The 57671-nt window shown below is 68.4% G+C and carries 42 protein-coding genes (1 of these 42 only partly in view); 16 read left to right on the forward strand and 26 right to left on the reverse strand.

The features are described 5' to 3' along the window. Nucleotides 1–18 precede the first annotated feature (18 nt). Nucleotides 19–948 (forward strand): glycosyltransferase, encoded by a 930-nt coding sequence (locus VH571_RS01060; RefSeq protein WP_423262901.1) that lies wholly within the window; start codon nt 19–21, stop codon nt 946–948. Here VH571_RS01060 and VH571_RS01065 read toward each other — a convergent pair. The 4 genes from VH571_RS01065 to VH571_RS01080 all read right to left on the reverse strand — a co-directional run bounded on the left by VH571_RS01065 (nt 928) and on the right by VH571_RS01080 (nt 9480). Continuing rightward, nucleotides 928–2298 (reverse strand): lipopolysaccharide biosynthesis protein, encoded by a 1371-nt coding sequence (locus tag VH571_RS01065; protein WP_423262902.1) that lies wholly within the window; start codon nt 2296–2298, stop codon nt 928–930. The two genes, VH571_RS01060 and VH571_RS01065, sit on opposite strands and share 21 nt — an antisense overlap. Beyond that, nucleotides 2295–3356, reverse strand: a complete 1062-nt coding sequence (locus tag VH571_RS01070; protein ID WP_423262903.1) for a glycosyltransferase — start codon at nt 3354–3356, stop codon at nt 2295–2297. The genes VH571_RS01065 and VH571_RS01070 overlap by 4 nt, the downstream gene beginning before the upstream one ends. Further along, nucleotides 3353–8578, reverse strand: a complete 5226-nt coding sequence (locus VH571_RS01075; protein WP_423262904.1) for a PKD domain-containing protein — start codon at nt 8576–8578, stop codon at nt 3353–3355. Before VH571_RS01075 ends, VH571_RS01070 begins: the two co-directional genes overlap by 4 nt. A 215-nt stretch (nt 8579–8793) precedes the next feature. Next, a complete protein-coding gene (locus VH571_RS01080) occupies nt 8794–9480 on the reverse strand; it encodes a hypothetical protein (RefSeq protein ID WP_423262905.1) in 687 nt (228 codons plus the stop codon). Between VH571_RS01080 and VH571_RS01085 the strand changes: the two genes are divergently transcribed. Continuing rightward, nucleotides 9479–11119, forward strand: a complete 1641-nt coding sequence (locus VH571_RS01085; protein ID WP_423262906.1) for a glycosyltransferase family 39 protein — start codon at nt 9479–9481, stop codon at nt 11117–11119. The two genes, VH571_RS01080 and VH571_RS01085, sit on opposite strands and share 2 nt — an antisense overlap. Here the strand turns inward: VH571_RS01085 and VH571_RS01090 are convergent. Further along, nucleotides 11008–12417, reverse strand: coding sequence for a hypothetical protein (locus VH571_RS01090; protein ID WP_423262907.1), 1410 nt, complete (start codon nt 12415–12417; stop codon nt 11008–11010). The genes VH571_RS01085 and VH571_RS01090 overlap by 112 nt on opposite strands. Nucleotides 12418–12616: 199 nt before the next feature. Between VH571_RS01090 and VH571_RS01095 the strand changes: the two genes are divergently transcribed. Further along, nucleotides 12617–15124 (forward strand): right-handed parallel beta-helix repeat-containing protein, encoded by a 2508-nt coding sequence (locus tag VH571_RS01095; RefSeq protein ID WP_423262908.1) that lies wholly within the window; start codon nt 12617–12619, stop codon nt 15122–15124. A gap of 371 nt (nt 15125–15495) precedes the next feature. Here VH571_RS01095 and VH571_RS01100 read toward each other — a convergent pair whose 3' ends face one another. The 4 genes from VH571_RS01100 to VH571_RS01115 form a co-directional block, all read right to left on the reverse strand. After that, the gene (locus tag VH571_RS01100; RefSeq protein WP_423262909.1) at nt 15496–16434 is read right to left on the reverse strand and encodes an aldose 1-epimerase family protein; all 939 of its coding nucleotides are present in this window, start codon (nt 16432–16434) and stop codon (nt 15496–15498) included. 30 nt (nt 16435–16464) lie between these two features. Further along, nucleotides 16465–17511 carry a LacI family DNA-binding transcriptional regulator gene (locus VH571_RS01105; protein WP_423262910.1) on the reverse strand — a complete coding sequence of 349 codons (1047 nt, stop codon included), beginning with the start codon at nt 17509–17511 and terminating at the stop codon, nt 16465–16467. Between the two features lie 49 nt (nt 17512–17560). Continuing rightward, a complete protein-coding gene (locus VH571_RS01110) occupies nt 17561–19066 on the reverse strand; it encodes an alpha-N-arabinofuranosidase (protein ID WP_423262911.1) in 1506 nt (501 codons plus the stop codon). A 1028-nt stretch (nt 19067–20094) separates the two neighbouring features. Next, complete coding sequence (locus VH571_RS01115) at nt 20095–20586, reverse strand: CarD family transcriptional regulator (RefSeq protein WP_055959934.1); 492 nt, start codon at nt 20584–20586, stop codon at nt 20095–20097. Between the two features lie 145 nt (nt 20587–20731). Between VH571_RS01115 and VH571_RS01120 the strand changes: the two genes are divergently transcribed. After that, nucleotides 20732–22210, forward strand: a complete 1479-nt coding sequence (locus tag VH571_RS01120) for an FAD-dependent oxidoreductase (protein ID WP_423262912.1) — start codon at nt 20732–20734, stop codon at nt 22208–22210. On the opposite strand, the gene VH571_RS01125 is transcribed toward VH571_RS01120, so the two are convergent. Together VH571_RS01125 and VH571_RS01130 are read right to left on the reverse strand one after the other, a co-directional pair. Next, nucleotides 22150–22983 carry a Pr6Pr family membrane protein gene (locus VH571_RS01125; RefSeq protein WP_423262913.1) on the reverse strand — a complete coding sequence of 278 codons (834 nt, stop codon included), beginning with the start codon at nt 22981–22983 and terminating at the stop codon, nt 22150–22152. The two genes, VH571_RS01120 and VH571_RS01125, sit on opposite strands and share 61 nt — an antisense overlap. 54 nt (nt 22984–23037) lie before the next feature. Next, entirely contained in the window at nt 23038–23472 is a 435-nt protein-coding gene (locus VH571_RS01130) for a MarR family winged helix-turn-helix transcriptional regulator (protein WP_423262914.1), read from the reverse strand. An 82-nt stretch (nt 23473–23554) separates the two neighbouring features. Between VH571_RS01130 and VH571_RS01135 the strand changes: the two genes are divergently transcribed. After that, the gene (locus tag VH571_RS01135) at nt 23555–24700 is read left to right on the forward strand and encodes a hypothetical protein (RefSeq protein ID WP_423262915.1); all 1146 of its coding nucleotides are present in this window, start codon (nt 23555–23557) and stop codon (nt 24698–24700) included. A gap of 779 nt (nt 24701–25479) precedes the next feature. Here the strand turns inward: VH571_RS01135 and VH571_RS01140 are convergent. Beyond that, the gene (locus VH571_RS01140) at nt 25480–27672 is read right to left on the reverse strand and encodes a glycosyltransferase family 39 protein (protein ID WP_423262916.1); all 2193 of its coding nucleotides are present in this window, start codon (nt 27670–27672) and stop codon (nt 25480–25482) included. A 206-nt stretch (nt 27673–27878) separates the two neighbouring features. After that, nucleotides 27879–28445, reverse strand: a complete 567-nt coding sequence (locus VH571_RS01145) for an NAD(P)H-dependent oxidoreductase (protein ID WP_423262917.1) — start codon at nt 28443–28445, stop codon at nt 27879–27881. Nucleotides 28446–28776: 331 nt separating this feature from the next. Here VH571_RS01145 and VH571_RS01150 point away from each other — a divergent pair, with 331 nt between their 5' ends. After that, nucleotides 28777–30060 carry a sodium:proton exchanger gene (locus VH571_RS01150; protein WP_423262918.1) on the forward strand — a complete coding sequence of 428 codons (1284 nt, stop codon included), beginning with the start codon at nt 28777–28779 and terminating at the stop codon, nt 30058–30060. Nucleotides 30061–30491: 431 nt separating this feature from the next. Here VH571_RS01150 and VH571_RS01155 read toward each other — a convergent pair whose 3' ends face one another. The 7 genes from VH571_RS01155 to VH571_RS01185 all read right to left on the reverse strand — a co-directional run bounded on the left by VH571_RS01155 (nt 30492) and on the right by VH571_RS01185 (nt 38277). Continuing rightward, nucleotides 30492–31199 carry a metal-dependent transcriptional regulator gene (locus VH571_RS01155; RefSeq protein ID WP_423262919.1) on the reverse strand — a complete coding sequence of 236 codons (708 nt, stop codon included), beginning with the start codon at nt 31197–31199 and terminating at the stop codon, nt 30492–30494. Between the two features lie 85 nt (nt 31200–31284). Further along, nucleotides 31285–33591, reverse strand: a complete 2307-nt coding sequence (locus VH571_RS01160; protein ID WP_055959957.1) for an FdhF/YdeP family oxidoreductase — start codon at nt 33589–33591, stop codon at nt 31285–31287. Next, nucleotides 33588–34520 carry a formate dehydrogenase accessory sulfurtransferase FdhD gene (gene fdhD / locus VH571_RS01165; protein ID WP_423262920.1) on the reverse strand — a complete coding sequence of 311 codons (933 nt, stop codon included), beginning with the start codon at nt 34518–34520 and terminating at the stop codon, nt 33588–33590. Before fdhD ends, VH571_RS01160 begins: the two co-directional genes overlap by 4 nt. 30 nt (nt 34521–34550) lie before the next feature. Further along, entirely contained in the window at nt 34551–35732 is a 1182-nt protein-coding gene (locus VH571_RS01170) for a molybdopterin molybdotransferase MoeA (protein WP_423262921.1), read from the reverse strand. Then, complete coding sequence (locus VH571_RS01175) at nt 35729–35995, reverse strand: DUF6457 domain-containing protein (protein ID WP_423262922.1); 267 nt, start codon at nt 35993–35995, stop codon at nt 35729–35731. The genes VH571_RS01170 and VH571_RS01175 overlap by 4 nt, the downstream gene beginning before the upstream one ends. A gap of 8 nt (nt 35996–36003) precedes the next feature. Further along, a complete protein-coding gene (gene mobA / locus VH571_RS01180) occupies nt 36004–36663 on the reverse strand; it encodes a molybdenum cofactor guanylyltransferase (protein ID WP_423262923.1) in 660 nt (219 codons plus the stop codon). A 30-nt stretch (nt 36664–36693) separates the two neighbouring features. Next, nucleotides 36694–38277 (reverse strand): DHA2 family efflux MFS transporter permease subunit, encoded by a 1584-nt coding sequence (locus VH571_RS01185; protein ID WP_423262925.1) that lies wholly within the window; start codon nt 38275–38277, stop codon nt 36694–36696. A 451-nt stretch (nt 38278–38728) separates the two neighbouring features. On the opposite strand from VH571_RS01185, the gene VH571_RS01190 reads away from it, so the two are divergent. After that, nucleotides 38729–39817, forward strand: a complete 1089-nt coding sequence (locus VH571_RS01190) for a hypothetical protein (RefSeq protein ID WP_423262926.1) — start codon at nt 38729–38731, stop codon at nt 39815–39817. 109 nt (nt 39818–39926) lie between these two features. Here VH571_RS01190 and VH571_RS01195 read toward each other — a convergent pair whose 3' ends face one another. Then, entirely contained in the window at nt 39927–40769 is an 843-nt protein-coding gene (locus tag VH571_RS01195; RefSeq protein ID WP_423262927.1) for an aldo/keto reductase, read from the reverse strand. A 350-nt stretch (nt 40770–41119) separates the two neighbouring features. On the opposite strand from VH571_RS01195, the gene VH571_RS01200 reads away from it, so the two are divergent. Beyond that, nucleotides 41120–41407 carry a hypothetical protein gene (locus VH571_RS01200; protein WP_055959976.1) on the forward strand — a complete coding sequence of 96 codons (288 nt, stop codon included), beginning with the start codon at nt 41120–41122 and terminating at the stop codon, nt 41405–41407. A 62-nt stretch (nt 41408–41469) separates the two neighbouring features. On the opposite strand, the gene VH571_RS01205 is transcribed toward VH571_RS01200, so the two are convergent. Genes VH571_RS01205 through VH571_RS01215 form a run of 3 tightly spaced genes read right to left on the reverse strand, consistent with a single transcriptional unit; the run spans nt 41470 to nt 44364 of the window. Next, the gene (locus VH571_RS01205; RefSeq protein ID WP_423262928.1) at nt 41470–42429 is read right to left on the reverse strand and encodes a hypothetical protein; all 960 of its coding nucleotides are present in this window, start codon (nt 42427–42429) and stop codon (nt 41470–41472) included. Then, nucleotides 42426–43121 carry a response regulator transcription factor gene (locus VH571_RS01210; protein WP_423262929.1) on the reverse strand — a complete coding sequence of 232 codons (696 nt, stop codon included), beginning with the start codon at nt 43119–43121 and terminating at the stop codon, nt 42426–42428. The genes VH571_RS01205 and VH571_RS01210 overlap by 4 nt, the downstream gene beginning before the upstream one ends. Continuing rightward, the gene (locus VH571_RS01215) at nt 43114–44364 is read right to left on the reverse strand and encodes a sensor histidine kinase (RefSeq protein ID WP_423262930.1); all 1251 of its coding nucleotides are present in this window, start codon (nt 44362–44364) and stop codon (nt 43114–43116) included. The genes VH571_RS01210 and VH571_RS01215 overlap by 8 nt, the downstream gene beginning before the upstream one ends. Nucleotides 44365–44534: 170 nt before the next feature. On the opposite strand from VH571_RS01215, the gene VH571_RS01220 reads away from it, so the two are divergent. The 3 genes from VH571_RS01220 (at nt 44535) to VH571_RS01230 (ending at nt 47851) form a co-directional block, all read left to right on the forward strand. Next, nucleotides 44535–46556, forward strand: a complete 2022-nt coding sequence (locus VH571_RS01220) for a S53 family peptidase (RefSeq protein ID WP_423262931.1) — start codon at nt 44535–44537, stop codon at nt 46554–46556. A gap of 193 nt (nt 46557–46749) precedes the next feature. Beyond that, the gene (locus VH571_RS01225) at nt 46750–47370 is read left to right on the forward strand and encodes a TetR/AcrR family transcriptional regulator (RefSeq protein ID WP_423262932.1); all 621 of its coding nucleotides are present in this window, start codon (nt 46750–46752) and stop codon (nt 47368–47370) included. Nucleotides 47371–47656: 286 nt separating this feature from the next. Continuing rightward, on the forward strand, nt 47657–47851 hold the full coding sequence (locus VH571_RS01230; RefSeq protein ID WP_123941630.1) for a hypothetical protein: 195 nt from the start codon (nt 47657–47659) through the stop codon (nt 47849–47851). Nucleotides 47852–48170: 319 nt separating this feature from the next. Here the strand turns inward: VH571_RS01230 and VH571_RS01235 are convergent, their stop codons facing one another. Then, complete coding sequence (locus VH571_RS01235; protein ID WP_423262933.1) at nt 48171–48737, reverse strand: hypothetical protein; 567 nt, start codon at nt 48735–48737, stop codon at nt 48171–48173. Between the two features lie 215 nt (nt 48738–48952). Here VH571_RS01235 and VH571_RS01240 point away from each other — a divergent pair, with 215 nt between their 5' ends. The 5 genes from VH571_RS01240 (at nt 48953) to VH571_RS01260 (ending at nt 57397) form a co-directional block, all read left to right on the forward strand. Continuing rightward, nucleotides 48953–50194: a beta-ketoacyl-[acyl-carrier-protein] synthase family protein gene (locus VH571_RS01240; RefSeq protein ID WP_423262934.1), complete on the forward strand. Its 1242-nt coding sequence runs from the start codon at nt 48953–48955 to the stop codon at nt 50192–50194. 65 nt (nt 50195–50259) lie between these two features. Then, nucleotides 50260–50919 (forward strand): hypothetical protein, encoded by a 660-nt coding sequence (locus VH571_RS01245; protein WP_423262935.1) that lies wholly within the window; start codon nt 50260–50262, stop codon nt 50917–50919. Nucleotides 50920–51599: 680 nt separating this feature from the next. Further along, nucleotides 51600–52073 carry a MarR family winged helix-turn-helix transcriptional regulator gene (locus tag VH571_RS01250; RefSeq protein ID WP_423262936.1) on the forward strand — a complete coding sequence of 158 codons (474 nt, stop codon included), beginning with the start codon at nt 51600–51602 and terminating at the stop codon, nt 52071–52073. Continuing rightward, the gene (locus VH571_RS01255) at nt 52070–55903 is read left to right on the forward strand and encodes an ABC transporter ATP-binding protein (protein WP_423262937.1); all 3834 of its coding nucleotides are present in this window, start codon (nt 52070–52072) and stop codon (nt 55901–55903) included. The genes VH571_RS01250 and VH571_RS01255 overlap by 4 nt, the downstream gene beginning before the upstream one ends. A 453-nt stretch (nt 55904–56356) precedes the next feature. Beyond that, nucleotides 56357–57397: an LLM class flavin-dependent oxidoreductase gene (locus VH571_RS01260; RefSeq protein WP_423262938.1), complete on the forward strand. Its 1041-nt coding sequence runs from the start codon at nt 56357–56359 to the stop codon at nt 57395–57397. A gap of 259 nt (nt 57398–57656) precedes the next feature. Here VH571_RS01260 and VH571_RS01265 read toward each other — a convergent pair whose 3' ends face one another. Then, nucleotides 57657–57671 carry the 3' end of an LLM class flavin-dependent oxidoreductase gene (locus VH571_RS01265; RefSeq protein ID WP_423262939.1) on the reverse strand. Its footprint extends 984 nt past the window's final position, so 15 of the gene's 999 nt are visible here — the last part of the coding sequence; its start codon lies off the right edge, out of view; it ends in the stop codon at nt 57657–57659.

Below are 57671 nucleotides of genomic sequence, written 5' to 3' on the forward strand. Positions count from 1 at the left end.
CACCAGCGGAGGAACCCCATGAGCTCGTTCGAGGATCTGTCCATCGTGGTCGTCAACTACGGTTCGAGCGACCTGCTTCGGGTCAACCTCGCTCCGCTCAGTCGCGCGGTCGACGGGGTGAGGGTCGTCGTGGTCGACAACTTCTCGACGTCCGCCGAACGCGACGTGATGACCGAACTCGCCAAGGAGGAGGGCTGGGACCTCCTGACACCCGCGAGCAACCACGGCTTCGGCGGAGGGATGAACCGGGGCGTGGCACGGGCGGCGGAGCTCGGCGCGCGCTTTCATCTGCTCGTCAACCCCGACGCGGTCGTCGACGAGCGCGCACTCGGGGCGCTGCACGCTGCGGTGCGGGACGACCCCGAGACTATGGCGGCTCCGCGTATCCTGCGCCCCGACGGGTCCCTGTGGTTCGGGGGCTCCGACCTCTATCTCGATGACGGCAGGATCCGGTCGTCCCGTCGACGCACCGACCCGCAGGCACGACTGCGCCCCTGGCTGAGCGGCGCCTGCCTCGTGGTCTCCGACGACCTCTGGCGACGAGCCGGCGGCTTCGACGAGGACTACTTCCTCTACTGGGAAGACGTCGATGTGTCGCAGCGCGTCATCGACGCGGGCGGTCGCCTCGCCGTGCTCGACGACGTCACCGTCGTCCACGCCGAGGGAGGAACGCAGAAGGGCGGAGGCCACGTCGAGTCGGGCGAAGCCAAGAGCGCCACCTACTACTTCCACAACATCCGCAACCGGCTGCTCTACGCGACGAAGCACCTCTCCGACGCCGACCTGCGGGCGTGGCAGGCCGTCTCGCGGAAGGTCGCCTGGGAGATCCTGCTTCAGGGCGGCAGGCGCCAGTTCCTTACCTCGCCGCAGACTCTCGTCGTCGGATGGCGGGCGCATCGCGCCGGGCTCCGGCTCGTCGACGCCGAACTAGCGCGTCGCGGCCTCTGACGTCTCGTCGGCGGGAGCGGCGCGCTGCTCGACTCGACGCCGGGCGAGATCCTTCGAGACGTACCAGAGGTTCGGGATGATCTGCAGCAGCAGCACGGTCAGGGCCGAGCCGATGATGGGCCCGGCAGCGCCGAACGGAGCGATCAGCAGCCACGACACACCGAGGTTGAGCGGGATCATCGCGAGGCTCGGCACGACCTGGAACTTGAGGCCCGCCTTGTCGGTCATGTACATGCCGATCGGATACTTCGCGGCCTGCAGGGCGACGTAGGCGACGAACGACACCAGCAGGATCGGCGAGAGCTGGATCCTGCCGCCCGCGATGAAGTGAACGAGCCACGGCGAGAGAAGCGCCAGCGCTCCCCCGACGACGAGCCCACCTCCCAGGAACCAGAACGTCGGCTTCGTCGGCGACGCGATCCGGCCCGCCGCGCGGTGGCCCGCATAGATCGGCCACAGCGCGACGCCGGCCGCGGCGATGGTCTGGAGCACCAGGCCGAACAGCTGCGACGAGAGGTTGTACTCGGCGAGATCCTGCGACGTGCCGACGTGGCTCAGCAGGATGCGGTCGGTCTGGAACGCGATCGGCTGCGCGAGCGTCTGCACGAGCATGGGCCACGCGAGGCCGAGGACCGCGACGCCGCGATAGGCGCGGACGCGGAAGATCAGACGGAACGCCTGCCCGATCTGGGGCGACAGCGCTCGAGCGGCGATCCAGAGGCACAGGACCGAGAGGAGGGCGTTGCCGATGTAGGAGACGACCGATAGAAACGTGCCGGCCGGGATCATCAGCAGGGCGAGGGCGCCGATGACGAGCAGCATGAACGGGGCGACGATCGCCTGGCTCGCCACCTGCACGTTGGTCTTCTTCAACCCGACCAGGATCCGCTGACCGACCGTGAGCGGCACCGCGATCCCGAAGATCACGAGACAGAGGCCGGCCGTCAGATTGCCGCCGGGCATCAGGCCCGAGCCGAGCAGGGTCGGCCACCAGCCGAAGACGGTGATGACGGTCGCGACGACGATCATGATGCCGCCCGAGACCATCAGGATCCGGAGCGCAGTCACGATCGTCCGCCGGACCACGTCGTCCGTTCGAGGCGATCTCGAGCCGGCCACCTCGTTGATGACGACGGCCGCGATCCCCAGGTCGGCGAAGGGGAGCAAAGTCGGGAAGCTCGACAGCAGCCCGTACTGGGCGTACGCCTCCGTGCCGAACGACTGCAGGATGACCCGGCTCGTGAGAATACCGAGAACGCCAGAGAGGCCCATCACGAAGATCTTGATCATCGCGGTGGAGCCGACCTGGCGCATTCCGCCGGAACGGACCGGGGTGTCGGTCTTGGTCACTGTTCGATGCCCGAACGACGACCGGGACGGAGAACCGCCACCGCACGGCGGTACGCCGCGACGTGCCGCTCGCCTGCATCGCGCCAATCCCGCGCGGCGAGATCGGGGTGGGAGTCGGCCGGGCGCGGATCCTGAAGTGCCGTGACGATGTCGTCCGTCGACAGGTCGCCCTCGTAGCGGTGGACCCAGCCGGGGCCGACCTCGGCGGCGAGACGCTCGGTCACCGCGTTCTGCGGCACGAGGACGGGGCGGTCCAGCGACAGAGCCGTCAGGACGCCCCCGGAGTTGTGCATCTCGCGATAGGGCAGGACGACGAGCTCGGAGCGGCGCACGCTCTCGACCAGAGCGGCCTCGTCGAGGAACCGCAGATCGAGACTGACGCGCGCGTCGTCGTCCGCGAGACCCCGCAGGTGCTCGGCCAGCTCATCGGTGCTGGGCTTGCCAGCCACGTGAAGGCTGGCCGAACCGGGCACCGAGCGGAACACTTCGACGAGTCGCTCCACGCCCTTATAGCGGCGGATGAGCCCGACGAAGCCGATGCGGCCGGGCAGGGCGTCCGGTTTGTCGAACCGCTCGAACCAATCGCGGTAGTGGCCGTGCGGGATGAGCTCGGACGCCTGCCCCGAGGGGGTCGGAGTCTCGTCGTTCAAGCGGATCCAGAGAGTCGTCCGCCGCTCGATCAACGCCAGCAGCGCGGCCTCGCGGCGCGAGATGCCCGACGGGCGCTCGAGATTGTGCAGCGTGCGGACGATGGGGGTGCGCGTCACGGCGAGCTTGGCCACCAGCGCAACCGTGAGCACCTGTCGGACGAGCTTCTTCACCGGGCTCTGGCCCGAGACGAGAATCTCGGGCCAGTGCACGTGGAAGACGTCGCTGCGAGTCAGCAGGGCCGACTTCCAGGAGAAGGTGCGGAGGGTCACACCGGGCTGCGCCGAGACCGCGTCACCGAGCATCACCAGGTACGGGTTCGTCGTCGGCCGAGGCCGGGGAAAGGACTGCTGCACGATGAACGCGCTGCCCTCCCCCCGGCCACGGCGACTGGAGACGGTCGAACTCACGGCTTGAAGCCGCTCAACTGCTGGAAGCTCACCACCTGAGCACCGTTCGTGGCGCTCCCTGATTCGTAGGCGAGGACCCCGACGTCACCGGCGGTCTGCAGAGTCGCCGACGAGTCGGTGGCGCTGACCGTCCAGGCGGTCGGCTCCGCGGTGCCCGTGGCCCACACTTTGGCGCGGACCAGGGTCGGACTGGTTCCGGTGACCTGCACCCGCATGCTCAGCGAGCTCCCCGCCGAGACCGTCACCGGGACGAGCGTGTCCTTCGTGAGGGCGATCGCCGTGGCCGAGTTCGGGAAGGCGCTCAGGCCGACCGTCGCCGTGCCGTTGCTCAGCAGTCGCACTGCCGCCCGGTACTCGTTGTTCGTCGCGATCTTGCGCCCGATGGCCGAGATGTAGGTTCCGCCGCCGGTCGCCGCCTTGTCGAGACTGAACTGGAGTCGGTAGTCCGTGGCGGTCTGCTTGACGGAGGCGAGCTCGGCACCGGCCTGCGCACCGGGTCCGCTGAGCGACACCTTGCCGGCGCCACCCGAGACCGAGAGAGCCGAAGCCGACCCGATCCGGGTCCATGCGCCACCCACGTCGGCGGTGCCGAAGCCGTTGCTGACCGTGCGGCCGAAGGCATCGAGAGCGAACGGAACTGCCGCGGGAGCAGTCACCGTGACCGTGGCGGTCTTCGTGGTGGTGGCGCCCTTGTCGTCCGTCACGTTGAGCGAGACCGTGTAGGTACCGGCCGTCGAGTAGGTGTGACTCGTCGTCTTCCCGGTGTCCGTCGCGCCGTCACCGAAGTTCCAGGCGTACGAGGCGATGCTGCCGTCGGCGTCGGTCGACCCGCTGCCGTCGAGCGCGACCTTGAGGTCGGTCACCGTCGAGGTGAAGGCCGCGACCGGCGGCTGGTTGACTGCCGGGGCCGTGATCGTCACGTTCTGCGTCTGCACGGCAGTGGCTCCGGAGTCGTCCGTCACGGTCAGCTTGACCGCGTACGTGCCGGACGCCGTGTACGTGTGACTCGTCCTCGGCGTCGTGGTGGTCGACGTCGCCGTGCCATCTCCAAAGCTCCAGCCGTACGAGACGACCGTGCCGTCGGGATCGCTCGACGTGGACCCATCGACGCTGAGACCGAGACCCGAGGCCGACGACGTGAACGAGGCTGTCGGCGCGACATTCGGCGCCTTGTCCACAGTCACAGTCTTCGTCGAGACGCCGGTGGCGCCCTGATTGTCGGTCACCGTCAGCGTCACCGTGTAGGTGCCGGCCGACTGGTAGGTGTGCGTCACCGTCTTGCCCGTGGCGGTCTTGGTGTCGCCGAAGTCCCAGGCGTAGGAGGCCACGGTGCCGTCGGAGTCACTCGACGTCGCGGCATCGGCCGAGAGGACGAGAGCGTTCGAGCTCGTGGAGAACGCAGCGGTCGGCGGCACGTTGGCGGGCGGAGCGACCGTTACGGTCTTGCTGGTCGTTCCGCTGGCGCCCTCGTTGTCTTTCACCGTCAGGGTGACGGTGTAGGTGCCCGCCGCGATGTACGTGTGGCTAGCAGTCGCCGTCGTCGCCGACGATCCGTCGCCGAAGTCCCAGGCATACGACGAGATGCTGCCATCCGAGTCGGTGGACGCGGCACCGCTCACGCTCACGCCGAGGTTCGTTGTGGTCGCCGTGAATGCGGCCGTCGGCGGGGCGTTGACGCGCGGAGCCGTGACGGTGACCGAGGAGGTCGACGTCGACGACAGGCCCTCGTTGTCGGTCACGGTCAGCTTGACCGAGTAGGTGCCCGCCTGGGTGTAGGCGTGGGTCACGGTCTTTCCCGTGCCCGTCTGCCCGTCACCGAAGTCCCAGGCAGAGGAGGCGACGGACCCATCGGAGTCGGAGGACGCCGACGCGTCGAACGCCGCCGAGAGGTCGGTGGTCGTCGAGGTGAACGAGGCCGTGGGCGCGACGTTGACCCGCGGTGCCGTCACCGTCACCTGACCGGTCGACGTTCCGACCGCTCCCTTGTCGTCGGTCACCGTGAGGGTGACCGTGTACGTGCCGGCCTTGTCGTAGGTGTGCGCAGGTGTCTTGCCGGTGCCCGAGCCGTTGTCGCCGAAGTCCCAGGCGTAGCCCGCCACGGTTCCGTCGGTGTCAGCCGAGGCCGAGGCGTCGAACGAGGCCGAGAGGTCTTTCACCGAGGAGGTGAACGACGACGTCGGCGCGACGTTGACGGCGCCGGCACCCAGTGCGTAGTGGTCGCTCACCGTGGCGGCCGAGAGAGCCCGACTGTAGATGGACACCTCGTCGATGGATCCGGAGAAGTAGGCGCTCGAGGAGCCCCACGTGGTGTCGCCGCCGATCTTCCAGTACCCCGTGTAGGCCTGGGCGTTCGGGGTCGGGTTCGTGCCCTGGAGCACGCCGTCGACGTACAGCTTGAGGCCGTCCGACGACTGCGAGGCGACGACCTGGTGCCAGGTGCCGTCGTTGTAGGAGCCCGGGGTCGTGATCGTGTTCGTCTGACCCGTGTAAGTGCCGAAGACGAGCTGACCGTTGTCCTGCATGTAGATGTGCCGGTCGTACGAACCCGACTGTCCCGTCTGGCTGGAGCCGAAGCCGACGATCTTGCCGCCCGACGTCGTGGTCGTCTTGAACCACGATTCGATCGTGTAGACCTCGGGGTCGTTGAACGACTGCGAGCTGTTGACCTGACCGCTCGAGCCGTCGAACGTCGCCGCCGTGTCGGAGACTCCCGAGAGAGCGCCCTTCGTGCCCTGCGTCACGCCACCGGCATAGCTGCCAGATGCACCCGAGAGGCTCGAGTCCTTGGCCGTGGAGGCGCCTGCGGCGTCACCGAGGCGGTAGTAGAGGTACGGGTCGTCGGTGAAGACCCGGCTGCCGTAGTTGTCGCTCGGAGCCGAGTTGAGCTGCGAGGCGTAGCCGGCCGCGACGTACTGGTTGTTCGCCTGCGTCTGCGTCAGAGCCGTCGGGTAGACCGACACGTCGTCGATCGAGCCATTGAGGAAGTTCGCTCCGGACCACGACGAGTCGCCGCCGACTCTCCAGTAGCCGCTGTAGTCCTGGGCGTTCGTCACGTCGCTGCGGGTGCCGACGCGCTTGCCGTCGACGAAGAGCTGCATTCCCGAGCTGCTGAGCGTGCCGACCAGCTGGTGCCACGCGCCGTCATTCAGGGCCGAGGGGCTCGTGAGGGTCTGCGTGTTGCCGTTGTAGACGCCGAAGTTCACCTTGCCGGACTGGTCCATGTAGAGGTGGCGGTCGTACGACGACGATGTGCCGGTGGGCGAGTTGCCGAAGCCGACGATCTTGCCGCCGTCGGTCGACGTGGTCTTGACCCACGCCTCGACCGAGAACGTCTGGGGCCCTGCGACGGCCGTCCGGGTCGCGGCGAGACCGTTGCCCGTGCCATCGAAGGACGACGCGGTGTCACCGTCGACGGTTGCGCCCGCTGCGCCGCGAGACACTCCGGATCCTGCCGTCATGTCGTTGTAGCCGGCGGCATCGAAGACCGTGCTGCCGCTGGCCTCGTCGAAGCGCCAGAACGACGACGCACCCTGCGCGAGGACGGTGTTCGTGTAGGTCGAGGGCTGCTTTGACGAGACCGTCACGGAGACGCCGTCACCGAGAACGGTGTTGCCGTCCGGATCGGTGGCGCGGAGGCGGTAGCTGTACGTGGCCCCCGGGGTGAGCCCGGTGTCGGTGAAGCCCATGGCGGGCTTGTTCCAGACCGACGAGTCGGCTTTGACCTTGTAGATGGGAGTGGTCTGGTTGTTGTCGCGGTAGAGCTCGTACGACAGGGTCGAGTTGTCGGGGTCGGAGTTGGCGGGCCAACTCAAACGGACGGAGCCGGAGGCGAGCGAGACGCCGCTCGGCACGAATTTCGCGCCGCTCGCCTGCGGGCCCATCTTCTTCGGCGCGACCGAGGGCACTGCGAAGCGGGCGAGGCCCTGCTGACGCACGCCATTGACCGTCGTGAACTCCCCGCCGTAGACGACGTACTTCGAGTTCGCCGCGACGCTCCAGGGGCCCTGCGTCTTGCCGGTGAAGGTTCCGGTGTTGAACTCGGGATACCAGTTCAGCAGCGACGGGGCCGGGTTACCGGCCCAGTTGTAGTAGCCGTAGGGGTCGGCGGTGGCCGTCTGGGTGGCTTCCTTCGAGAACGCGATGGCGCGGTGGAAGGTCCAGTCGGGGTCGGTCTGCGGGAACCCGCCGATGTTGCCGCAGTAGTGCGGGTGGCCCGCGATGTACTCGGCGTTCTCGCTCACGGCAACGCTGTAGGTGTCGCCGTGGCAGTCTTCGACCCAGTTCAGGTTGCCTGTCGCCCAGTCGGCGCGGAAGGACCCCTCGAGAGTGCCCGGCCCGAAGGTGTACCCGGAGCCGTAGACGCCGCTCGCATCGCTGGCGAGAGAAGTGATGGCGGCCTGCGTTCCGGCGTTTCGGACGATGTTGTTCGCGGCGAACGGCTGAAGGGCACCGGTGGTGTCGACAGCGCCGAGGCCGAACCCGGGGTTGGACGAGCCGTTCAGCGTCGTGAAGGCCCCGCCGACCACGATCTTCTGCCCGTCCGGCGACACTGCCAGGGCGTTGACGTCGCCGCCGTCGGCCGAGGCCGTGAAGGGGATGTTCTTGCCGGCCGTGGTCAGGGCCGCGACCTTGTTGTGGGTCTCCTTGTTGACACTCGAGAAGACGCCGCCGATGTAGACGGACGAGCCGTTCACCGCGATGGCGTTGACGGTCGAGTTGATCGTCGGCGCAAAGCCCGGCAGAACTGCGCCGCTCGTGGGGTCGAGTGCGACGACCCGGTAGGCGTTCGCCCCGTTGACGGTGGTGAACGAACCGCCGACGTAGAGGCGAGAGCCGTCCGGCGAGGCCGTTACCGCTCGGACCTGGCCGTTGAGCACGGGAGCGAAAGCGGAGTTCAGCACACCGGTGGTCAGGTTGTACGAGAGCAGATACGGGCGCGAGACCGTGTTCGCCCCTGACGCGGACCCCGCCGGCTGTGCCGTCGTGAAGTTGCCGCCCGCGTAGACGGTGTTGCCGACGATGGTCTGCGACCACACGACGCCGTTGATCTGCGGCGTCGGCAGAGAGTCCGCGGTCACGGTGGTCGGAGTCTTCGGATCCGCCGGGTTCGTGGGCGCCGTGTCCGCGTGTGCGGGGGCTGCCAAGGCGAAACTGCTCAGGACGATGACGGCGGCGGCGGCGATGCTGGCAACGCGCAGGCGCGGCGACACGGATTGCTCCATGGAGGCCTCTAACACTTCGGGTAAGCCGTGGGGTCGGGTTTCCCACGTGTGATCTGCGTGAGTTTCGGGTTCACGACTGCCGCGAGTTTCGGGTTCACAGCAGTAAACCGACTATAGGTGACCCCCGCTCGGGTTACATACCCCCAAATAGGGGTGGAACGGTTCGCAGAATGGAAGACGAGGATCCGACGGCTCCGCTCCAGGCTCGGACGAGCCTATTTGGCGGCCTCACCCTGGAACACCACGGCCGGAACGGACGTCCCGTAATCGACGGTGATCCGCACGTCACCCTGCTCCTTGGTCGGCACCGGGAACGTGTACGTCGCAGTCGCCGTCTTGCCAGCGGCGATCGAGTTCGGGAACCCCTTTCGCTGCGATACGAGCTCGTTCGAGGGGGTGTCGTCAGAACCGTAGGTGACGTTCACGACAGTGGATGTCAGATCGAGCGTCTTCGACGAGCTGTTGTCGATGCTGACGTTGAAGCGGACGGACGGGCCGGAGACCTCCCCGACTCCATCTCCCTTGCCCGAGACGGATGCAACACCGTCGAGTGACACACCCACCTGCGAGGTCAGCTTCGCCGGCGTGCCGAGATCGACTGGCTCCTGCGCGAGACCAGAGGAGGTACCAGGCTCGGCCGTGGCCGATGGGGTCGACCCTGGGACGCTCTGAGTGCCAGCGGCCGGCTTCTCCGTCGGCTCGATCGTCGCCGAGCCGGCGCCCGGTGTCGCGCTGGCTCTCGAGGTCGGGGCGTCGGAATACGTCGCAGTCCCACTGTTCGTGGGCTGGGCAGCTGGATCGTTACCGGCATTCGTGAGCACGACGACGAGGAGGACGACCACGAGGGCGACCCCCACGACGATGCTGGCTGTGGTGATGACGGCGCGACGGGAGACGCTCATGCCTGGTCCTCTCAAGTCGAAGGGCGCTACGGCGACCGACTGCTATTATCGCCGGACCTTGACCACGTCATCACAGCGCGTCGCTTCCCGAAGAGCCGACTCGGCGACCGCGACCGGCCGCTTCCGCTTGTCTCCCGCCGGCATCGCCGTCGCGCTCTTCGTCGTGGCGACCGTGGTCGCGCTCCTGGGTTCGTGGAACGTGTCGCTCTGGACCGACGAGGCAGCCACGATCTCCGCCGCGAGACGCAGCACCGGAGAGCTGTGGCAGCTGGTCCACAACATCGACGCGGTGCATGCCGTCTACTACTTCATCATCCACTTCTGGGGCGGGGCATTCGGGTGGAGCGCCTTCGCGCTGCGGCTGCCGAGCGCCCTGGCCGCGGGGGCCACCGTCGTCGGCGTGTGGACGCTGGCACGACGCCTCGGGCGCTCGGATGCCGCCTTGACGGCAGCGGTCGTCGCCATCGTCCTGCCCCGCATCACCTGGATGGGCATCGAGGCTCGGTCGTTCGGGCTCAGCGCCGCCATCGCGGTCTGGGCGACGATCGCCCTGGTCGTCGCACTGCGAGGCGAACGGAAGGCACGTGCCTGGGCCGGGTACGGGATCCTCGTCGCCGCCGGCTGCGCACTGAATATCTACGTCGCACTGCTCGTCGTCGCACACGCCGTCACCGTGGCAGCCCTCCTCGCCGCCCGGGCGGCCAGCGTGCGTCGTGCCGCCGCGTGGTTGGTCAGCGCTGTGCTCGGGGTCGCGATCGCCTCCCCCGTCGTGGTGGCCTCTCTCGGCCAGCGCGGGCAGCTCGGCGACAATGCGGTCTCGGCCCCGGCTCTCGTCCGCCGTGCGATCGTCAATCAGTGGTTCCTCGGCGAGACACCCACGCGCGTGGGGGCGTCCAGCGACGGTGAGTCGCTGTGGTCGCTTGCGGCGCTCGCGCTCGCAGTGGTCGGCTGGGCACTCATCGTGGTCGCCGTCGTGGCGCTGGCCCGGCGTCGCGACCGCCTCGCCGTGGTCGTCGCGCTGACCTGGCTGCTGCTTCCCACCGCGATCGTCGCCGTCTACTCCCTGGCCGCTTCGCCGCTCTACAACCCGCGGTACTTCACCTTCTGCGCGCCCGCGGCAGCCCTCCTCATCGGGATCGGCATCACCTCTCTCGGCCGGCGCTGGTTGCGGCTCAGCGCGGTTGCGCTCGTCGTCGTCCTGGCCCTTCCGATCTACCTCTCGCAGCGCCAGGAAACCGGCAAGAGCGGCACGGACTGGTCAGCGACAGCGGCCTGGATCGGCTCCCACGCGCAGCCCGGCGACGGCGTGTACTTCGCGCCGCTCGACACGACGACGGCGGCCACAGTCGAGCGGACGACTCGGAACATCGCTGTGGCCTACCCCGACGACTTCGTCGGGCTGCGTGACCTCACGCTCATCGTCGCCCCGACGACGGACGCAAGCCTGCGCGGCGTCTCGGCACGAGTCGACGCCAGCTCGAAGCGGCTGAGCGACGTGAAGCGCGTCTGGGTCGTCCGGCCGAGCGACTACGCCCGAGAGTCCGCCGCCTTCGACGACGCGGCCCTGGAGAAGGCGGGCTTCCGCGCGAAGGCACGCTTCGAGGGCCCCATGGACGACGTTCTCGAATACGCCCGCTGACCGCGGTCCGTTCGGAAGGCTCCCCGTGCCACAGGGACAGCGACAAGCCCGAGCGCAAGCATGAAGAGCTGCTGGGCGCTGTAGAAGGGGCTGAAGAAGAGGTCGAAGAGGGAGTTCGCGACCACATAGAGCAAGACGGCCGCGGCCGTCCCGTCGGCGATGTTCCTGGTGATTCCGTACACCAGCACCAGCGCCGCTATGGCTACCAGGGCTAGTCCCAAAACACCTGTCTGCGCCCACAGATCGCCGAACACCGAGTGCAACTCGATGTGGCCGCCGAACATGAACCGGGTCACGTAACCGTTGTTCGGGTCGTAGCCGATCGCGCTCATTCCCTGCTGCGCCACCCGAATATCTGATGGGTTCGGGGCGATTCCAGCCCCGAAGCCCCAGGGCGAATGCGTCATCAGCGCCAGGGTCGCTCCGAGCTCGGGCCGTCCTCCGAGCAGAACGGAGCCGGACGCGTCGTACTGCGCGAGAGACCTCCGCGTCGTCGACTCACCGAGGACTCCGGAGAGCACAAGCGCCTGACCGGCGATGTAGACGACGACACCGACCACGACGACACCGAGCGACACCAGGAAGGCCGAACCACCGTGGCCCGCTCGGAAGAACGGAATCTGGGCGACGAGAAGCACGACGGCCAAAAGCAGCAGCCCGAAAATCGATCGAGCGTCATTGGTCGCTGCCAGACCGGTCAAGACCAGGACGACGAGAAGCTCCACCCACCAGCGGCGCGAGAGTTTCGCGACGGCAAGTCCGATGACCGCCAAGGGCAAAGCAAAGCCGAACTTGTAAGGGTTCGTCGCGAACTGCGCCGCAGAGGGGTCCACTCCGAGCAGGAGCCCCACTCCGAAGAAGAGCGCCACCATCGGCAACGACAAGACGGTGCGGGCCCACAGGACGAGGCCGATCGACAGCAGGGCACCGATCAGGAGCACCGTGGTGCTCGTCGCGATGCCGCTATCCACCGCGTGGTCGCCCCTGTTCGCGATCTGCAGCCAGATTCCGGCACCCGCGGCGAGCGTTCCGACAATTAGCAGCAGCGGCATGAAGCGGTAGTAGCGCACTGTCCGCAGCCAGAGGGGAGTGAGAAGGGCCGCGACAACGAAGCCGACCTCGACACCCTGCGGCAGGGTGATTCGCATCGCCAGCAGGATGAGTGCGACGGCCGCGATCCCCCTCGAATACAGGGGTGGTGATTGCGTCGGAGCCTCGTCCAGGCTCTCATCGGCCGTCGTCGGTCTCTCGTCGGTCGTGGCCCATTTGCGCGCCACGGTGCCGGAGAGAGAAGTCATTTCGCAACTCTAAGCGAGTCCCGAACGTGAGCAAACGTGTGGTCTGTCCCCCAAAGCGTCCACACTCTGTCGGGGGCTTTTGGCAAATTGCCTGTTCCAGGAAGCTTTCAGCACGGATAGGGTTACACGCATTGTTCCCTTGTGGCCCCCATTCTGGGGACACCCGCTGACGCTCCTCTGACGAAAGGACCACCCAAGGGTGACTTCCTCTGCGCCTCGCCACGCTGTGAGACGGCGGCGATTCTCTCTCCCCGCCGTCGCCGGCCTCTCCGCCGGTGTGCTTCTCGCCGCCACTCTTCCCGCCCAGTTCGCGACAGCGGCCCCAGCGACCGTCGTCTCTGACTCGTTCGCACGAACCGTCTCGAGCGGCTGGGGCTCCGCCGCCAAGGGCGGTTCCTGGACAGCCAGTCTCGGCGCCGGCGCCAGCGCAGCGGTCGCCTCGGGTGAGGGCCGGATCACCGGGCTCAAACCGGGCGCTTCCGCTCGTCTCGCTCTGAAACAGGCGAACTCTCTCGACACCGGAGTGCGGGCCACCATCGGTCTTCCCGCCGCGTCAGCGACGGTCTACACCGCCTTTGAGATCCGGCGCCAGAGCGACGACTCCACGTATCGCGGCCGGGTCGAGATCAGCAAGACTGGCTTAGCCGTTCTCGCTGTCTCACGACTCAACAAGACGATCGAGGTCAATCTGGGCCGCTTCACACTTCCCGGCACATACGCCCCTGGTGCTGACATCGCGGCCGAATTCCAGGTGACGGGCTCAGCCAAGGTCTCGATCCGGGCCCGCGCCTACCCCTCAGGAGCCGTTGCGCCCGGGTGGCAGCTGTCTCTGACGGATTCGTCGTCGTCGCGCATCTCGGGCGCCGGGAGCCTTGCCTTCTGGGAGTACGCCAGCGGCAGCAACACCAACGCGGCCAGCACCACCCTCGACAACCTGTCGCTGACACAGAACCCCGCAACGAACGCGAACACCCCGGCGCCCGCGCCAGTGCCAGCGCCGACCCCGTCACCCACGACACCCCCGGCCACCCCCGCGCAGCCGGTCACGCCGCCGGTCTCCACCCCGGTGACCTCCGGCGATCGAGGTTCGGCGACCGTCGGCAGCACCCGTTATGCCGTTCCAGCCGGCGCCATCCTGGTGTCGCCCTCCGGCAACGACTCGGCCAACGGCAACTCGAACGCCCCCGTTCGCACCCTGGCCGCTGCCGTCGCGAAGGCCAGCAACGGAGCGACGATCGTCCTCCGCGCGGGCGTCTATAACGAGTCCGTCACGGTGCCCCGGTCGAAGACCCTGACCATCCAGTCGTACCCCGGCGAGACCGTCTGGCTCGACGGCTCGAAGCAGGTCACCGACTGGAACTCCTCGGGCTCCCGCTGGACGACGCCGTGGAGCTACTTCCCGTCGTCGCAGATCGACGGCATCTCCGACAACCCGTGGTTCGTTAATTCCGCTAAGCCTCTCGCGGCGCGACCGGACCAGGTCTTCCTCGACGGCACCGAGCTCACGCAGGTCGGCTCGGCCTCCGCTGTGACGGCCGGAACCTTCTATCCCGACGCCGGTTCCGGTCAGATCGTCCTGGGCTCCAACCCGGCCGGCCACTCGGTGCGCATCAGCAACCAGCAGCAGGCGCTCGTCGTTCAGTCGCCGAACACGGTGTTGCAGGGCTTTGGAGTCCGCCGGTATGGAACTTCGTACCTTCAGCGCGGTGCTGTCCGACTCAGCAACACCGGCATTACGGCACGCAACCTCACCGTCGAAGACAACGCGATGATCGGCATCAACGTAGAGAGCGACAACACGACCCTCGATCACCTCACGGTGACCGGCAGTGGTCTTCTCGGCATCGGTGCGAACTCGGCGTACGGGCTCAAGGTTCAGAACTCCCTGGTTCTCGACAATAACGACCAGGAGTTCAACGCTCAGCCCGTGGCCGGCGGAATCAAGGTGACCCGGTCGCGCGGCGTCGACATCTCGAACGTCGACGCGAGCGACAACGTCGGAAACGGCATCTGGCTCGACGAGTCGGTGTACGACGCCACAGTCGTCAACAGTCGTTCCACCGACAACACGGTCGACGGGATCCTCGTCGAGCTCTCGGACCACGTGATCGTCGCGAACAACGAGTTGAACGGCAACAAGATCGGTGTGATCGTCTACAACACGGCCAACGTGCAGATCTATAACAACGATATCGGTGGCAACCGACTGTTCGGCGTGAAGCTCGCTCAAGACGAACGTCGTCAGGCGAACACGGCTCTCACCGGCCATGACCGGAGGCGCCCTGTTCCCGACCCGACTCTCACCTGGATCACGAAGAACGTCACGGTCTCGAACAACGTGTTCGGATCCGGCGGACTCTTCCAGATCTACGCCCTGGACGGCGTGACGAACATCCCGGTCGACAACATGAACCTCGTCATCACCGGCAATCTCTTCAACCAGCGCCTGACGGGCGCCCAGTCGACCCTGGTCGGCTGGGGTGGCGGCGACAACCGCACGGTGACCCGGTACGACTCGGTCCAGGCTCTCGCCAAGGCCAAGGGATCGCGCTGGAACAACGTCGAGACCACGGCGGTCCTGCCGATCGCCAGCATGATCGCGGCGATCAAGTCGGCCCTGGGTGTCGCGGTGGGCATTCCCGACGATGTTGCGGCGGCGATCGGAGTGAAGTCCGGCACGAGGGGCCTCGGCGTCTTCGACGACTAGACCCCGCACCACGAACACCAGACGCCGCTCGGGCACAACCCGGGCGGCGTCTGGCGTTGCGGCGCGCGTGGGCCGTGCTACGAGCGCGCAACTCAGGCAAGTGGGCGTGATGAGCGCGTTCTCGCGCGTGGGCAGGCCGGAGCGCGCCTGCATTCCTGACGGACGAGCGGCAGCGCGGCGCGGGGCACTCGCGGCGCCGGAACGCGCGGAGGCGTGGCGCGGGGCACGCGCGGCGCCGGGGCCCGCGGGAGCGCTCCGGTCGGTGCGCACGACTCAGGAACACGATCCCGCAAGACCCCAAAACACGAGGATCCGCGCCCACCCGCCGCTCCGCATCCTGAACCGCGCGCGTCAGCGCCGCGAGCAAGCCCCTACAGCGCCGCGATCGTCCAGGCGGCCCGGTGCGTCGCACCCGGAGCGAGGCGCACCACGTCGTCGCCGGTCGAGAAGGCGTCGGGCGGGCACGTCATCGGCTCGACGGCGAGGCCCACGCGATCGAGCGCGGCCTCCGGGCGGTCGGCCGTATGCACCTGCACCCACGGCAACTCGGTGCCCCAGGTCATCGAGACGCCGGAATCCCCCGCAGCCCGCAGCACCACTCGCGCGACACCCGAGTCGTCTCGCGTCAACCCGGTGAACGCGTGGTCGATGAACGTCTCGCCGATCACCCGGGGGGCCCTGAAGTCGAAGACGCCCAGTGGCGAACCGGCCCCGGGGCCGTCGACCGGCTCGACCGCGACCGGCAGCAGGCGCTCTTCCGTCACCGTGACGACTTGCGAGGCGGGCAGCTCGAGCGTCCAGTCGTCGACGTGCCCCTCGCCCGCGCGGAGGTACGGGTGCGGCGCCGTGCCATACGGGGCGTCGGACGAACCGGTGTTCGTCGCGGCGACCGTCGTCGTCAGGCCATCGTCGCCGAGCGCGTAGGTGACCTCGATCGTGAGCGGCCAGGGGTAGCCGTCGTTCGCCACCACGTCGGCGGTCAGCGTGACCGACGAATCGCTCCGGTCGATCACCGTGTAGCGCGCCCACGCCAGGAAGCCGTGCAGCGCATGCCCGCGGGCCGGCTCGGTCAGCGGCAGCTGGTAATCGACGCCATCGAACGTGTAGGTGCCGTCGACCACGCGGTTCGGCCACGGCAACAGGATCGCCCCGCGGAACACCGGCCGGATCTCGTCCGCCTCGAACGGCACGACCAGGTCGCGTCCGTCGTGCGTGAGCACGCGCAGTGCCGCTCCGACCGCGGCGATCGTTGCGCTGTAGGGGCCGTGGGTGATGGTGGTCTGCTCGCCGGAGAGCGGGGAATTCGTCATCGAATGTCGTCTTTCGTCAGGGTTCGGTCTTCAGGGTAGAGGTCGCGGCGGCCGAGCGACGCCGGTCGACTGGCGGACCACGAGCTCGTAGTCGGCCACGATCGAGGCGAATCCGAGCGCGGGTGACGGATCCTTGATCCTCGCCACCAGCAGCTCGACCGCACGCCGGGCGATCTGCGAGCTTCCCGGCGACATCGTCGTGAGGGTCGGGTGGGCGAATCGGGCGTCGCGGGTATCGTCGATGCCGATCACGGCCACGTCGCCGGGCACGTCGACACCGCGTTGCAGCAGCGCCCACTGCGCCCCGAGCGCGAGCGCGTCGTTGAAGCCGAGAACGGCGTCGAAGCGCACCGCAGGATCCCTCGCCCCGGCCTCGAGCGCTGCCACCGCCGCGGCGGCTCCCGCGTCGCGACTCCACGCGTCCGTCGGCGCCAGGAGTGCGTCGACCAGCGGGAGGCCGGCCTCGGCCATCGCGGCCTGGAACCCCCGCAGGCGCAGAGCGGACGTGTGGGTCGCGACCGCTCCCCCGGGGCCGAGCACCAGGATCCTGCGCCTGCCGATCTCGAGCAGATGCTCCGTGGCGCGCTTCGCCACCCCCTCATCCGCGATCAGCACGTGATCGGCGAGCCCCTCGAACTGGCGCTCCCCAATGATCACGAGTGGTTCTCCGGCGAGTTGCGGCGCATCGCTCGGGCCGATGGCCAGCGGGTCGATGATGGCCCCGTCGATCAGCTGGCGGCGCTCCCCGCTGATCGCCTGAAGTTCACGGTCGCGATCGCCGCCCGTCGTCTCGACGAGCACCGTCAGGTCGTGCTCGCGAGCCACCGCGATCACCTCCTGAGCGAGCTCGGCGAAGAAGGCCTGATCGAGCTCGGGAACGATGAGCGAGATCATGCCCGTCCGCCTGGTGCGCAGTCGTCTCGCCGACAGGTTGACCCGATAGCCGAGCTCGTCGACGGCCGCCCCGATGCGCGCCCGGGTCTCGGGGCGCATCGAGGGGTAGTCGTTGAAGTAGTTCGACACGGTCTTGAGCGAGACGCCGGCGAGGCGGGCCACGTCGTTCATGGTCGCGGGCATGGGTGTGACTCCTCCTCGTCGGTGCGGTCGCCGCGGCGGTGCGCTACTTCTACTGCTTGGCCAGGCGCACTACGTTCCAGCTCAGCGGCGGCAGCACGACGCTGAGCACCGAGCCGTCCCAGCTCGTCTTGTCGTTCGCCACCGGAGCGACGCTGTCGGCGGTGTCGACCGTGACGGTCTTGTAGGGGTCGGCGTCGTGCAGCGTCGTGGCCTGAACGAGACGCACTCCGCCGAAGGCCCGGGTGTCGACATCGACCGTGAGCTCTTCGGTGAGCGATCGGTTGATCGCGAACACGCTCACGTCGCCGGTCTCCGGGTCGTGGGTGGCGACGGCGTCGAGGGCAGGAACAGCCCCGTACTTCGCCGTCTCGTGAACCGGCGACTGCATTTCGACGCGCAGCACGTCGCCGCGAGCGAAGCTCGACGCCTGCGCGAACGGGTGGAACGTGGTCTGCTTCCAGCTGCGCCCACCGGTCTCGGTCATGATCGGAGCGATCACGTTGACGAGCTGCGCCAGGCTCGCACTGGCCACGCGGTCGGAGTGCTTCAGCAGCGAGATGAGCAGGCCGCCCACCACGACGGCGTCGGCGACGTTGTACTGGTCTTCGAGCAGTACCGGGGCGACCGGCCAGTCAGTCGGGTTCTTCGATGCTTCGCCGTCGAGGTACCAGACGTTCCACTCGTCGAACGAGATGTTGATGCGCTTGGTCTTCTTCTGGGCTGCGCGCACGTGGTCGACGCTGGCGACGACGTCGTCGATGAAGTGGTCCATCTCGACACCCGCCGCGAGGAAGCTGGCGAGGTCGCCGTCTTTCTCCCAGTAATAGGCGTGCATCGAGATCAGGTCGACCTCGTCATAGGTCTCTTCGAGCACCTCGCGCTCCCAGGTGCCGAACGTGGGCATGTCGGCGCCCGAGCTTCCGCAGGCGACCAGCGTGAGGTCGTTGTCGATGAGGCGCATGGCGCGGGCCGTTTCGGAGGCGAGGCGCCCGTACTCGCGGGCGGTCTTGTGGCCGATCTGCCACGGGCCGTCCATCTCGTTGCCGAGGCACCACATCTTGATGTCGTAGGGGTCGGCCGAGCCGTTCTTCTTGCGCAGGTCGGAGTGGAACGACCCGCCGGCACCGTTCGTGTAGTCGAGCAGATCGATGGCCTCCTGAACGCCGCGCGTGCCGAGGTTCACCGCCATCATGGGCTCGACGCCGGCCTTCTTCGCCCAGCGCATGAACTCGTCGACGCCGACCAGGTTCGGCTCGGTGGAGTGCCAGGCCAGGTCTTTGCGCACGGGGCGATCGGCGACCGGGCCGATGCCGTCTTCCCAGCGGTAGCCCGAGACGAAGTTGCCGCCCGGGTAGCGCACGGTCGAGATGCCGAGCTCCCGCACGAAGTCGATCACGTCGCCGCGGAACCCGTCGGCGTCGGCGGTGGGGTGCCCCGGGTCGTGGATGCCGCCGTACACGCAGCGGCCGAGATGTTCGACGAAGGTGCCGAAGGTGCGGCGCGAGACGGGAGCCACCACAAAGGACGGGTCGAGGGCGAGGCGGGCGTTGGGCATGGGATCTCCTTCAGTACATCGTTGTAACGCCAAGTTTGTACAACGTTGTACTTGCGCGTCAAGGGGGCTGCGCTGGTCACTTCTCAGGCGGTTGGGCGCGTCCCCGCTCGCGCACCCGCTGGCCTGCGCTTGTGCGCGGCTGGATTCCTGATGAGCGCACCCGCGTGGGCGTCCGATGGGCGTCTTCACACCGTGGCAGACCAGGATCCTGCGCACCCCCGCTCACACATCAGGCATCTGAGCGCGTTCCGCCCCGCGACCCCCACGCCTGCGCTCCCGCGGCGCTTACATTCCTGAATCCATTACCTAGCGCCGCACGCCCCCGCTCACGCATCAGGCATCCGGGCGCGCTCCGCCCCGCGATCCCCACGCCTGCGCTACCGTGGCGCTTGCATTCCTGACGCATGCACCAACAGCGTGCTGCGTTGCACATCCTCGCTGCGGCAGACCAGGATCCTGCGCAACCCCGCTCACACTTCAGGCATCCGGGCGCGTTCCGCCCCGCGAACCCCGCGCCCGCACTCCCGTGGCGCTGGCATTCCTGAATGCATTACCAAGCGCCGCACGCCCCCGCTCACACGTCAGGCATCCGGTCGCGTTCCACCTCGCGATCCCCATGCCTGTGGCCTCCGCGTGCCTTCTTTCCTGAAACGCGCACCCGCGAGCGCGACCGGTGGCGTTCGCATGCCACGGCAGACCAGGATCCTGCGCACCCCCGCTCACACTTCAGGCATCCGGGCGCACTCCGCCCTGCAAACCCCGCGCGCGCACTCCCCGGCGCCTACATTCCTGAAACGCGCACCCGCGAGCGCGTCCGGTGGCGTTCGCGTGCCGCGGGAGACCAGGATCCTGCGCACCACCGCTCACGCCTCAGGTATCCAGGCGCGCCCCGCCATCCCCGCGCCCGCACTCCCCCGCGCCTGCATTCCTGAAACGCGCTCATAAACACCCACGCACACACACCCGTTAACCACCGCAGGCAGACCCGAAGGCCTGCCTGCAGCGACTGCGAAAAGGAGGAGGAGTCGCTAGACCGTGACGGTCGCGAGCACCTCGTCGAGGACGGCCGAGGCCTCCTCGTCGGTGGATTTCTGGGCGAGAGCGAGCTCGCTGATCAGCACCTGACGCGCCTTGAGGAGCATGCGCTTCTCGCCGGCGGACACGCCGCTGTCTTGGTCGCGGCGCCAGAGGTCGCGGACGACCTCGCTGACGCTGTAGACGCTTCCGCTGCCCATCTTCTCGGTGTTCGCCTTGAAGCGACGCGACCAGTTGCCGGGCTCTTCGACGTGATCGCTGCGGAGAACGTCGAACACCGCCTCAACACCCTTGGCGTCGATGACGTCGCGGACACCGACCAGGTCGACGTTGTCGACCGGCAACTCGATCATGAGATCGCTGGCGTGGACGTTCAGGGTGATGTATTTCTTCTCAGCGCCCTTGATGGTGCGGGTCTTGACCGCGGTGATGGTGGCGGCGCCGTGGTGGGGATACACGACGGTCTCCCCTACTTCGAAAATCATCTAGTCGTGCCTCTGTTCTCTTTGCGTGTCGTCTCGGCAGTCTTACCATTCTACCCGATAAATCCGTTGTATGATCCGCGGCTCTAGACCGACCGGGACGCCCTCCCCGGTTACGTGGGCCGGATCCTGCGACAATGGCACGACCATGCCGATCAGCCGCCGCGTCTTCGTGACCGGATCCCTTACGGGAGCCGGGGTGCTGGCGCTGTCGGCCTGCTCGAGTCCGTCTCCGGCTCCGACGACGAGCAGTCCGGCGCCGACCGGTACGCCGACGCCCACCGCGACCACCGCTTCCGGTGTGACGCCGGCCGCGTTCCGGCGCAGTTCCTGGGGCGACGACCCCTACGCGTACGGCTCGAACAGCGTCCTGACGACCGAATCCACCTCCGCCGACCGCGAGACCCTGCGGGCATCGCTCGACGACAAGGTGTTCTTCGCAGGCGAGGCCGTCGCCGAGACGTGGCCCGGCACCGTCACGGGTGCTCGCCTGTCGGGTGTCGCCGTGGCCGCCGAGGTCGCCGCCGTAGCGGCTCCGGGCGAGCGCATCGCCGTGATCGGCGCGGGCATCGCCGGTGCGACGGCCGCTCGCACGCTCGCCGATCAGGGTTTCGACGTGGTCGTGATCGAGGCTCGGCAGCGGGTCGGCGGCCGGATCGCCTCCTCCCAGGGCGACGACTGGCCGATCGAGGTACAGACCGGCGTCTCGATGCTGTTCGGCGACGGAGCCGCCGACCTGGAGAGTCTGCTCACGAGCGCCGGCGTTGTGACGGTGCCGTTCGAGGCCGAGACGACAGCACGTGAAGGATCCGCGCGTACCCGATTTCCGACCACCGCCACCGTCGCCGCCACTCTCGCTTCGGCCCGCGCCTGGGCCGACCGTCCGAGCGCCGAGGTCAGCGTCGATGGCGCACTCGACGGTTCCGGTGTTCGGTCGAAGCTGTCGAGTGCCCCCGACGCGTCGGGCGTCTCCGATGCCGACCGTCTGGCCTGGGTTCTCGCCGAGGCGCTCCCCGCGCGTTTCGGCGCCGACGCCGACGCGCTGTCGTCTCGCGCGCTCTCCGTCGGTGCCGCTCCGGTCGACGCCCAGCTCGTCACGAAGGGATTCGCCGCCTACGTCGCCGGGCTGCTGACCGATCTCGACGTGCTGCGGGGCAGCAACGTCACTCAGATCACCTACGCCAACGAGGGTGTCGGCCTCCGTCTGGTGACGGGCGAGTCGCTCTCGGCCGACCGGGTCGTGTCGACGATCCCGCTGGGCGTATTCAAGAAGCAGCGGATCGTCTTCGTCCCGGAGCAGTCGGCGGTGCGTCGCAGCGCCATCGACCGTCTCGGCATGGGCGTGCAGGACGTCCTCTGGCTGCGCTTCGACGAGCGCATCTGGTCGACCGACGACACCGTCTGGGCGATCCTCGACGACGACGCGACCTACCGACTGTGGGTCAACCTCGAGCCGGCGACGGGCTACCCGATCCTGGTGGCGCTCATCGGCGGCGAGTCCGCAGTGGCGGCGGAAAAGCTGAGCGACGCCGAAGCGGTCGCTGCGGCGGTGGCCGATCTCGCGCCCTACCTCGACCGGGTGGCAGACGACGCGTCGCCCACCCCGTCGCCGACCCCGAGCTCGTGAGGTGCGGTCCCGCGCTCGGGTGAGCCGTCGGATCCTGCGTTCGTGTCGTCACCCGAGGCGAGCACACGGCGCCGCCTCGCCAGGTGCCCGGGCCGAACATGGCTCAGGCCGATGAGCGCCGTCAGCACGCCGACGAAGATCGCGAGCACGAGGGCGTTGTAGAGCCGGAACTGCTCGGGGCTCACCTGCGTCGGGTCGAGGAAGAAGTAGGGGTACCAGCGCACCTCGCGGCCGCGCTCGAGCGTGTAAAGACCCCAGATCAGCGGAAAGATCAGCACCAGAGCGAGGGTGCGCCAGCGGACGGGCGTGCGACCCGGAGCGATGATCCAGTCGAGGAGCACGTAGGCGGAGATCCAGAAGTGGAGCACCTGGCTCGAGGTGGGGAACGCCAGCGCGTAGTGGTGCGAGGCAGACTGCGTGACGAGCACGGCGAAGACGACTCCCGAGACGATCACGTAGGTGGTGACGATGGCGTGCACCGCGGCGAACCACGGTGGGTCACTCCGGCCCCGGAAGGTGAAGATGCCCGAGACCACCAGCACGGCAACGTTCGCCATGTTGCTCTGCTGCGTGAAGTAGCTGAAGTAGTTCGCGGTCGCGAAGGTCGAGAACCCGAGGACGTATTCGAAGTTGGCGACGAGCGCGGCGATGGCCACGCCGGCCGCGGCGAGGCGCAGGAGGCCGGAGACACGGAAGGTCCACGGCGTCTGCATCCGACCGAGGGTACCGAGAGCGGCAGGGAGAGCCCCGAGCGAAGGATCCGACGGGGTCACCTGGTCACGGCCGGCCGTTTCGACGCGGGGCCTCCAGTCGATGGCGACGAGCCCTTACTCGTCGACGGCGTTGAATCGCTCGAGCCCGTCGGCGAGACGGTCGATGTCGTCGTCGCTCCAGTCGGCGAGCCGCCGCTCGAGCTCGGCGTGGTTGGCCCGGATCGACCGCTGCAGCAACTCACGCCCGCGGTCGGAGAGGAGCAGCAGCTGGCCGCGCGCCTGACTCGTGATGGGCTGGACGCCGACCTCGACGAGCCCGAGCTCTTGGAGGTCGCCGATCTGGCGCGAGACGGTGGAGCGGTTCAAGCGCATGGCCGACGCGATGTCGACGGCGCGGCAGTCGGGGGTGACCGCGATGAAGTTGAGGAGCGTGTGCTGAACGATGGTGAGCGGCTCAGCTGTGCGGCGGCTTCTCGCGGCCCCCCGACGGGAGATGGCCTGCAGTTCGGCGTAGACGGCCTGCATTCGGTCGTCGCGTTTCGTGGTCACGTCGTCGAGCTTAACGATCGGGTGTAATGTCTTTCTGTGTTGCATACTGCAACAGTAACTCCCCTCGTCTTTGAAAGGCAGCATGTCTACGAATACGCACTCGCTCCAGGAGGTCGCGATCCGCCAGTCCCCGCGTCGTGACGACCACAGCCACCGGCTGCCGTCGTCCTCGTCGGGCCGCGAGACGCCCGCTGGTCCGCGCATGTTCCTGGGCACGCCGGTCGCTGTCTTCAAGGCGTTCGGCACCGCGATCCTCGTGCCGCTCTTCCTGGGCCTCGGAATGACGCTTGCCTACCTCGGCGCCTTCCACCAGCCGACGCCGCACGAGCTCCCCGTGGCAGTCGTGGGCACCAGCGCCGAGGTCAAGGTCTTCGCGCAGACGCTCAGCGACGGGGCCGACGGCCAGCTCAGCGTGCGCACCGTCTCCTCCGACGCGGTCGCTCGCCGGCTCATCACCGACCGCGAGATCACAGCCGCGTACGAGCCCACCGCCACCAGTGCGTCGCTCCTCGTCTCGTCGGCCGCGTCCGAGACGAGCGCCAACGTCGCCCAGAAGGTGTTCCTGCCGATCGCCTACGAGTCGAAGCTGCCGTTCACCGTCGTCGACGTCGTGCCGTCGTCCGCCAACGACTCAACCGGACAGGGACTCTTCTTCCTCCTCGTCGGGCTCAGCGTCGGCTCGTACGCCACGGCTGCCGCGGTCGCCGCCTTCGCCTCACGTCTCGGGATCCGCTGGTCGCTCGTGACCGCCGCCGTCCTCTCCGGCGTCGTCGCCGCCATCGCCCTGATCATCGCCGGGCCCGTCTACCACGTGGTCGACGGCCACGTCTGGGGCACCTGGCTCGCCGGCTGGCTCTACTCGCTGGCCATTGTGCTGATCGGCGTCGGCCTGCACCCGGTGCTCCGCCACTGGACCACCGCCGCCCTCACCATGCTCTTCGTCATGTTCAACTTCACCTCGTCGGGCGGAATCTTCGCCGTGCACCTCATGCCCGCGTTCTTCGCCGCTCTGAACGGCTTCTGGAACGGCGCCGCCTGGCTCGACGCCGCGCAGACGATGCAGTACTTCCCCGGCCAGGCCTTCGGGTGGGACATCCTCCGCCTCGGCATCTGGGCCGCCGTCGGCCTCGGCCTGACGCTGCTCACCCACCTCCTGAGCCGTCGCCGCACGCGCATTGCGAACGAGCGCGTCGTCATGCGCGAAGAGGAGCAGGTGGTGGCGGCGTAGGTGGGTGGCGCGGTTGCGTGCGCGGTTGCGGTCGCGTGCGCGGTTGCGGTTGCGGTCGCGGTCGCGTTCGCGTTCGCGTTCGCAGAACAGGAGACCAGTCCCGCGTGGGCGTGAGCACGCGGGGTGCGGGGCGAGGCAGCGACAGAACGCCTAAAGTACGACCAGCGCCAGAGCGATCGCACCGCAGAGCCACCCGACGCCAGGGCCCGCGGGAGCGCTTGGCCGGCTGGAGCACGTCAGGGACTCCTGGTTCTTCTTCTCTGGGCGCAACTCAGGCATCGAGGCCCCGCGAGGCTCCGCACCCGCGCAAATCGCCCCACGCGCGCCTCGTTGCCTGAAAAGCGAAACGCACGCAGGATCCTGCACCACCCCGCACACCCCCACCCCGCCCGCAACTCAGGCATGCAGGGCCGGCCAAGCCCTACGCCCTCGCAAATCGCCCCACGCGCGCCTAGTTGCCTGAAATCGAAACGCGCGCAGGATCCTGCACCACCCCACACACCCCCACCCCGCCCGCAACTCAGGCATGCAGACCCGGCCAAACCCTATGCCCGCGCAAATCGCCCATCTCGCAGCTCATCACCTGAAAAGCGGACCGCACGCAGGATCCGGCCCATCGCCGCACACCCCACCCCGCCCGCAACTCAGGCATCCAGGGCCAGCCAGGCCCCACACCCGCGCGAATCGCCCCGCATGCACCTCGTTGCCTGAAAAGCGAACCGCACGCGCAGAGCGGCCGCAGGACGCCCTCGCATCCTGCGGCCGCTCACCCGCGTGAACTACTTTGCAGCGGACAGGTCGTACACCGTGCTCCCGCCCACGGTCGTCGCCGTGAAGTTCGCCTCCACCCAGGTCTTGATCGCCGAGGAGGTCGACGATGAGCCGCCGCCCATCCCGCCTCCTGAGCCACTCGACACGTAGTAGCCGATGTCGCCCGCGGCCACGTAGGCCTTGAACTCGGCAAGAGTCGGCGTCGGGTCGTCACTCCAGCCGCCGATGGCCATTACCGCGGTGCCGCTCGACAGTTCGAGCGTCGCCGCCGACTGGTCGTTGTTGACCGCTGCCGCCCAGCGCGCGGTGCTCTTCTTCAGGAGGGTATCGAGGGCCGTGGAGGAGGTCGTGCCACCCATTCCCGCAGAGGAGGACGACGACGAGGATCCGCCCGACGCCGAGTCATCCGACGTGCTCGAGGAGCCCGAGTCCGTCCCGCCCGGCGCGGTGCCGCTCGGCGCGGTGCCGCTCGGAGCGGAGTCGCCCGAAGGCATCTCACCGGAGGGCATTTCGCTCTCTGAGCCTGACTCGCCGCTCTCGCTGCCGCCGGGGCCACCAGTGCCGGACGGCGGGGTACCGCCACCGCCAGCGCCACCCGCGCCGCCACCCGTGCCGCCGCCCATGCCGCCGCCACCCATACCGGACGAGCTCGACGACGATCCCACGCTCGGAATCGACCCCGAGTGCCCGACCGACGCCGTCGCCACGGCATACGCTCCCGATCCCCCGAAGGCGAACAGGGTGCCGACCAGCACGGCCGCGAGGGTCACGCGACGGAAGGCCGCGATCGAACCGATCACGAAGCCAATTGCCGCGAGCACCGAGCCGATCAGCACGACCCACTTGAGCCAGGGCATCCAGGTCGCGTTCTCGGAGAGGAGGTGGAACGACCACGCGCCCGTTCCGGCAATGGCGACTGCCAGGCCGAGGCGTCCGAGCCAGGTGGTGCGCATGCGCCAGAGGAGGGCGCCGCCGATGCCGATGAGTCCGGCGATCGCCGGTGCCAGAGCGACCGTGTAGTACGGGTGGATCGTGCCGCTGGTGAAGCTGAAGACGAGGGCCGTGACGATCAGCCAGCCGCCCCACATCACGAGGCCGGCGCGCAGCGGGTCGAGGCGCGACCGGCGACCGGCGACGATCAGACCCAGCACGAGCAACAGCAGTGCGGCGGGCAGCAGCCACGAGATCTCGAGTCCCATCTCGCTCGAGAAGAGGCGGGTGAGGCCGGTCGAACCGCCGAAGGATCCGCCTGCGGTTCCCCCTCCGGCACCGCCACCGCCGCCGTTGCCGGACCCCGAGCCGAAGAAGCGGCCGAGCCCGTTGTAGCCGAAGGCGAGCTCCAGCACCGAGTTGTTGGTCGAGCCGCCGATGTACGGGCGGGAGTCGGCCGGCCAGATGGCGACGATCGCGACCCACCAGCCGGCACCGACGACGACTCCGACGAGCGCGCCGAGCACGTGCAGAAGGCGCTTCCAGATCGTCGTGTTGGCCGCGAGCAGGTAGACGAGCACGAAGGCCGGGGCCACGAGGAGGCCCTGCAGCATCTTGGTCAAGAACGCGAAGCCCAGCACGAGCCCGGCTGCGGCCAGCCACTTCCAGCTCGCCCTGGGCAGAGCGCGCACCACGAAGTAGGCGGCCAGCGTCATGAGCAGGACGAGGAGCGCATCGGGGTTGTCGAAGCGGAACATCAGCGCGGCGGCCGGGGTGCAGGCGAGCGCGAGGCCGCCGACGAGGGCACCGGTGGCCGAGAGACGCGGGCCGAGCCCGGCGAGGCTGCGACGCACGATGGCGAAGACCAGCGCGACGCTGCCCACGCCCATCAACGCCTGCGGAACGAGCAGGCTCCACGAGTTGAAGCCGAAGATCCGCGCCGAGATGCCCATCACCCACAGCGACGCCGGCGGCTTGTCGACGGTGATGAAGTTCGACGAATCCAAGGATCCGAAGAAGAGAGCCTTCCAGCTCTGACTCCCCGCCTGCACGGCAGCGGCGTAGAACGAGTTCGCCGTGCCGCTGGCCGACAGCCCGACGATGTAGAGGAGGCCCGTGGCGACGAGAAGCCCCCAAAGGCTCGGCCTGACCCAGGCGGGGTCGGCGCGGCTGCCGAGGAGCACTCGGGCGGCGAGTCGGCGTTCTCCGGTGGCACCGGGCGACGGTCTGGTCGCGGTGCTTCCGGTGAGAGGTCCGGCGTGTGCGGTCATGGGTAGTCCTCCGGGTTGGCGGACTTCGAGGATCGCTGGCGCGGCTTTCGGCTTTCTATGAGGCGCCGATACGCCTGCTATGCATCGTGCGCGCCACAGACGTCGAGACGTCGAAACCCTCGCGGTCGGCGAGCAGGTGGCCGGGGAACCACCACGCACGCCGCCCCGCGAGGGTTCAGCGTTCGAACTACGCTACAAGCGCAGCTCTAAGCAGCAGCGACCTCGGAGGTGGCGGCGACGAGCTTCTCGACGACGTCGCTCAGCTGGCCGACGACCTCGGCGTCGTCCTTCGGGTGAGTCTCGGCGAAGCGGACGACCGAGCCGGGGATCGCGAGCTTGACGTCGTCGAGCACCTTGGCGCCGGTGATACCGAAGGCCTTGCGGGTCTCGTCCTGCGCCCACACTCCGCCGAACTGACCGAACGCGGAGCCGATCACTGCCGTGGGCTTGCCCACGAGGTTCGACTCGCCGTAGGGGCGCGACGCCCAGTCGATGGCGTTCTTGAGGCTGGCGGGGATGGTGCCGTTGTGCTCGGGTGTGACCACGAGGATCCCGTCGGACGCACCGATGGCCGCGCGGAGCTTGGCGGCTCCCTCCGGCACGGCACCCTCGACGTCGATGTCTTCGTTGTAGAAGGGGATGTGGCCGAGGCCCTCGTGAATCGTCAGCGTGACGCCCTCGGGGGCGACCTGGGCGGCCGCCTCGGCGAGCTGGCGGTTGGTGCTGGCAGCGCGGAGGCTACCCACGAGGACGAGGATCGAGGAATCGGACATGTTTTCTCCTTTGGTGGCAAACAGTTACAACCCGCTCAATTCGGCCGACCGCGGTCGTATTCCCGCGGTCACGAATTAGGCGACGCGTGATGTCGATTTCGGCGATCCGAAAAGCTGGTGGAGTGCCCGAGCCCCATGCCAGGGTGGACGAATCGAAGGGGAGTAGTTCCTCCAACGGTGCGTCGACATACTGGCGGTCACGACGACCAGCCCGGCGTACCTCCTCGTGACAGCCGCTCCCGGCGGCTGAGCGAGGCGAACGAGACCTTCGGCCATTGAGGCCGAAGCTCCTCCCTGCCCGGAAGCGCTCGGCCGCGACCGAAAGCCCGCCATGATCACTCGTTCTCTTCCTGCGCCACTGGTGCGTCGGATCCTGCTCTGCCTCGCCATCGCTGTGCCCGCCGTGGTGTTCCGCATCACCGGTTTCGCGCCGAACCCCGTCGTCGATCTGGTCGTGTTCGGGGCCGCCGTCGTCGCGGCGTCGTTCTTGCTCGCCTGGGCTGCCGAAGCCGCGCAGAAAGACATCTCGGGGGCGCTCGCCATCGCGATCCTCGCTCTCATCGCCGTCTTGCCGGAGTACGCCGTCGACCTGTACTACGCGTTCCGCTCCGGCTCCGATCCGGCTTACGAGCAGTTCGCCGCAGCCAACATGACCGGCTCGAACCGCCTGCTGCTCGGCTTCGGCTGGCCGCTCGTCGTATTCGTCGCGCTCTTCATCGCCCGTCGCGCCGCCGCGGCTCGAGGAGCATCCGGCCGCGCGGTTCCCCGGGCACTCGACCTGCCGGGATCCTCGCGTCTCGATGTCGGCGTGCTCGCGATCGTGGCCGTCATCGCGTTCGTGATCCCGCTCACCGGACAGATCGCGCTGTGGTTCGGAATCATACTGATCGCTATCTTCGCCGCCTACCTCTGGCGGGCCGGCAACGCCGCGAACGATGACGACGACGAGGAGTTCGTCGGAACGGCAGCGCACATCGCGGGCCTGCCCGCACGCCTTCGCAAGATGACGTTCGTGGCCATGTTCGTCGTCGCGGCGGCCGTGATCCTCTCGTCGGCGGAGCCCTTCGCCGACGCCCTCGTGCAGTCGGGGTCGTCGCTCGGCATCGACAGCTACTTCCTCGTGCAGTGGCTCGCGCCGCTGGCCACCGAGGCGCCGGAGTTCATCGTCGCGGTGCTGTTCGCCCTGCGCGGCGAGGGTGCCGCCGCCATCGGAACGCTGATCGCCTCGAAGATCAACCAGTGGACCCTCCTCGTCGGATCGCTCCCCATCGCCCACCTCCTGGGTGGCGGCGGCACCGACCTCCCCCTCGACGAACGCCAGGTCGAGGAGTTCGTCCTGACGGCGTCGCAGACCGTGATGGGGGTCGCGATCATCGTCGCGCTGCGGTTCCACCGGTGGGCCGCCATCGCGCTGGTCGCCCTGTTCGCCCTGCAGTTCGTCGTCACCGGCGAGACCGGGCGCTACGTGCTGAGCACCGTGCACATCGCGGTCGCCCTCGTGGCGCTGTGGCTACAGCGGCGCGACATCCTGCCGACGATCACGGCGCCGTTCCGGCGGCAGTCGTCCATCGCGGCGGGCCCGGGCGAGCGGGAGCTGGCGGGTTCGGAGCGCTAGCAGCGCGGGCTCGGGTGCGGGACGCCGGGCTCGCGGTGCGGGGTGCGGGCTCGGGGTGCGGGTGCGGGTGCGGGCGCGCATTTCAGGCATGCAGGCGCGCCCGGCAGCGCTCACCCCGCTACGCGGCCGCGCGGATGCAGACTTCCTGATGCCTGCACGGTGGGCAGGGCGTCGTGGGGGCAGACGCCAGGGCCCGCGGGAGTGCCGCGCTGAGCCGATCGCGCTGAGGTCCCCCTGGTTTTCCTGAGCCGGGTGCGTCGACGACGGAACGGATCAGGGTTCCTGACTCGTGGGCACCCGAGCACAGCGCTCCCGCGGGCCCCGACGCCACGAGGCTCGGCGCCGCGCACTCCGCGCCGCTCGCGAGATGGCCGAAACTGTGCCCCCACCGCCGCGCACCCGTCGATCAAGCCACCTCGCGAGAGCGCTTGCTAGTGGGCGTGCCCCTCGGCCGCGCTCGTCACCCAGATCGCCTCGGCCGCGACGGTCGCGAGCTCGGTCGCCCCGACGACGGTCAGGTCGCCCGCCTGGAGGATCTCGAGCCCGAGACTCCCGGCGAAGGCGTGCCGCTCTGCGAGGCGGACGTGCGACCCGACCGTGATGGCGAGCCCTCCGAGAAAGCGCAGCAGAGCAGGATCGTGGTCGCTGACGCGTACGACACCCGCGCACGATCCGTCGCCGAGTTCGGTCAGGCGCCGACCGCGCGGGTGGGTGATTGTTCCGTCAGCGCGGGGAATCGGATCGCCGTGGGGGTCGTGGTCAGGAAACCCGAGCTCGGCGTCGATCTTGGCGAGGAGGCGATCCGAGACGGCGTGCTCCAGGATCTCGGCTTCGTCGTGCACTTCGTCCCAGCCGTAACCGTGGTGCTCCACAAGATAGGTCTCGATAAGCCGGTGACGCCGGACCACCTGAATGGCCAGCGCACGGCCGGTCGGGCTCAGCGTCGCGCGACCGTACGGCTCATACTCGAGGTACCCCTCGCGGGCGAGCTTTTTCAGGTTGCCCGAGACACTCGACGCGACGACACCCAGAGTTGCAGCGAGCTCGTTTGTCGTGAGCCCCTCACCCGACCACTCGTGGGCTTTCCAGATGACCTTGACGTAGTCCTCCGTCATGGTGCCGGCGGTCGATGTGCTCATGCTCTCAGGGTATTGGCCCAACACCGCACCCATCACCTGCCGCCGACCACACCGGCGCCGTCACCGCCGAAACAACTACCGCCGCTCACACCACCGCCGGAACCGCAGCCGGCACGACTCTCACCAGCACGGCCTTCGACACGGGCGTATTGCTGGCGATCGATGCGCTGTCGAGGGGCACGAGCACATTCGCCTCGGGGAAGTAGGCGGCGGCGCATCCCTTCGCCGTCGGATACGACACCACGCGATAACCCCGCAGGGCGCGCTCGACGTCGTCGGTCCAGTCGGTGAAGACGTCGACCGACTGCCCGTCTACGAGACCGAGTTCGTCGAGGTCGTCGGGATTGATGAAGACGACCTCGCGACCCTTTTTGATGCCGCGGTAGCGGTCGTTGAGGCTGTAGATCGTGGTGTTGTACTGGTCGTGAGAGCGCAGGGTCTGCAGAAGGAGTCGCCCCTCGGGTCGCTCGACGTGCTCGAGGTCGTTGACCGTGATCATGGCCTTGCCCGTCGCGGTGTCGAAGGTGCGGGAGTCGCGCGGCCCGTTCGGCAGAACGAAGCCCTCGCGGCTTCCGGCCCGCGCACTGTAGTCGTCGAACCCGGGAACGACCCGGCTGATGTGATCGCGGATGACGTCGTAGTCGTCTTCCATTGCCGTCCAGTCGACGGGAACGCTGTCGCCGAGCGTTGCTTTCGCGAGCCGGGCCACGATGGCGATCTCGGAGAGGAGGCCCGGTGCGACCGGAGGCACCTGCCCGTGGCTGCCGTGAACCGAGCAGACCGTGTCTTCGACCGAGACGAACTGCGGACCGGCCTTCTGAATGTCGATCTCCGTGCGACCCATCGTGGGCAGGATGAGTGCCTCCGCCCCCACGACCGCGTGCGATCGGTTGAGCTTCGTCGAGACCTGCACGGTCATCTCCGTGCCGCGGAATGCCTTCTCAGCGGCCTGCGTGTCGGAGATGGCGGCGACGAGGTTGCCGCCCATGCCCATCCAGAATTTGATCTCGCCCTTCTGCATCGCTTTGATGCCCTTGAGTGCGTCGACCCCGTGCTTGCGCGGCGGGTCGAAGTGGAACTCCTGCTGCACAGCGTCAAGGAAGGTGTCGGACATCTGCTCCCAGATGCCCATCGTGCGGTCACCCTGCACGTTGCTGTGACCTCGGATCGGCGACGCACCCGCTCCGGGCTTGCCCATGTTGCCCCGCAGCAGGAGCAGGTTGATGATCTCTTTGATCGTGTCGACGGCCTTGCGGTGCTGGGTGATACCCATCGCCCAGGTGATGATGACCCGATCGGCCGAGATGTAACGCTCGGCGAGTTCGTCGATCTCGGCCGTGCTCAAGCCTGTCGCCAGCAGCACCTCGTCGTCGTCGATCTCGGCGACGTGCGCGCGGAACTCTTCGAGCCCAGCGCAGTGCTCCTCGAGGAAGGCGTGGTCGAGCACGGTGCCGGGCGCCGCGTCTTCGGCAGCGAGCACCCTTTTCGACACGGCCTGGAGCAACGCCATGTCGCCCCCCAGGCGAATCTGCAGAAACTGGTCGGCGATCTCGGTGCCGTGCCCGACGACGCCGCGAACACGCTGGGGGTTCTTGTATCGACGCAGACCGGCCTCGGGCAGAGGGTTGACCGCGACGATCTTGGCGCCGTTCTTCTTGGCGTCTTCGAGGGCGGTCAGCATCCGCGGGTGGTTCGTGCCCGGGTTCTGCCCCATCACGATGATGAGGTCGGTGTTCTCGAAGTCGTCGTACGCGATCGTCGACTTGCCGATGCCGACGGTCTCGGACATCGCCACGCCGGTCGATTCGTGACACATGTTCGAGCAGTCGGGCAGGTTGTTCGTGCCGAAGGCACGCACGAAGAGCTGATAGATGAACGCCGCCTCGTTGGAGGTGCGGCCAGACGTGTAGAAAGACGCTTCGTCGGGAGAGGCGAGCGAGTTGAGCTTCGACCCGATGATCTCGAACGCGCGCTCCCACGTGACCGGCTCGTAGAACTCAGAGCCCTCTCGCTTGTAGACCGGTTCGGTGAGGCGCCCCTGCATGCCGAGCCAGTACTCGCTCTTGTCGAGGAGGTCGCTGATCGGGTGCTCGGCCCAGAACGTGCGCGGCACGAGCACCGGGTTGGCCTCCCAGGTGACCGCCTTGGCGCCGTTCTCGCAGAACTCCGCGACCTTGCGGTGATCCGGGTCGGGCCAGGCGCAGCTCATGCAGTCGAAGCCGTCTTTTTGATTGAGCGAGGTCATCAGCTTGACGGTGCGGGCGAGGCCGAGCTGCTTGATCGCGGGCTCCATCGAATGCAAGACGCCCGGCACCCCGGCCGCCCATTCGCGGGGCGGCCCCACGGTGAGGTCGTCGTCGTTCACATCGTGGACGGGAGGCTTTTCGGTCATCGCGCGCTCGCAGTCTTCTCGGAGATCGTCAGTTCGTTCGTGAGTTGCAGTGTGGCCCGCCCGTCAGGCGAGGGCTCGGAGGTCGACGCGGAGGGAGCAGCGCCCAGGATCCGATCCGAACGCGAGTACACGACCATGCTCTGCCCCCGCAGAAACCCGACGATCGTGACACCAAGCTCCGTCGCCAGGTCGATGGCGAGCGAGGAGGGAGCCGACACAGCGGCCATCACGGGGATCCCCGCCATGGACGCCTTCTGCGTCAGCTCGAAGCTGGCCCGACCCGACACCATGAGAACCGTGCCGGTGAGCGGCAGGCGGTCTTCTTTCACTGCCCAGCCGACCACCTTGTCGACGGCGTTGTGCCGCCCGACGTCTTCGCGGATCACGAGCATCTCGCCGGTGGCGCCGTCGAAGAGCGCAGCCGCGTGCAGCCCACCGGTCTTTTCGAACACGGCCTGCGCCTCTCTCAGGGCGTCGGGGAACGTCGCGAGAACGGCAGGATCGACGACGAGTTCGTCGTGTTCGACAGCATGCTGGGAGCTCGTCCGCACGGCATCGATAGAGGCTTTGCCGCAGAGCCCGCAGGAGCTGGTGGTGTAGAAGGCTCGCTGGAGACTCGGATCGGGTGGCGCAACTCCCGGAGCCAGGAGCACGTCGAGCACGTTGTAGGTGTTGAGCCCCTCGTCGGTCGCGCCGGCGCAGTACATGGCCCGCATGAACTCGTCGCCTCGCGCGATGACCCCCTCGGAGACCAGGAATCCGGCCGCCAGATCGAAGTCGTTGCCGGGAGTCCGCATCGTGATGGCGAGAGCGGTACCGCCAACGCGAATCTCGAGCGGCTCTTCGACGGCGAGAGTGTCGATGGTCAGCGTCGGGGCCTTGCCGACGGTCACCCGAGTGACCGGGGCACGTGACGTGATGCGGTTCATAAGTGCAGGCCTATCATTCGAAGGAGAGGATCACCAGGGCAGTCGCACGGTGTCGAGCATGTCTCCACGTCGAGCACCGCCCGGAGGGGCCATCATCAGCCCCTCGGATTTGGTCAGACCCCGCAGCATGGCGGATGACTGCTGAGAGGCCGGCACAGCCCCGCTCTCCCCCATCGCGTAGGCGAGAACGAGGTCGTCGTCGCGGCGATTGTCGATGTCGACCCCGGTTGCGACTCGACCGGTTGCCGGCAGCGGCCGCCCGAGGAGGCCCGCGACGAGAGGGAGCCCGAGACTCACGAGGCAGACCATCGCTGCCATGGGGTTACCGGGAAGACAGAGGTAGAGGCGGTCGGCCTGCTTCGCCAGCAGAACCGGGTGCCCCGGCCGCATGGCGGTGCGATCGATGACGAGCTCGGCGCCGAGTGCGCTGAGGGCGGCACGGATGTGATCTGTGCTGCCCGCCGCAGTGCCGCCCGTCGTCACGACGAGCTTCGCCTCGACATCCAGTGCCGCGACCGTCGACGAGAGGTCGTCGGGAACGCGTTCGGCGCTTCGAGGATCAGCCCCGACCGACCGCAGGATCCCCGGGAACACGTGGGTGAACACATCGCGCACCTGCCCCGCCCGAGGTGGCCCCGACCCCACGATCTCGTCGCCCAGCACTCGCACGGCGACCACGGGCGCCTCCGCCACCTCGACGCTGTCGACCCCGGCGGCGGCGGCGAGTGCCGCCCGAGGCGGCGTCAGGATTGTTCCGGCCGTGAACAGGAGCTCGCCCACCCGGACCTCCTCCCCCGCCGGCCGAATATGGCGACGTCGCGGTGCATCGCCCCCGAGCGCGGCGCGGAGCACGAGTCGGCCGCCACTGTCGACCTCTCCGTCTTCGGCTCGAACGACCCGGGTTGCCCCGACGGGAACCGGTGCTCCCGTCGTCACCGGCCGAGCAGCGCCCGGCGCCAAAGGATCCCCGGCTGGCACGTCGCCCGCCACGATGGGTGCTCCTATCGCCCAGGGCCCGTCTCCCGAGACGACCCAGCCGTCCATAGCCGAGCCGTCGTGTGCGGGAACGTCGGTCGGAGCAAAGAGATCGTCCGCCAAGGTGCGGCCGACGGCAGTAGCCAGGGAGATCGTTTCGACGCGCATCGACTGACGGGCACCGGCCTCGTGAGCCAGTGCCCGGGCGGCGAGCCAGCCGGGAAGCGACTGGCTCATCGCGAGGCGGTACCAGCGTCGTCGGTCGCGAGCCGTGTGGCGACACCGACCGCGGTGGTCACGTCGGCCGCGCCCCCGCCCTGCAGCCCGGCCGCATACCCCACGAGGAACGTCGTGACCGGGGCGGCAGGCCGCGCAATGCCGTGGGCTGCATCGCGCGCGAGGTCGAGAACCTCATCGAGATCGAGCTCGAAATCGGCGGGGAGCTGGAGGGCCTCAGAGAGCCTCGCGACCCAGGTGGTGAGAACGTCGTGGTCGGTCATGGAGCTAGTCAATCAGCCCACCCGAGATCGCCGTCGGCGTTTTCCACAGGGTTGACACCGAGTCGCCGCGCGTCGTCCGGGGAGTCCACGTCGGCACAGAGCGCGCTCGCCACCGGCACCTCGACCACCCGGAGGGGGCCGAGGAGCCGCCGCAGCGAGAGCCCGGCGAGCTGGCCCGCAGCTTCGTGCTCGCGAACCGCGGCGCGGAGGCTCTCTGCCCGGTACAGCGCGAGCAGTGGCTGCCTGCGACCGGAATCGTCGACCGCAACGTACCCCTCCGGGTCGTCTTGCCCGGACCGGTCGACAACCCCTTCGCGTAGTGCGACCACGGCCTCTGCGGCCCTCGGAACGTCTGCGGCCAGGACCAGCACCCACGTCGACGACCGCGACGAGGAGCCTCGCCGATCACGCGACAGCGCAGCTAGCCCGGCGGCGAGGCCTGCCGCAGGGCCGGAAAAGGGTGGCTCCTCACCGGCGGAGAGAACGGCCGAGGGCACGACTTGCCCGGGTCGCGCGCTGACGACGACGATTCGTTCCGCACCCGCAGCCGCCTGCACGGCACGCTCGAGCAACGTCGCGCCTTTCGCAACGAGTGCCGTCTTGTCGATGCCACCGAGACGGGAGGCGCGACCGCCCGCGAGGATCACCGCGTCGAACGTGCCTTCCATACCCGTGCCGCTAGCCCCTGAGAAGTGGGTTCAGTGCGCCATCGGCGTCGGAGCGCCCTCGATCACCGGCGGCTTGCGCACGAAGAAGCTCGCGACGATGGCCAGCAGCGACACCAGCGCCCCGGCGAGGAACGCCATCTGGACTCCCGCAGCAGTGGCATCGACATCACTCGCGCCCGCGGCGATCTTGGAGGCGGCTCCTGTCGAGAGCAGGGTGACGAAGAGCGCCGTGCCGACGCCCGCCATCACCTGCTGAACGGTATTCAGGATCGCGCTCCCGTGCGAGTAGAGCTCGGGCTTGAGCGAGCCGAGCGACGACGAGAACAGCGGAGTGAACGTCATGGCCAGCCCGATGCTCAGGATCACGTGCGTGACCGGGATCATGAACGCCGGAGTGCCCGCGTGCAAGAACATCGCCATCGTCCAGAGCGCTCCGCTGACCAGGATCGAGCCGACGATGAGCAGGGTCGACGGACCGAATCGATCGTAGAAACGGCCGACGAAGGGCGAGAGGACACCCATGATGAGCCCACCCGGCAGCAGCAGCAATCCGGTCGTGAGCGTCGTGAGGCCGAGGACCGACTGCATGTAGATGGGCAGGATGATGAGCGTGCCGAACAGCGCGATGCTCGAGACGGCGATCATCGCGATGGAAATCGAGAAGTTTCGCGTCAGGAACGTGCGCAGGTCGAGTAGGGGCGACGACACGCGTGCGAGACGGGTCTGACGAAGGATGAACAGAGCGAGAGCCACGACGCCGACCACGACGGGCACGAGCGGAGGAACCGGCTGCGGCGACCCGGAAGCCGCTTCGCCGACGCCCGCGAGACCGTAGAGCAGACCGGCGAAGGCGAAGGCCGACAGGATCACCGACAGGACGTCGAGGGGCACCTTGCGAGGAACGGTGACGTTCTTCATCTTGACTGCGCCGAGGATCAGGGCGACGACCGCGATCGGCAGCACGATGATGAACATGAAACGCCAGCTGAGCGCGCTGAGAATGATGCCGGAGATAGTCGGGCCGATGGCCGGCGCAACCGAGATGACGATCGAGATGTTGCCCATGGTGCGACCGCGAGCTGCGGGCGCAACCAGGGTCATGGCCGTGGTCATGAGCAGCGGCAGCATGATCGCGGTGCCACTCGCCTGGACGACGCGGGCGATCAGCAGCACGGAGAACCCGGGCGCGATCGCCGCGATGAGGGTGCCGACGCTGAACAGGGACATCGCCAGCAGGAAGACCTGCCTGGTGTGGAATCTCTGAAGCAGGAAACCTGTCACCGGGATGACTACGGCCATCGTGAGAAGGAAGCCGGTCGTTAGCCACTGGGCGGTCGCGGCCGTAACCTTCAGGTCGATGATCAGGGTCGGCAGGGCGACGCTCATGATCGTCTCGTTGAGGATGACCACGAAGGCCGAGACGATGAGCAGCCCGATGACGAGGCGGTTGCGGGCGCTGTCGTCGGCAGGGGCGGAAGAGGCGCCTCCGGCGGGCGCAGTGCCTTTGGCAGGCGCAGTGCCTTTGGCAGGCGCTGTGGCGCCGGCCGAGGCGGCGCCAGGTGAGGTGCCGCGCGAGGCGGCCGGCGTGGAGACAGTGTCGTTCGTCAAGAGCATTCCAGTGATCGTGGCGGGCGCGGTGAAGAGGGGGGGGGAGAGAGACGCGTGGCGCTGAACGCGTCAAGGATCGAACGTGGTGGTTTGGTCAGTATTCCCCCTGCCGCCGACATTCTGAAGGCCCGAGGCGAGAAGAGGTTCGCGCATCAGGATTCCAGGCGCGAGCGGGCTCCACCGCCCAGTGCCCACGGCGTCCGCGAGCTCTCTTTCCTGAGGAGCAAATCCTCGCGACCACTCATCTGCACTGACCCCGGCCAACTCACGCAGGCACTACCCCACGACAGGACAAACACTTTGTATTTTAGATTGAAAGTGATATTTTGGATTAGTGACTCTTACCCGTGAACGCTTTGGTCAAACCCGCCAAATAGGCCGCTCCTCCCTGGTGCGGCTCAGCCCGATCGTTTCCGTTTCGGTTCTTTTCGCCGTCTCGCGGCTGTGGAGTTCCGGCTTGCTGGCGGGCGTCTTCTTTGCCGGCACCGATCTCGGGCTCACGCCGTTCTCCCCCGAGTCGACTAACGGCTCGTTCCTGGATTTCCTGACTCTCTGGGATGGCACGCACTATCGCGAGATCGCCTCGGTCGGATACCCGACGACTCTGCCCACCACCGACGAGGGAAGGGTCGACGACAACTCCTGGGCATTTCTGCCCGTCTTCGGCGTTCTCGCCGGACTCGTCGCCACGGTCACGGGACTCAGCTACAGTGCCGCGGCGGTCATGCTCTCCTGCCTCGCCGGCGGAGCCGCCAGTTACGCGCTCTATCGACTCGTGGAGCCACGGATCGGTCACCGTCCGGCCCTGTGGACAGTCGCCTTCTTCACGTTCAGCCCACTCGGATTTCTGCTGCAGGTGGGCTACGCCGAGGGCCTGTTCGCGTTCCTGACCTTTTCGACGCTGATAGCTCTCTCCCAACAGCGCTACTGGATCATGCTGCCTTTCGCGCTCGTCGCGGCGTTCACCCGACCCGGAGCACTCGCTCTCGCTCTCGCCCTCGGCATTCACGTCGTCCTCCGGCTACGGTCCGGTCAGAAGTTTCCCCGCAACGAACTCCGTGCAGCCGTCACCGTCGGCCTCCTGATAGCAGCGGCAGGCCTCTCCTGGCCCGTCATAGCCTGGGTGGTCACCGGCGTACCCGACGCCTACCTTCAGACAGAAATGGCGTGGTGGTCGAAGTACATCGATTACGTCGACTTCCTGCCCCTGACACCGTGGTTCTTGTTCTTCCACTCCAAGCTCGGAGCAGTCGGCTTCGCGGTGCCGGTCGTTCTCGCCGCACTCTTCGTGCTGTGGATCTCGCGGCGGTCTCTTCGACCCCTCGGCTCCGACCTCCTCGCCTACGGAGCGAGCTACGGCCTATACCTGTTTGCCGTGTTCCTCCCACAGCAGAGCCTCATCCGACTTCTCCTCCTTCCGATGGCGCCGCTCTTCGGCGACCTCGCTCTGACTCGCGGACGGTGGCGACCCCGTGTCGTCCTCGCCGTCTGCCTTGTAGCGCAGCCGATCGCGGTCGTGGCGCTCTGGTACTCGTACTTCCCTTGATCGCGAGCCGTCGGATCCTTGGTTCTGTCGGAGCGCACGAACACGCCCCGCACACACGAGAACGCCCCGCCGACCGAAGTCGACGGGGCGTTCGAGCTAGATGGAGTGACTAGCTAGGGATGTAGTTGAACTCGTCCGGGTTAGGGCCGGTGCGCTCGTCTCTGTTTCGCATGGAGATGTCGGTCATGTCGCCGTCGGTCAGCTCGAAGTCGAACAGCTCGAAGTTCTCCTTGACGCGCGAGGCGGTCACCGACTTCGGGAAGACGATGTCGCCGCGCTGGATGTGCCAGCGGAGAGTCACCTGCGCGGGCGACTTGCCCACGCGCTCGGCGATGCGGACGATGGTCTCGTCGTCGAGCACCTTGCCCTGGGCGATGGGCGACCAGGCCTCGGTGGCGATGCCGTGCTCGGCGCCGAAGGCTCGCAGGGGCTCCTGCGTGAGGAACGGGTGCACCTCGATCTGGTTGACGGCCGGGGTCACAGTGGCCTCCTGCGCGAGGCGGCGCAGGTGGTGCTCCTGGAAGTTCGAGACACCGATGGCACGGGCGCGACCCGAGGCGTAGATCTCTTCGAGCGCCTTCCAGGTTTCGACGTAGTCGCCCACCTTGGGCAGCGGCCAGTGGATGAGGAACAGGTCGATGTAGTCGAAGCCGAGCGCCTCCAGAGTTCCGTCGAAGGCCTTGAGGGCGTCGTCGTGGTCGTGGAAGCCGTTGTTCAGCTTGGAGGTGACGAAGATTTCTTCGCGAGCGATGCCCGACGCGGCGACTGCCTCACCGACCTCTTTCTCGTTACCGTACATCTCGGCCGTGTCGATGTGACGGTAGCCGACCTCGAGGGCCTTGAGCGTGGCCTCTTTCGTCTCGGCGGGGTCGATCTGGTAAACGCCGAACCCGAGCTGCGGGATCGTGTTGCCGTTGTTCAGGGTGATCGTGGGAACTGTTTCGTCAGTCATGCCTCTATCGAACACCCCCCGCTTTGGTGGCATTCCAGATTTGATTAGCAGGTGTACCCCTGGTATCGTTGCCGTCGGTGTTCTGAGTCGAGACTATCTATCTCGCTCGCACCCACCGATTCGTACCGCCTCTCCCGAGACGCATTCCACCGAATCCACACCGTCCTCGCGACAGGCATAGCAAGTCACCGACCTATGAAGTCGTCTTCTTGCCAAGTCGAAGCGCGAAGTCACCAGCACGCCGACACTCGGCGTGTGCGACACCACCCTCCCCGGGCCCGATTCTTCACCAGGATCCACCGGCTCGGCACGCGAGGGCAGGTCGCCACCCAGCATCGAAAGAACGCATCATGAACAGCACCATCACCCTCATCCGAATCGACGGGACCGTCACCACGGCCCCCTCCCTCACCCACGACAACCTCGTGGAGTTCGTCGTCGTCGACGGCTTCGCCCGCGAGTTCCTCGTCCGTCTTCCCCGTACCGAGCTCGGCATGCACGTCATGCCCGGTGCTCAGGTGTCGGCGACCGGCGCCGAAGGCTGGGTCGTTCCCGGCCGTGCCTGGCGCGACGAGCCCAGCCGCACCATCGTGCAGGCGCACGACGTGCAGCTGCGCGAACTGTCGTTCGCCGCATAAGCAGCTCGACGCAGCTTCATACGAACGGCGCTCACCCCTCGGGGTGGGCGCCGTTTGGTCACCTAGTGCGCCGGCTCCTTCGGCAGGTGCTCGCGAACGATCCGGTCGACCTCGCGCTGCACCTCTCGCTGATCAACCGGTGCCGCCCGGAGGACAGCGAGATCCGACGCCGTCACCTTCCGCTGCCGCGCGGTCTCGGCGGCGTAGAGCGCAGTCCGGTAGCCCGACGACGTCTGGCAGGCGACGTCGACCGTGGCGGTTCGCGTCTCGCGCGTGGTGATGACGGCGCCGGTCTCGTCGGGGCCGAACACCCGGCGGAGGGCGGCGGTGATCACGCCGTCGGTGGCCGGCGGAAGCCGCTCGACGGTTCTCGTCGGCACACCGGCGGCAGCGAGGCACGACCGCCAGGCGGGCAGGGTGGCGACCACTTCTGGATCCTGAATCGCGCCCCTGTACGCCTCGGTGCCGAGCCTGATGGCCAAGTCCGAGGCGGCTTGCGCCCGGTCGTCGGACTCGGCGGAGGGCAGCACTGTGCGGCGGATCTTCGACAGGCACTCGCTCTCGACGGTCGATTCGCTGTCGGTGAGGCGGGATCCTGCGCCGGAGAAGAACTCCGACCAGAGATAGGCCGAGTAGCCATCCGGCCGCACGGCCCGGTAGGCGCGCGATGCGGCAGCAGTCGCGTCGGTGGGCCGGAGTACGTCTGCTTCGGGTCCGGCGAATTGCGCCGCGAGGCTGGAGGGATCCTGCCAGGGAATCGACCAGTCCACCCCGCGCTTCGCCATGCACTCGGAGGTGAGCAGCAACTCGGCATAGTTGTATGAGAAGTCGTTGACCTCGATGTACCGATCGAGCGGCATGGCCCAGTTCGCCACGTCGGGCGAAGCGAGTGCAGGAAGGGTCTGATCTGCTGGCTCGGGCAGATTGCGGACGGCGATGCCCGCTGTGCCGGCCACGACGACCGCGAGCACGACAGTTTTGGCGATCCACTGGTCGCCAAACAGTCGGAGGGGATTCTTCACGGGGTCATTCCGTTCTGCACGAGGGCGTGTTCGTAGGCGAAGACGACGACCTGAATGCGTCCTCGAAGGCCGAGCTTGGCGAGCACCGACCGCACGTGCGATTTGACGGTCGCCTCGCTGACGAACTGGTGCGCCGCGATCTCGAGGTTGCTGAGACCCCGTGCGACGAGGTGAAAGATCTCCGTCTCGCGGGCGGTGAGCTCGCGGAGCGGATAGGACGACTCGTGGGCGCCACGCGCCGCAGCGAACTGCCGCACGATCTCGACCGCTTCGTCGTCGGTGGGGGCGGGCGCCCCGACGGCAGCCGCACGGATGGTGCCGAGGACGACCTCCGGCGCGGCGTCCTTCGTCAGGAACGCATAGGCCCCCGCGGCGAGCGCGGCGAAGACGGCCTCGTCGCGGCGGATGGTGGTCAGCGCGATGATCCGGGGCGGGCCGTCGACAGGGGCCTGCTCAAGGATCCGGCGCGTCGCATCGATGCCACCGAGCACGGGCATCCGCAGGTCCATGAGCACCACGTCGGGCCGCTCACGCCGGACGGCCTCGACGGCTTCGCGTCCGTCCGCGGCGGTGCCCACGCAGACCAGGTCGGGCTGGGCCTCCAGCAGCATCGCCATTCCCGACGAGAAGAGACGTTGATCGTCGACGACGAGTACTCGTGTGGACGAGGGGCTTGTGCGCAACTCAGGCATTCTGCTCTCCTCCGCGCGCGGCGGGCACGAAGGCCGTGACGAAGAACGACCCGGTTCCTGATTCGCGCACCGCGCTCAGCCAGCCGCCGGCGAGGCGGGCGCGCTCCGTCATTCCGGCGATGCCGATCCCGCGACCCGTGGACGCCACGAGGGGGCCGGCACCCGACGACTCGACCTCGAGGCGGAGCCCGGTGTCGTCGCGCGCCATGTCTACCCGCACGGCCGCGTCGGATCCTGCGTGCTTGAGGGCATTCGTCAGGCTCTCCTGCACGATGCGGTAGACCGCCACCTCCTGCGCTTCGGTCAGCGGCGCGGCCGCATCGCCGGTCTCCGCGAGGGTGATGCCCATGCCCACCTGACGCATCGACTCGACCAGCGCGGGCACGTCGCCGAGGGAGACCCGGGGTGCGGTGGTGTCGTCGTCACCCGTGATCTGCTCGACGAGGCTGCGCACATCGACGAGAGCCGTCCGTGCGACGTCGGTGACGGTCGCGAGCGCCTCCCCCGCGACGGCGGGCCGTGTGGCACTGAGGGCGGCCGCACCCTGCGCCTGAGACACGATCACGGCGAGCGAGTGCGCCAGGGCGTCGTGCACGTCGCGCGAGATGCGGGCCCGATCCTCCGACAGCCGCAGCTCGACGTCGATGCGATCGAGCTCGTCGCCGGTGCGCTCGACGTCGCGCCCGACCATGCTGAGGATCCACGCCGCCAGCACCCCGAGCAGCCAGGCCGCCACCCCGACCCCGAAACCACCGAGCGCGAGCAGCAGGGCGTCTTGCCGGGGATGACCGGTCGAGCCCGTCCACGATCCCCAGGCCGACGGTCGCGCATCGGTCGGCACGCCCGTGACAACTCCAAACAGAACGCTGCAAACGGCGAGAGCCGGCAGCGCCAGCGAGCGCGTCAGGCCCCGGTGGAACACGGCGATGAAGAAGACCGCGAAGGCGACGGCAGCCTCGGCGGGCCAGGTGTTCTCATTCGGCGCGGCGACGAGGCCGACCAGTTGGAGCACGCCGACCACGACCGCAAGCCCCATCGCGACGACCGGCATCCACACCGACAGCGCGATCACGACCGCGAGGAGGGCGAAGAGTTCGGGCGACGGGTGGTCGCCGTGGCGGTTGTACTCCGCCACGAACCACAGGACGAAGAAGAGCGTTCCCGCGAGCGGCGCGACGAGCTGCCGGACGACCACGAGGATCCGAGTCGTCGTGCGTCCGAGAACGCGGCTGGGTGTCTGCATGGTTCGACGGTAGAGCCGCACGGCATGCCCCACCGCCCGGCGGCGCCTTTTTCATCCACGGGGAGGAGAGCACGCGCTCCTCCCCGACCGGGGGGCGTGTGGTTCGCCCCGACTGCACCTAGATTGACCTCGGGGCTCCGCTCCGCCTGTTCTGGGGGAAGGACCCGTCTGTGATCACCAATTCGTCGCGTCATCGCGCATTCCGCACCGCCGTCGCCATCACCGCGGCCGTCGCGACTGTCGCCGGTCTCGGTCTCGCCGGCTCTGCTTCGGCCGCCACGTCCGTGCCGTTCTCGTCGGCCGTGCCGACCTGGGCGAAGAAGGCGAACCTCGCCGGCACCGCGTCGAAGACCACCATCGTCGAGGGGCAGCTCTACCTCGCACTCCGCGACCGGGCCGGGGCGAAGGCGCTGGCCGCGGCAGTCTCGGATCCTCGGAGCCCTTCGTACCGTCGGTACGTCACTCCGCAGCAGTGGATCGACAGCTACGCGCCCACGCAGACCGTCTTCGACGCGAAGGTGAAGGCCCTCAAGGCGAAGAAGCTGACGATCACGGGGTCGCCGAAGAGTCGGCAGTACATCGTGTTCCGCGGATCGGTCACCGCGATCAACAAGGCCTTCAACACGACTCTCGCGACCTACCGGGTGGATGGCGAGAAGCTCCTCGCGCCCTCGACGACCCCGACACTCAGCGCGACCGAGGCGAGCGGGATCGCCGGGCTCAGCCTCGACCAGGGGCGCCTGCGCACCCGACCCTCGAGCGTCAACCGCACGGGCGCCGCCGGCACAGAAACCGGCACCGGGATCGCCCCGACCGAGACCCTGTCGTCGCTCCGCGAGACCCTCGCGACGCCCAAAGCGGTTACCGTCACGACCCCCTGCTCCTCCTACATCGGGCAGCGCTACGTGAAGTTCCCGAAGACCTACGGCAAGACCGGCGTCGCCACCGCGAACTGCGGCTATTCGCCGAAGCAGATCCGCAGGGCCTACGGCACCGGCTCCTCCGACGGCGCGGGCCAGACGGTCGCGATCATCGACGCCTACGCCTCGCCGACCATCAAGACCGACGTCGCCAGCTACGCGAAGAAGACGGGCGAGGCGGCCTTCACCTCCGGCCAGTACACCGACTACTCGGCTCCGAAGGCCTCGTTCAGCGACAAGACCGCGTGCGGGCTGCCGAGCGGCTGGCAGGGCGAGCAAACGCTCGACGTCCTGGCGGTCCATGCGCTGGCACCGAAGGCGAACATCGCCTACGCGGGCGGTTTCAACTGCGCCGGCGGCCTCGACCTCGCACTGTCGAAGGTGCTCGACCGCGGCCTCGCGACCATCGTGAGCAACAGCTACGGCAACGTCGGCGAGCCCACCGGTGCAGGATCGACCGCCTACATCAACGGCGAGGTGAACCTGCAGCTGCAGGCCGCGGGCCAGGGCATCGGCCTCTACTTCTCGTCGGGTGACGACGGAGACGAGAAGGCGAACCTCACCTACACCGCCCCCGACTTCCCGGCCTCCTCACCCTGGGTCACCGCCGTGGGCGGCACCAGCATCGGCCTGTCGAAGACGAGCTCGCGCATCTTCTCCGTCGGCTGGGGCAACCGGTTGAACGCCGTCTCGAAGAAGAACGGCACCCTCTACTACAAGAAGAAGCTGCCCGGCACGCTCTTCGCCGGTGGAGCCGGCGGCGGCCCGAGCCGGATCGCGTCGTTCACCCAGCCGAGCTACCAGGCGTCGAGCGTCCCGTCGTCGGTGGCGCACGGCCAGCGCACCTCGCCCGACGTGGCCGCGCTCGCGGATCCTTTCACCGGGTTCCTGATCGGCTACCGCTCGATCACGAACGAGCGGACCCTCTCGACCGGCGCGTTCGAAATGAGCGTCTCGGGCGGCACCTCGTTGGCAGCTCCCCTCGTCGCGGCGCAGATGGCGATCATCCAGCAGCGGACGGGCGCGCAGATCGGCTTCGCCAACCCGACGCTCTACTCGGTTGCGAAGACGACGCCCGCGGCGTTCCGCGACATCGCCCCGCGCGGCCGGGCCACGACCCTCGCCTACTCCAGCTGGAACGCCACCTACGCCGTCACCCTCGACAAAGACACGAGCCTCGTCACGCGCAAGGGCTACGACGCGGTCACCGGGCTCGGCGAGCTGAACGTCGCGTCGGCTGCCGCGTTCGCGGCGACCGCGGCTGCTCGGTAGGCGCCGGCTGGCGGCTGCCCGGTAGGCGCTGGTCGGCGGCTGCCCGGTGGGCGCCGGCCGCGCGCAGGGCTGGCACCGCGCCCGACGTTGTTCCGAGCGGGGTGGGCGCCGGATCCTGAAGCCGTTCCGGGCCCCTCTGCACGACTGCAGTCTTTCAGTTGCGAAAAAATGCAGACACGGGAAGATGGTGGGCATGATTTCGGTGAAACCGGGCCTGCGCGATCGCAAACGCGAAGAGACGCGACGCCGACTCGAGACGGCTGCCGTCGACCTCGTGCTCCATAACGGGCTGGAACGAGCAACCGTCGACGAGATCAGCGCCCTGGCCGACGTGTCGTCGCGCACGTTCTTCAACTACTTCGACACCAAGGAAGACGCGATCCTCGGCATCCACGATGCCGAACTCACCCCCGACGACATCGCCGAGCACGTCCGCGCCACCGACGGAGCCGACCCGATCGAGTCGACCGTGATGCTGTTGATCGGTCTGATCCGACCGTCGATCCAGGGGCAGGCCTTGCACGATCAGCGCCTCGAGGTGCTGCGGCGGTACCCGCAGCTGTTCTCGAGGCACATGATCCAGATGACGCGAATGATCGACGGGCTCGTGAATGCGACCACGACCATTCTCGAGATGGGCAGTGCGGGTGCAGCCGTATCGCGGGCTGAGGCGGAAGTGCTGCTCACGACCTGCGGCGGGGCGGTGCGCTCGGCGATCCACGAGTGGGTCGACAACGGTGCGCCCGAGCCTGCCGACGTCGTGCGGGTCAGGGCCGTCGAGCTAATCCGGTCTCTCGGGGCGCGCCTGCGCTGACGCGTGCGGGTGGGGCTTGACCCGTCGGCGCCGCCTGTGCTCACCAGTCAGGAAATGTGCTCGCGACCCCGCGAGACCTGGCCGCCCTTGGGACGATTCAAAGCAGGGTTCCTGACGTGCGAACCTCAGCGCCGCGCTCCCGCGGGGCCTCCACGCCGCAGGAACCGGCGCCCACCCACCCCGCGCACCTCGGATCCTCAGCCGGCCCTAGCACCCGCCCGACCGCGCCGCGTGTCCTCCCTTCTGCCGTCTATCGACACCCCTGCGACCCCGCCACAATGAGCATGTGTCAGATTCACGGAGACGTTCTCGGCGGCCGGCGTTTATCGTCCCGGTCGCTCTCGCCATCGTCGCGGCCGCCGTCCTGGCGGCGGGCGCGGCCATAGATCTGCTGACCGGTGCTGCGGCGCCGTGGCTGGTCGGGGTCGCTGTGATCCTCATTCTGAGCTTGACCTGGTTGGCCTCGCTGCGCCGGAAGTAGCCGTCCCTCGGCGGTGCAGCCGGATGTGGCAATTAGACAACGCCGTGGGCCCCTGGAATTGCCGTGCCAAGCCCGGTGAGGCAGAGGCGCAGCCGGGCGAGGCAACAAAACAACGCCGTGGGCCCGCTGGAACTGCTGTGCCGAGCCCGGTGAGGCAGAGGCGCAGCCGGGCGCGGGAGCAAAACAACGCCTGAGGCCCCCTGGAACTGCTGTGCCGAGCCCGGTGAGGCAGAAGACAGCGGCGGCGCAGCCGGGCGTGGCAGCAAAACAACGCCTGAGGCCCGCTGGAACCCTTATGCCGAGCCCGGTGAGGCAGAAATCAGCTCATCACATGCCCGGTAATGATCGCCTTCTCGCGGTGGCGGCGGCGGATGTCGGCGGGCTTCTCACCGAGCACGCGACGCATGGGAAGAGGCAGGGCGGCACGGAGGCGGCCACTCGGCCCGCGCCAGGTCACGACGGCGCGCAGGGTCGGGGTGGGCTGCGAGCGATCGGCGTCGAGGGCGCGCTTCCAGGGCTTGTTGGCGGTGAAGACGGAGCTGCCCTTCGCGGCGACTTCCCCGATCTTGGTGGCTCCGATCACGGAGCCGTCCGTCTCGACGAGCTCGACGTGCACTCCCCTGACGGACTGGCCGCTGCGGTTCTCGACGCGGAGGTCGTAGGCCGAGTAGCCGGGTTTAAAGGAGGTTGGCGCGAGGTGCTCGTGGCTGCGCTTGTCGAGCCAGTTACTGAACACGGTGATCACGATCGGCGATTCGGAGGCGACGACCACCGGCACGGCGGCGTCTTCCTGTTTCGCGACCGATCGGGCCGTCAGCCCCAGCAGCACCGCGACGGGTGCCCCGACGACGATGGCGCCGACCGCTTTGACGAACGAGGCGACCATCAGCGGGTTCGCAGACCGGAGAGTGACACGTGCATGGAAACATCTTGCACCCACAGGGCCTGTCATCGCGCTTCGAGGGCGCCTGACCACTCGCCGACGATACAAATCCCTGCGCCGAATCTTGGACGACTCCGCTCTCGGCGACGGAGGCCGACCGTGTTGAATAGTGAGCGACCCGACGAGATCGCAGTCACCAGTCAAGGAGAGCCACACGCATGAAGCCGGTCCAGAATCGAAGAGTCGCCGTTACCGGAATCGGTGTCGTCACCCCCGGCGGCATCGGCGTCGATGCGTTCTGGAAGAGCCTGTTCGAACCGGTGGCTCCGTTGGCCGTGCGTCGCGTCGACGAGACGGAGCTCGATGCCCGTCGTCTCATGAGTCACAAGAACGCGAAGAACTCCGACATCGTCACGCGCATGGCGGTCGTCGCGGCCGATGAGGCGCTCCGCGATGCCGGCCTCATCAAGGTCGACCTGGAGGCGTCGAATCCGTCCACCACCGACACTGCTGAGCTCATCGACACCATCGATCACGATCGGGCCGCCGTCTCTCTGGGCACCGGCATGGGCGGCGTTCAGACGCTGGCCGAGCAGATTCTGCTTCTCGACAAGAAGGGCGAGCGTCTCGTCTCGCCGCACACCGTGCCGATGGTCATGCCCAACGCGCCGGCCGGTGCCATCAGCATCCGCTACGGCCTTCGGGGTGTCGCCACGACGATCACGACCGCCTGCGCCGCCGGCACCGACGGTATCGCGGCCGGGGCGCGAATGATCGCCCAGGGCACCGCCGACCTCGTCGTCGCCGGCGGGTCCGACTCCAGCCTCACTCCCGTCTGCATCGCCGGGTTCGCCAACATGCGCGCCCTCTCGAAGACCGGTATCGCGCGCCCCTTCGACCGCGATCGCGACGGGCTTGCCGCGTCGGAGGCGGCCGGCATGCTCGTCCTCGAGCCCTACGACGACGCCGTCGCGCGTGGCGCCCGCATCTACATGACGATCGACGGTGCCGCATCGACCGCCGACGCGTATCACGTGACCGCTCCCGCACCCGGCGGCACCGGCGCCGAGCGCACCATGCGCCTCGCCCTCGACGACGCCGGCATCGCGCCCGAGCAGGTCGCGCACATCAACGCCCACGGCACGTCGACCGGTCTCAACGACAAGGCCGAGAGCGAGGCCGTCAGTCGCGTCTTCGGCACCACCCGACCCGTCGTCACGAGCATCAAAGGCGTGACGGGCCACTCGTTCGGAGCCGCGGGCGCCGTCGAGGCGGTTGCCGTCGCGCTGACGATCGCCACGAAGACCATCCCCCCGACAGCAAATCTCGAGCACCAGGATCCCGAGATCGACCTTGACATCCCCGTCAAGGCTCGACCCTGGCAGCCGGGGCCCGTCCTCTCGAACAGCTTCGGGTTCGGCGGACACAACGGCAGCCTCGTGTTCGTTCCCGCCCCCTGACGGGCACCGCTCGGGCGGGGCGGCTTCCCGAGCCCGGCGCCGTCCGCCACCTACACTGACTCGTCGTGAGCCCCAATCGACGCCGATCCCCTGGGGAGCCGACGGCTCCGCCCCTGGTGGCTCTCGGCGTCGCGGTGCTCCTCTACCTGGCCGTGCCCGAGACGTTCCCTGTGGATCACCGCTTCCCGATCGCCGGGCTGCTCGTGGTCGGCACGCTGTCGGTCGCGATCGCGCACTGGAAGCAGATCGAACGCCCGGCGCGGTGGTCAGGCATCGTGGCCCAGATCATCGCGGCGCTGCTGGTGTCGGCAAATGTCGGAGCCGGCGTCGACGTCATGATCGGGTTCGGTGAGCCGGGATCCTTGGGGCTCGTCCGTCTCCTGGTCGCTGCAGCCCAGGTCAGTGTCGCTCAGATCTTGGCCTTCGCGCTCGTCTTCTGGCTGGTCGACCGCGGCGGGCCGTACGCCCGGCGGCATCGCCCGATCGAGCAGCTGGCCACCGCCGACTTCGACTTCATTGGGCCGGGCCGCTACATCGACGCGGCGTGGGCACCTTCTTTCGGCGACTACCTCGTGCTGTCGCTGCGGACGGCATTCGCCGTGACCGCCTCCGAGCCGAGGTCGCTGACGCTTCGGGCGCGGATCCTGACGGGTGTTCAGGTGTTCACGGGGTTCGCGCTGCTGGGTGTCGTGATCGTGAAGACGGTGGTGCGCCTCGTCGCGTGAGGGGTGGTGTCGTGCGGGGTGGCTGCGCTCGTCTGCGCTCGCAAGACAGGAATGCGGGCCCTTCCTCGCCGCACTTACGCCGATCCACCGCGGTACCGCGGCCCATCTCCTGATTCGCGAGCGCCGCCAGGCCCCAACCCTGCTGTACTCGCACCTGCCGCACTCGTACCCGCCGGACTCGCACCCGCGCCGCGCCCACTCCCGCGCACAGAACAGGAATGCAGGCCCCTCCACGCCGCGCACACGCCGATCCGCCGCGGCACCGAGCCCCATCGCCTGATTCGCGAGCGCTGCAAGCCCTCCGCACGCGCGCCGCGCCCGTGACGCACCCGCACACGCACCCGCACACGCATGCGCCCCACCCGCGCCGCCCGTACCCGTGCACAGAACAGGAATGCAGGGCCCCCCAGGCCGCATTCACGCCAATCCGCCGCGGCACCGAGCCCCATTGCCTGATTCGCGAGCGCCGCCGGGCCGCTGCCCCACCGCACTCGCACCTGCCGGTCCCGCGCCCGCGCCGCGCCCGCACCCGTGCACAGAACAGGAATGCAGGCCCCTCCACGCCGCGCACACGCTAATCCGCCGCGGCACCGCGCCCCATCTCCTGAAGAGCGCACAGCGCCCCACCCCACCCACACCGAGATAGTTCGCCACCCGAACCATCGGCGTAGAGTGAGCGCGTGCTTCCTCCCACTACCTCCCCCGCAGCCGCTACCCCAGCCGGGCCCACCGATCTCGTCCGGGCAGTCCGCGCTCTGGCCCGGGCCTCCCGCATCGTGGAGCGCGCGAGCGACGACCTCAGCTTCGCCGACTACCGCGTGCTCGCCACGATCGACGGCGGGGAGGAGCGCGCGTCCCGCCTGTCGCAGCGCCTCGAGATCGGCAAACCCGCGATCAGCGCAACGGTCGACTCGTTGCACCGGCGGGGCCTGATCCGCAGAGACGCCGTGGTGGGCGACGCCCGCGCGAGCTCGCTGGCGCTGACCGACGACGGCCGCGAGGTGTTCGAGCGGATGGAGGGGCGGATGGCCCGCCAGCTCGAACTGCTGGCCGACCGGGCCGACGCACCCGAGGCCCTGATCGCCGCCCTGGCCTCGCTGGGCGATGCCGTCGATCTGGCCATCGAAGAGCGCCGCACGAAAGAGAACGCATGAGCACCCCAGCGAACGCAAGCGCCCCGACGACCCCGCCCGCCACAACCCCCCAACCCCCGGAGAACTGGATCCACCGCCTCTGGCGTTACCTCCTCCGTCACCGCAGGAGCCTCGTCATCTCGCTGGCAGCCGCCGTGCTCGGAAGCCTCTGTCAGGTGCTGGTGCCGCTCGTCGCCCGCGAGATCGTCGACGGCGTCATCGTCGAGAAGACCTCGCCGCTCGGCCCGTGGCTCGCGCTGATGCTCGCGCTCGCGCTCGCAACGTTCTTCTTCACGTATCTGCGGCGCTATCGGGGTGGCAAGGTCGCGCTCGAGGTGCAGAATGACCTGCGCAACGATATGCACGATCACCTGCAGCGCCTCGACCAGGCGTCGCTCGACCGCATGTCGACGGGTCAGCTCGTCAGCCGCGCCAACGGAGATGCCGCCCTCGTGCAGAGCCTCCTGATGATGCTTCCGATCATGAGCGGGAACGTCATGCTGATGGTGCTGTCGCTCGTCGTGATGTTCACGCTGTCGCCGCTGCTGGCCGTGATCAGCCTGGTGATGCTTCCGGCGCTCGTGATCGTCGGCTACCGCATGCGCGCCAAGGTGCTCCCCGCCACCTGGGACGCCCAGCAGCGCGAGGGCGAAGTCGCCCAGATCGTCGACGAGGCGGTCGGCGGGGTGCGCGTCGTCAAGGCGTTCGGTCGCGAGAAGCACGAGGTCGAGACGATGTCGCGCGTCGCGACCGGTGTCTACGGGGCCCAGATGTGGTCGGTGCGCATCCAATCCCGGTTCCAGCCGGTGCTCGAGGCGATTCCGACGCTCGCCCAGGTCGCGATCTTGGCGCTCGGCGGCTGGCTGGCCCTTCAGGGCCAGCTGACGATTGGCACGTTCCTCGCCTTCACCTCGTACATCGCCGCCCTCATGGCTCCAGCGAGGCAGCTCGCGGGCGTGCTCGCGATCGGTCAGCAGGCGCAGGTGGGCATCGAGCGCATCTTCCAGCTCCTCGACCGCGAGCCGACGATCACCGATCCCGAGGATCCGACAGACCTCACCCCCGTCACCGGCGACATCGCCTTCAGCGGTGTCACGTTCTCGTACCAGTCCGGGCGCCCAGCCCTGGACGACTTCTCGCTGCACCTCCGTGCCGGCGAACGCGTCGCGCTCGTCGGCCCGAGTGGCAGCGGCAAGTCGACGGTGGCGTCGCTCGTCGCCCGGTTCCACGACCCCGAGTCCGGCGCCGTGAGCGTCGACGGCCACGACGTCCGCACCGTCTCGCTGGCGTCGCTCCGCTCGTCGATCGGCATGGTCTTCGAAGAGAGCTTCCTGTTTTCTGACACGATCCGGGCGAACATCGCCTACGGGAAGCCGGAGGCGAGCGACGCCGAGATCCGTCATGCGGCGGAGGTCGCTCACGCCGCAGGATTCATCGACGAGTTGCCGCGCGGATACGACACCGTCGTCGGCGAGCGCGGGCTGAGCCTTTCTGGCGGTCAGCGCCAAAGGATCGCGTTGGCGAGGGCGGTGGTGGCGGATCCTCGGATTCTGATTCTCGACGACGCGACCAGCGCGATCGACGCGACCACCGAGCAGTCCATCCACGACGCGCTGCGCGACGAGCTCACCGGGCGAACGGTGCTGCTCATCGCCCACCGCGAGTCGACGCTGCATCTGGCCGACCGGATCGTCGTGCTCGAGCACGGGCGGGTCGCGGCCGAGGGCACGCACGACGAGCTGCAGGAGTCGAGCGCGCTGTACCGGGCCCTGATCAGCGGGCTCGGGGACGACGACGACGAGATCGACGCGCTCGCTGGCGTTGCGGCCGGGGCCGGGTCAGCTGCTGCTGGTGGTGTTGGTGCTGGCGCTACTGCGGCCGCCGGCGTCCCGGCCGCGAGCGTGCCCAAGTCGGCGTCTCGGGCGGCGGCAGGCGCCGATTTGAACACGTTCGGCCAGGCCACACCGGAGTTGCTCGCCAAGGTGAAGGCGCTCGGCCCGCTCCGCGACGTGCCGACCCTCGACCTCGAACGCGAGACCCTCCAAGATCGATCGTTCTCGCTCGGCACGCTGCTGCGGGAGTTCCGCAAGCCGCTGCTGCTGGCGCTCGTCTTCGTCATTCTCGACGCAATCGCGGGGCTGATCGGGCCGTACCTGGTCAAGACCGGGATCGACTCGGGGGTTCAGCAAGGATCCGAGACGGTACTGTTCGTCGCAGCCGGCGCGTTCCTCGTCGTGACTCTCGCCGATCTCGCCAACGGGATGGCCCAGACGCTGGTCAGTGGTCGCGCCGCGCAGCGCATCATGCTCAGCCTGCGCGTGCGCATCTTCGCGCAGCTGCAGCGACTGTCTCTCGACTTCTACGAACGCGAGATGGCCGGTCGCGTGATGACGCGGATGACGACCGACGTCGATCAGTTCGAAGGGCTCATTCAGAACGGACTGCTCTCCGCCCTGGTCTCGATCGTCACCTTCGTCGGCGTCGGCGTCGCGCTCGTGCTGATCGACGCCGAGCTCGGCCTCGTCACCCTCAGCGTCGTCGTTCCGCTGGCCGCCGCGACGGTGGTGTTCCGTTCGCGGTCGACGAAGCTCTACGACGTGGCCCGCGAGCGCATCGCCATCGTCAACGCCGACTTCCAGGAGAGCCTGTCGGGCATTCGTGAGTCGCAGGCGTTCGTGCACGAGGCCGCCACGGTCACGCGCTTCCATGCGCTCGGGCGGAGGTTCTTGGAGTCGAGGATGGCCGCGCAGCGCCTGGTCGCCCTCTACTTCCCCTTCGTGCAGTTCTTATCGGGCGTCGCCGACGTGATCGTGCTCGGTGTGGGGGCCGTCCTGATCGCCGACGGTCGGCTGACCCCCGGCGACCTCATCGCGTTCCTGCTCTACATCACGATGTTCTTCTCGCCAATCCAGCAGCTGTCGCAGGTCTTCGACGCCTGGCAGCAGACGCGTGTGTCGGTCGCGCGCATCGGCGGTCTGATGGCGCTCGACACGCTGACCCCGGAGCGCGAGGCCGCCGTGACGCCGGGCCGCCTCACGGGAGCGCTCCGGCTGGACGGGGTGCGGTTCTCGTACCCGCAGGCGGCGGAGCGGGTGGTCGAGCGGCGGGGGCCCGCGGATCCTCGTTCTCTGATGGCGACCGGGCCGATCCGGGTCAAGCCGCCCGAGGCGATCCACGGCATCACGCTCGACATCGCCGCGGGTGAAACCGTCGCGCTGGTCGGCGAGACAGGCGCCGGCAAGTCGACGATCATGAAGCTGCTCGCTCGCTTCTACGACCCCGACGAGGGGGCCGTGACGATCGACGGGTACGATCTGCGCGACCTCGACCTGCATGCCTTCCGCACCCAGCTCGGCTACGTGCCGCAGGAGGCGTTCCTGTTCAGTGGAACGGTGCACGACAACATCGCGTTCGGCCGGGTCGACGCCACGCGCGACGAAGTGATCGCGGCGGCGACCGCGGTCGGAGCGGACGAGTTCGTGCGCGACCTTCCCGGCGGCTACGACCACCGCCTGACCGAGCGTGGACGATCACTGGCGGCGGGCCACAAGCAGCTGATCGCCCTGGCCCGAGCCGAGCTGGTCGACCCGGCGGTGCTGCTGCTCGACGAGGCGACGTCGAACCTCGATCTGCTCACGGAGGCGCACGTGACGCGGGCCATGCAGCGCGTGGCGTCGGGGCGCACGACGATCGTGATCGCGCACCGGCTCCAGACGGCGCGGGCCGCGGATCGCATCGGGGTGCTGTCGGGCGGACGCCTCGCGGAGGTGGGTTCGCACGACGAGCTCATTGCCGCCGGCGGCCGGTACGCGGCGATGTGGCAGGCGTATGAGGCGGTGGAGGCGCGATAGGGGCGCGCCTCCGTGGGCGGGGCTCCGTCGGCGGGTTCGCGGCGCTGGGGGCACTTTTCAGGCAGGCAGGCCCAGCTCACAGGAGCGAGCAGGCGACTTGGCGAGTGGCGGGGCTTGATTCCTAATAGACGCGCAGGATCCGCCCCACGAGGGCGAGAGCACGGCCGGGCGCTCGCGCGGGCCCTGGCGCCGCCCCACCACCGCGGCCGCTCGCCCGTCAGGACTACTGCAGGGCTCGCGCCGAGCGGCTGCGGCGCTGGTGCTAGCGGCGCCCGGGTTCCTGAGCGGCGCGCAGCCAGGGGCCGTGCAGTGCGGGGCGAGGGCCCGCGGGAGCGCCTTCGTTGGCTTTGCAGGCTGCGGTCCCCCAGCCCTTTCGTCAGGATCCGCCCACCGTCACTCGCTTCGATACGTACGCATAGGGAATGCTCCTGTGCCAGCGCGAGTTGCAGCGGTATGAAGCGAATCGGATTCCTGTCGTTCGGGCACTATCAGGACGTGCCCGGGTCGCGAGTGCGCACCGCGTCCGATGTGTTGACGCAGACGATCGAGCTCGCCGTCGCCGCCGAAGAGATCGGCATCGACAACGCCTCCGTTCGCGTGCACCACTTCGCCCGCCAGCTCGCGGCGCCGTTCCCGTTGCTCGCCGCCATGGCCGCTCGCACCTCGCGCATCGAACTCGGCACCGGCGTGATCGACATGCGCTACGAGAACCCGCTGTACATGGCCGAAGAGGCAGCGACGACCGACCTCATTTCAGGAGGCCGTCTGCAGCTCGGCGTGAGCCGCGGATCACCCGAGACCTCTCTGGCCGGCTACGAATCGTTCGGCCACACGCCCGGTGACGCTCAGACCGACGCCGATATGGCCCGCGAGCACCTCTCCGACTTTCTCGAGGCGATCGACGGCGCCGGAGTCGCACCGGCGAATCCGGCAATGACCGGGTCGACGGGATACCTGCCGATCCTGCCGCAGTCTCCCGGCTTGGGCGACCGCATCTGGTGGGGCTCGGGCACCCGTGCAACCGCCGAATGGGCAGCCGCGCAGGGAGTGAACCTGCAGAGTTCGACGCTGCTCACCGAAGACACCGGAGTGCCCTTCGACGAACTCCAGGCGGAGCAGATCGCCCTCTACCGGACGGCCTGGGCGGCAGCGGGCTGGCAACGCGAACCCCGCGTATCGGTGTCACGGAGCATCGTGCCCCTGATCGACGACGAGTCGCGCCACTACTTCGGGCTGCGAGCCCAGGTCGATGCGCAGGATCAGGTCGGCCACCTCGACGCGACCACGCTCGCTCGCTTCGGTCGCTCGTACATCGGCGAGCCCGAGGATCTCGTGGCCTCGCTGGCCTCCGACGCCGCGGTCGCTGCCGCGGATACGGTGCTCGTGACTGTGCCCAACCAGTTGGGCGTGGACTTCAACGCGCGCCTCCTCGAAGCTGTGCGGGCCATCGGGCTCGAGCTCGGCTGGGGTGCGGAGGCTCGGGCGCTGGCCTGAGCGGCTGCCGCCGGCTGCGGGCGGTCGCAACTCAGGCATCTAGGCACGCACGGGACTCAGACCCCAGGATCCGCGCTCACGCCGCGCCCATCTTCCTGATGTGCGCGCGACCAACGCACGCCTGCCCTGCCCGGCGTCCTGCCAGGCACGGCGCCGCGGGCGCTCACAACTCAGGCATGCAGGCGAGCCCGGAAGCCAGACCCCAGGGATCCGCGCCCACGCCGCGCTCATCTTCCTGATGTGCGCGCGCCTACCCCGCTTAGACGGAGACCGC

The organism is Frondihabitans sp. 4ASC-45 (assembly GCF_049472575.1).
GTDB lineage: Bacteria > Actinomycetota > Actinomycetes > Actinomycetales > Microbacteriaceae > Frondihabitans.

Coding starts and splice junctions, on each gene's coding strand:
- VH571_RS01060 (WP_423262901.1), top strand. CDS start 19: ATGAGCTCGTTCGAGGATCTGTCCATCGTGGTCGTCAACTACGGTTCG.
- VH571_RS01075 (WP_423262904.1), bottom strand. CDS start 8,578: ATGGAGCAATCCGTGTCGCCGCGCCTGCGCGTTGCCAGCATCGCCGCC.
- VH571_RS01085 (WP_423262906.1), top strand. CDS start 9,479: ATGCCTGGTCCTCTCAAGTCGAAGGGCGCTACGGCGACCGACTGCTAT.
- VH571_RS01080 (WP_423262905.1), bottom strand. CDS start 9,480: ATGAGCGTCTCCCGTCGCGCCGTCATCACCACAGCCAGCATCGTCGTG.
- VH571_RS01090 (WP_423262907.1), bottom strand. CDS start 12,417: ATGACTTCTCTCTCCGGCACCGTGGCGCGCAAATGGGCCACGACCGAC.
- VH571_RS01100 (WP_423262909.1), bottom strand. CDS start 16,434: ATGACGAATTCCCCGCTCTCCGGCGAGCAGACCACCATCACCCACGGC.
- VH571_RS01105 (WP_423262910.1), bottom strand. CDS start 17,511: ATGCCCGCGACCATGAACGACGTGGCCCGCCTCGCCGGCGTCTCGCTC.
- VH571_RS01110 (WP_423262911.1), bottom strand. CDS start 19,066: ATGCCCAACGCCCGCCTCGCCCTCGACCCGTCCTTTGTGGTGGCTCCC.
- VH571_RS01115 (WP_055959934.1), bottom strand. CDS start 20,586: ATGATTTTCGAAGTAGGGGAGACCGTCGTGTATCCCCACCACGGCGCC.
- VH571_RS01120 (WP_423262912.1), top strand. CDS start 20,732: ATGCCGATCAGCCGCCGCGTCTTCGTGACCGGATCCCTTACGGGAGCC.
- VH571_RS01135 (WP_423262915.1), top strand. CDS start 23,555: ATGTCTACGAATACGCACTCGCTCCAGGAGGTCGCGATCCGCCAGTCC.
- VH571_RS01140 (WP_423262916.1), bottom strand. CDS start 27,672: ATGACCGCACACGCCGGACCTCTCACCGGAAGCACCGCGACCAGACCG.
- VH571_RS01145 (WP_423262917.1), bottom strand. CDS start 28,445: ATGTCCGATTCCTCGATCCTCGTCCTCGTGGGTAGCCTCCGCGCTGCC.
- VH571_RS01150 (WP_423262918.1), top strand. CDS start 28,777: ATGATCACTCGTTCTCTTCCTGCGCCACTGGTGCGTCGGATCCTGCTC.
- VH571_RS01155 (WP_423262919.1), bottom strand. CDS start 31,199: ATGAGCACATCGACCGCCGGCACCATGACGGAGGACTACGTCAAGGTC.
- VH571_RS01160 (WP_055959957.1), bottom strand. CDS start 33,591: ATGACCGAAAAGCCTCCCGTCCACGATGTGAACGACGACGACCTCACC.
- fdhD (WP_423262920.1), bottom strand. CDS start 34,520: ATGAACCGCATCACGTCACGTGCCCCGGTCACTCGGGTGACCGTCGGC.
- VH571_RS01170 (WP_423262921.1), bottom strand. CDS start 35,732: ATGAGCCAGTCGCTTCCCGGCTGGCTCGCCGCCCGGGCACTGGCTCAC.
- VH571_RS01175 (WP_423262922.1), bottom strand. CDS start 35,995: ATGACCGACCACGACGTTCTCACCACCTGGGTCGCGAGGCTCTCTGAG.
- mobA (WP_423262923.1), bottom strand. CDS start 36,663: ATGGAAGGCACGTTCGACGCGGTGATCCTCGCGGGCGGTCGCGCCTCC.
- VH571_RS01185 (WP_423262925.1), bottom strand. CDS start 38,277: ATGCTCTTGACGAACGACACTGTCTCCACGCCGGCCGCCTCGCGCGGC.
- VH571_RS01195 (WP_423262927.1), bottom strand. CDS start 40,769: ATGACTGACGAAACAGTTCCCACGATCACCCTGAACAACGGCAACACG.
- VH571_RS01200 (WP_055959976.1), top strand. CDS start 41,120: ATGAACAGCACCATCACCCTCATCCGAATCGACGGGACCGTCACCACG.
- VH571_RS01210 (WP_423262929.1), bottom strand. CDS start 43,121: ATGCCTGAGTTGCGCACAAGCCCCTCGTCCACACGAGTACTCGTCGTC.
- VH571_RS01215 (WP_423262930.1), bottom strand. CDS start 44,364: ATGCAGACACCCAGCCGCGTTCTCGGACGCACGACGACTCGGATCCTC.
- VH571_RS01225 (WP_423262932.1), top strand. CDS start 46,750: ATGATTTCGGTGAAACCGGGCCTGCGCGATCGCAAACGCGAAGAGACG.
- VH571_RS01235 (WP_423262933.1), bottom strand. CDS start 48,737: ATGGTCGCCTCGTTCGTCAAAGCGGTCGGCGCCATCGTCGTCGGGGCA.
- VH571_RS01240 (WP_423262934.1), top strand. CDS start 48,953: ATGAAGCCGGTCCAGAATCGAAGAGTCGCCGTTACCGGAATCGGTGTC.
- VH571_RS01255 (WP_423262937.1), top strand. CDS start 52,070: ATGAGCACCCCAGCGAACGCAAGCGCCCCGACGACCCCGCCCGCCACA.
- VH571_RS01260 (WP_423262938.1), top strand. CDS start 56,357: ATGAAGCGAATCGGATTCCTGTCGTTCGGGCACTATCAGGACGTGCCC.